Here is a 56252-nt window from a genome sequence, read left to right as displayed (position 1 = left end):
GTGCGAGATGTCAACGTCCATGTGACAACGGTGTTCTCAGGGTCGGCGGCACTGGTCATCGATGATGTGGCGGACGACGGCGAGGTGATCCGTTGGCCCTCAAGAATGATCAAAGGCCGGTTCCGGATTGCTCCGAAATCGGCCTTTGACCTGCGACTCTCACGAGTCGGGACGACAGGATTTGAACCTGCGACCCCTTGACCCCCAGTCAAGTGCGCTACCAAGCTGCGCCACGTCCCGCTACGGTTCTTCCCGGTGTTCCGGACGACCGCGCAGGACAAACATTACCTCACTCCGAGGACCGGATCGACGCACGTGCCTGGTGAGCGCGGTCGGCGAGCACCTCCGCGCCGCACGCGGTGGCCAGTTTGTGAGCCCTGGCGAGTTCGCGCGGGGAGCGGATCGCGATGCCGTAGTCGACGAGCGCCAGGGCGTGTTCGTACGCGGCCGGGGACGCCTCCAGGTGACGGACCGCCTCGGCCAGCAGATGGACCGCGTCCTCGGGACGGGCGAAGAGGGCGACGCAGCGCAGGGCCTCGCCGATCGCGGTGTCCGTGCCGAACCGTTCGGCGTGCACGCGGGCGGCGGTGGCGAGTTGGGCGGCGCGCTGCGGGTCATCCTCCGCCAGGGCACGGGCCAGGTCACCGGCCCAGGGTGCCCACACGCCGTTGAACCTGCCCCGTGCCTCGAGTGCCTGACCGGCCGCTTCGAGTTCGGTGACGGCCTCCTTGGTACGGCCTTCCGCCAGCAGCAGCCTGCCGCGCAGGCAGGGTGCGTCGGGCAGCACCATCGCGCTGGGGTAGGGCGGACCGAAGTCGTAGCGGTCCGCGATCTGCCGGGCCTCGGCGACGCGGCCCCGGGCGATCAGGGTGTCGATGAGCAGGCAGGCCGCGTCCCAGTGGACCGGAAGTCCGCTGCCGACGCGGTCGGCGAGGCGCAGTCCCTCGCGGAGGAAGCCCTCGGCCTCGGCGAGTCGGCCACGACGGCGGTGGACCAGGCCCAGCAGCGTATGCGCGAACGCGAGGTGCGCACCGCTCCACCCGGAGATCTCGAAGGCGCGGACGGCCTCGCCGAACAGTGCCTCGGCCCGGTCGACCTGGTCGGTGAAGGCGTACGTGATGCCGACGAGCGTGGGCAGCTCGAAGCCCCATTCGGTGTCGGTCCAGCCGAGACCCCGGGCGGGGTGGCCGTCGACCAGGGCGCGTTCGCAGAGGTCGACGATCAGCTGGGCGTTCTCGCCGCGCATCATGGCGTCGAAGGCCCGCAGCGTCAGCAGGGCCCGTTCGGCGTTGTCCCGGCCGGTGAGATGGTCGGCGTTCCGGGCGAGCCGTTCGGATCTGGCGGGCCCGTCGTCCTCCGTGGCCTGCATGCCCTCCCAGAGGAAGTGGGCGGCCTGCAGTCGCATCAGGCCGGGACCCGGCGCAGTGCGCGCGGCCTCGGCCGCGAGCGCACTCGCCGCCTCCTTGAGCTGGTTGTTGTGGGAATGCGCGGCCGCCAGCCGGTAGGTGGCGTCGATCCGCTGCGTCTCGTCCAGACCCGGCATGTCGAGAGCGGCCCGCAGGTGCTGGACCGTGGTGGCCGGGGATGTGAGCAGGGTGGCGCAGCCCAGCTCGTACAGCAGGGTCGCCTTGATGTCCGGATGCGGGGGCTCCTCCAGGGCACGCTCCAGACAGCGGCGGGCGGCTTCCGGGGCGCCGACGGCGAGGTGCTGCCGGGACGCCTCGCGGAGCTGCTCGACGAGTTCCGGATCGTCGTCCGGGTGCACTTCGAGGAGGTGCCGGGAGGCCGCGGCGGCGCCGAGCCCCGCACGGGTGATGGCCCACGCGGCCCGCCCGTGGAAGGCGGTACGGGTGGCCGGCGGGATGGAGCGGTAGATGGCGGAGGCGATCAGCGGATGGACGAACTCCAGCGGATCGAACCCGGTGACGATACGGGCCTCGCGCAGCAGCGCCGTGCAGTCGGCCGCCTCGGCCTGGCTCATCCCGGCCAGCGTGGCGGCGAGGTCCTGCGAGATGTCCGTGCCGAGGACGGCCACGGCCCAGGCGAAGCGGGTGGCGTTGGTGCCGAGCCGTTCGAGCCGGGCGACGAGACCGCTGCCCCGGGCGGAGGCGCCGAGTTCGCGCAGCAGACCGGCCGACTCCTCCAGCGGTGCCAGTCCACGGTCCTGGACCTTGGCGACGAGTTCGACCGCCTCGTAGGGATTGCCTCCGGTGACGGCCCACACCTCGCGGCAGAACGGGTCGTCGGCGTGCTCGCCGAGGGCGGCGCGGGCCAGTTCGGCGGTGGCATCCGGGGTGAGGGCGCGCAGGGCCACCCGGGTCTGGCGCGGGCGGGCGCCGCCCGTTCCGGCGTCCTGGTGCCGCGCCGCCATCTCCTCCGGCCGGTGGGCACGGACGACGAGGACCGGCAGTTCGGCGAGGCGCGCGGTGAAGGAGTCGAGCCAGGCGAGGGTTTCGCCGTCGGCCCAGTGGGCGTCGTCGATCATGAGCAGCAGCGGGCGATGGCTCAGCCGGGCGGCGAGCCGGGCCACGACGAAGTCGAGGCCGTCCCGGACACCCTGCGGGTCGGCCTGCGGTCCGCTCGGTTCGGCGAGCCCGAGGGCAGGCGCGGCGATCTCGTACCAGGGACCGAACAGGTCCCGCACCTCGGCGGGCCGGAACTCGTCGAAAGCCGGTTGCAGTAACTGCCGTACGACGTGGAAGGGGACGGAGGTGACCGTTTCACCACCGCGTGCGGACCAGACCGTGCAGCGGTCGGCGGCCATCGAACGGATCTCGTCGAGCAGTGCCGTCTTCCCGATACCCGCCTCGCCGCTGAAGACCAGCAGTCCTCCGGTGGCCTGGGAGCCGCACAGGGCATCCACGGCTTGTGCGGCAGCGGCGAGTTCCGGTTCGCGCTCGTACAGTGGCCGGGACTGCTTCATCCCTACCCTCCCCAAAGTGGTGCGGACGAGTGTCGACACTAGTCGTGAACCCGGGCCCACGGACAGTGGTTCGTACACTTCATCGCAGGTGCGGGGCACAATCGAATGATGGACGCCACCAGCAGGGACCGGGACGCCGAGGGCCGGGCGCGCAACGCGCGTCCCCGTGACGGACTGGGCCGCCCCCTGCCGTACGGGGCCCCGGGAGTGGAGCGGCAGCCCGAGGGGGTGACCCGCACTCCCGAGGAGACGGTGCGGGAGGCGCAGCGGCTGCTGGACGCGGGAATGCCGTTCCACGCGCACGAGGTGTTCGAGGACGCGTGGAAGTCCGGGCCGTCCTCGGAGCGGGAACTGTGGCGCGGGCTGGCGCAGTTGGCCGTGGGGCTGACGCACGCGGCACGAGGCAACGCCACCGGCGGAGCCCGGTTGTTGCGGCGCGGAGCGGCGGCGCTCGCCGGGTTCGGGACCGCCCGGCCGCACGGGATCGCGGTCGACGCGTTGATCGGCTGGGCCGGGGACCTGGCACGCCGGGTGGAGGCCGGGGAGGGCGAACGCGTACCGGGCGGCGGGGCGCGGCCCGTCGACGCGGCCGGTGAGGCACCCCGCCTGCTCGCTGGAGGCCGCTGGGGCGTGTCTCGAAAGTAGCGTCGCCCGCCCGAAGGGCGGGGCCCGCGGCGTCCGGTGCGGTGCATCGCACGGCGGGGGGTCACCTTCGCACTGGGCGTACGTGGACGATCCGACGACGTGGCGAGGTGCCGCGCCAGGCGTCGCGGGCCGGACGGGACTCTCGAAACATGCCCTACGTACTGCGACCCGAAAGATCCACGTCCCGTGTGCACGGGGCGCGGCCCGCGCGCACGAGAGGGCGGCGGCCGGGGCTGGTGGCCCGGGCTCCCCCGGCGCCGGGGCATCGGGCAGACTCGGTGCGGTGAGAAAGATCTATGTCATCGGTATCGGCGCGGGCGACCCCGACCATCTGACCCTGCAGGCCGTCAAGGCGCTGAACAGGGCGGATGCGTTCTTCATCCTCGACAAGGGCGAGGAGAAGTCCGATCTGACCCGGTTGCGGCGGGACATCCTGGACGCGCACGCGAAGGACCGCTCGTACCGGCTCGTCGAGGCCCGGGACCCGGAGCGCGATCGCGTGACGTCGGACTACTCGCCCGCGGTGGACGACTGGCGCCGGCGTCGCGCGGATCTGTACGAGGACTTCATCGCGCGGGAGCTGGGCGAGGACGAGTGCGGGGCGTTCCTGGTGTGGGGCGATCCGGCGCTCTACGACTCCACGCTCGGCATCCTGGAGGAGATCGCCGGCCGGGGTTCCGTGGCCTTCGAGCACGAGGTGGTGCCCGGTATCAGCAGTGTGTCCGCGCTGCTGGCCAGGCACCGCACGGGGCTGAACCGGGTGGCGCGTCCGGTGCAGATCACCACCGGGCGGCGGCTGGCCGAGGGCTGGCCCGAGGGCGTCGACGACGTGGTGGTGATGCTGGACGCGCGGCAGGCGTTCACCCGCCATCTCGACCAGGACCTGTTCATCTACTGGGGGGCGTACGTGGGGACCGAGGACGAGATCCTGGTCTCCGGACGCCTCGCCGAGGTGGCGGAGCGGATCGAGGAGTTGCGGGCCGAGGCGCGTGCCCGCAAGGGCTGGATCATGGACACGTATCTCCTGCGTCGCGGCTGAACCCACCTTCCGCGTACAGGATCCGGAGCGCCGACGGCACGTCGTGGACGACGGGCACACCGTCGGGTGCCGGTGGGCGGCGGACCACGACCACGGGCAGGCCGAGGTGCCGGGCCGCGGTGAGTTTCGCGGCGGTGGCGGGGCCGCCGCTGTCCTTGGTGACGAGGACGTCGACGGCGTGCGCGCGCAACAGTTCCGTCTCGCCCTCGACCGTGTACGGGCCGCGGTCGAGGATCACCTCGGTGTGCCGGGGCAGCGGCGGGTTCGGGGGTTCGACGGACCGGACGAGGAAGTGGAGCCGGTCGGCGCCGGGAGCCGTGGCGAAGGCCGCCAGGCCCAGACGGCCGGTCGTGAGGAATATCCGTTCCCCCAGGCCGGGCAGTCGCTCGGCGGCGTGGGCGAGGTCTCGGGCCTGGTACCAGCGGTCGCCGGGGCCCGCCGTCCAGCCGGGGCGGCGCAGCGCGAACAGCGCGGTGCCGGTGGCCTGAGCCGCCCGCGCCGCGTGGGCACTGATGGTGTCCGCGAAGGGGTGGGTGGCGTCGACGACGGTGTCCACGTCATGGGTACGCAGCCAGTCGGCGAGACCGCGCGCACCGCCGAAGCCGCCGACACGCACCTCACCGGCGGGCATGCGGGGCCGGGCGACCCGTCCGGCCAGTGACGTGGTGACGCGGATCGTGGCGGGGCGGCCGGGCGCGGTCAGCTCGGCGGCGAGCTGCCGGGCCTCGGTCGTACCACCGAGGACGAGGATGTGGCCGGGCATGTGTCGAACCTACGTCACGTTCGCGTCCGTCCGCCCGAGCGGTGAACGGGGCGGGCCCACAGCCATTACGATCCGGCGTCATGAGCACTTCTGACCAGGACCAGGCCGCAGATGCCCGGATAGCCGCTCCCGGGGCGGCCTCCGACGGCGCTCCGGAGGGTGAGACGAAGCGGGTACGCCGCGCCCAGGCCGGGCCGGACGGGGAACCGGCGCGGTCGGCGGACGGGGCGCCGGCGCGGTCGGCGGACGGGGAACCGGCGCGGTCGGCGGACGGGGCGCCGGCCACGGGGGCCGACACCGAGGACGCTTCCGACACCCCCGTCGCAACCCCCGAGACGGCCGTCGCCGACGGGACCTCCGCCGAATCCGTTGCCGACGCGGCCGACACGGGCGTCGCCGGTACGCGCGGCACCGGCATCGCCGACCAGGCCCGTCCGGATCCCGTCGCACAGCTCGGAGCCGGGCCCGAGGAACGGCGGCTGACGCCACGTCAGGCGAGGCGGCTCCGTATCGCTCTGTCCTCGGTCGGCATGGCCGCGATGGCCGTCGTGCTCGCGTTGCGGATCGCCAGCAGGTCTTCCGTACTCGTGGTCGGGGTGTACGGGCTCGCGCTGATCCTGTGCGGAATCGTCATCGAGCTCAGCAGGAACGGCCGGACTCGCCTCGGCACGTGGCTGCTCGTGGTGGGGCTGGTCGCGGCGATCGGCTCGGACTGGCTGCTGATTCCCTGACGTACCGTCAGAGCCTTTGGCGGAACACGCGATCGCGGCTGACCAGTCCGGTGGCGGCCCGGGCGAGCAGGAACGCGCCGGTTCCGTAGGTGCATTGGGCGTCGCCCGGGTCCAGCGCGTTCTGGGCGACAGCGCGGCCTGCTGGTCGACGAGGAGTCCGGTCAGCGGGATCTCGGTGCCGAAGGCGCTGGTCGTGCCGACGTCCGTGTCGGAGTCGACGACGACGGGGAGGCGTTCGCCGCCGAGTCCGAAGAGGTCCAGGGCGCGCGGGGACCACTCGGCCCGTTCCAGATCGAGCAGTTGGGTGCGGCCCGCGGTTGCGGTGTCCGTGACGAAGGCACCGGCCAGCCGGTGGACGAGCCAGGAGTCGCTGGTGGTGACCACGCCCTCGCGGGTGAGTTCCCGACGGATCCAGGCCATTTTGGGGGCTGCGAAGTACGGATCGAGCGGAAGGCCGGTGAGGTGCCTCAACTCGTCGTCGTACGCTTCGAGTTCGGAGCAAATCGACGCGGAGCGGCGGTCCTGCCGGACGATGGCGTCGGTGAGGGGGCCGCCCGGTGCCCGGATCCCAGGCGAGGACTGCCTCACCCTGGTTGGCCAGGCCGACGGCCGACACTGGTTCGCCCGCCTGCGCCATCGCCCGATTCCCGGCGAGGGGGACCGATTCGAGCAGCTCCGCCGGGTCGACCTCGACGGCTCCCCCGCTGCCGTGCCGCGGCCGGACCGGAGCCGACGCGGAACCGATCACGCCGCGTTCGGGGCAGACCACGAGCGCCTTGGTGCCCGATGTGTCCTCGTCCACGGCGAGTACCGGGCCTGTCATCGACACTCCATCGGGGCAAAAGCTCTGCGGCTTGAACGGATCTGCCGCTTGAACGGAATCGTGATCATTGGTCTGCGACGCCCAGCGTGATGCAGACCACCGCCCACGTCAAGGGTCGTCCGGACAGGGGCGCGGAATCGCTGTCGGCAAATCAACCCGCGTAAGGATCAGCGGGCTTGAGTTACCGCCTCCAGGCCGTAAGATCCGCGAATCGGTCGGGAGTTCGGGGCGACTGGCCTTACACTCACCGCCGAGCAACACCCTGACACTTTAAAGCAGTTCGGTATTCAACAGCAGTACACCCCCCACGTCGCCGAGGATTCATGAGACCGAAACACCACCCTGAGCGCCGGGACCCCGCTTCCCGGGCACTCCGCCGTACCACGGGTTCCACTCCGCCACGGGGTTGTGTGACGTGCTGAGGAGACACTCCGTGCCCCGCTCTCCGTCCCGTCGCACGGGAGCAGGGAACGTCGATGGCCAACAGTGAGTTCCGGCCGGTCTATCACCCGGCCGGCCATGACAACGAATTACGGTCCGCGTTACAGGATTTGCGCACCGGACGCTGGTTGTCCATGCGGAATCTGCTGGAGAGCACTCCGGACTGGTCCTTGTGGACGCAGCGCACGCAGGTGCTGGGCGCGGTAGCCGCCGGTTCGGACGCGGTGCAGGCGTGGCTGGCCGAGGAGCCGCAGAGCGTGGCCGCCGCCGTGATGCGCGCGCGGGTCGTCGTGGAACGGGCCGTCCGCGCCCACCGCGACGGCCATCACCGGGCCCGGGAGCTGTGGCAGGAAGCGTGGGGTGCCTGCCGGACGGCCGCGCACGCCTCGCCCGCCGATCCGGTGCCGTGGGTGTGTCTGCTCGCCCTGTCCCAGCTGGACGAGCGCCAGCAGCTGGAGGAGCACCGGATGCACCCGCCGGGACCGATGCTCTTCCCCGGACCGTGGGGGCTGCTGGCGGAGGCCGACAAGCGTGACCCGTACAACCGCGAGGCGTACCACCGGATGCTCCAGTTCGTGTACGCGCGCAAGGCGGGCGGGGCGCTCTCGGAGGCGTTCAACTTCGTCCAGTGGGCGGCCTCTTCGGCCCCGGAGGGCTCCGCGCTGCATGTGCTTCCGTTGTACGTACGGGTCGAGCGGTACCGGCGGGAGCGCGGTCACGAGAAGGCCCTGGACCTGCACTGGGTCACCGAGGACGCCGAACGGGACGCGATGCGGGCCTCGCGGCTGTGGTTCCACCGCACTCTCCCGCTGTCCCATTCCCTGCCGGATCTGAACCATCTGGCCCACGCGCTGTGGGGGGCACTCAAATTCGCCGAGGCGGCGCCGGTGTTCGAGGAGCTCGGGCCGTACTTCACCTCGGTCCCCTGGATGTACCGGACGCGTGATCCCAAGGCCCCGGGGGGCGCCGAGGAGGTCTTTCTGCGCGCCCGGAGCCGCTGCCTGGCCGCGCCCCGCGAACCCGGGCACGGCCCGCCCGGCTGAGCCGGTACGCCGCGCCGTCGCACCGCACTCCCCCGTTCCGGACCGGACCTCGCGCACGCGTCCGCGGTCCGGCCGTTCCCCTGTCCGTCCGTCCCCTGTCCACCGCTCACGGAGGTCTTCCCATGTCCATATCCACCCCCACCCATTCGGGCGCGGAGGCCGCCCCACCGCACGACGAGGAGCAGCGACTGCGCGAACTCGGCTATCAGCCGGTTCTCGCCCGTCGCATGGGCGGGTTCGGCAACTTCGCCATCAGCTTCTCCGTCATCTCGATCCTGTCCGGCTGCATGACGCTGTACGGCTTCGGCATGTCGACCGGCGGTCCGGCGGTGATGCTCTGGGGCTGGGCGGGTGTGGGGCTCTTCGTGCTCTGTGTCGGCATGGCGCTCGCCGAGGTCACCAGCTCCTACCCGACGTCGGGGGCGCTCTATTACATGGCCGACCGGCTCGGCGGCCGCAAGTGGGGCTGGTACACGGGCTGGCTGAACCTGCTCGGCCTGCTCGGCGCGATCGCCGGCATCGACTACGGTGCCGCGTTGTTCACCGGCGCGTTCATGAACCTGCAGTGGGGCTTCACCCCCACCCCGGGCAAGACGATGATCATCTTTGTCTGCATCCTGCTGCTGCACGCGGTGCTGAATCTCTTCGGTGTCCGTCTCGTCAGCGTGCTCAACTCCATCAGTGTGTGGTGGCATCTCGCCGGTGTCGCGGTGATCGTGGTCGTGCTGGCGGTCGTCCCCTCGCACCACCAGTCCCCGTCGTTCGTCTTCACCGAGTTCGTCAACGACACCGGGTGGGACAACCCGTTGTACGTGGCGGCGATCGGTCTGCTCCTCGCCCAATACACCTTCTGCGGCTACGACGCCTCCGCGCATCTGTCGGAGGAGACGTCGAACGCCTCGGTGACGGCCGCCAAGGGCATCGTTCGCGCCATCTGGGCGTCGTGGATCGCCGGGTTCGTCCTGCTGGCCGGGCTGACCTTCGCCATCCAGGACTACAAGGGCACCCAGGAGACCGCGACCAATGTGCCGCCGGCCCAGATCATGATCGACGCGCTGGGCACCTCCGGGGCCACGGCCCTGCTGCTCATCGTGATCGCGGCGCAGCTGTTCTGCGGCAACGCCGAGGTCGCCGCCGCCAGCCGGATGGTGTTCGCGTTCAGCCGTGACAACGCCCTGCCGGGCTCGGCCCTGTGGCGCAAGGTGAGTTCGCGCACCCAGACGCCGGTCAACGCGGTGTGGCTGTCGGTGGCCGTCGCCGCGGTGCTGGCCCTGCCGTCGCTGTACTCGGCCACCGCCTACGGAGCGGTGACCGCGATCAACGTCATCGGCATCACCCCCGCCTACGCCATCCCGATCTTCCTGAAGCTGCGCTCGGGCGACCGCTTCGAGCGCGGTCCGTGGCACCTGGGCCGCTGGAGCAAGCCCATCGGCTGGATCGCCGTGGTGTGGGTGGCCTTCGTCACCGTGCTGTTCCTGCTCCCGCAGTCGTCGCCGGTGACGATCGACTCGATGAACTACGCGTCGATCGCGCTGATCGCGGTGCTGGTCCTGGCCACCGTGTGGTGGTTCGTCGCACGCCGCTCGTACGGCACGCCCTCGGCGTACGGGACCGCGCGCGAGCAGGCGCAGATCGAGGAGGACGTCATCTGACCGGGCTCGCCCGCGCGTCGGCCCGAAACGCCCCGGCCCTCCCCCGCCGCCACGAGCGGTGATCGGGAGGGCCGGGGCGTTGCGCGCGGACGGCCACCGCACCGCCCGCGCGCCCGTGGTCGTGCACCGCCGCCACACGGTGACGCCCGCCATGAACAGCAGGATCGCGCCGATCGACACACGGATCGCCGCGTCGTCGGCCCAGATCAGGAACGCGCATCCCGCCACCACGCCGACCGCGACGGCGGGGAAGAGCCGCAGCAGAGTGGGCCAGTGGGCGTGTCGCCGGTAGAGGAGCACGGCGAGCACGTCGCCCACGACGGGGATCGGGAGCAGCACCCCGGTGGACTCGCGCGCCGGGAGTACGGCCGCGAAGACGGCGAGACTGATCGTGTTGGCGCCGCTGACGGCCGACTTGGAGAAGCCGACGAGAGCGGATGCCGCGGCGAGCGCCGCCCATTGCCAGAGCGCGAGGGTGTCCATGTCAAACGACGATCATAGATGCAACCCTGGCACCTCGAACGCGTCCTCGACGCCTTGGGCCCACCCTCGACACCTCACGAAATGATCGTTCGATCACTTTCGCTCCCCTCCGATCGATCTCTTGACCCAATAACGATCAATCGATCAGAATTCCCCCGTGACCCGAAACAGGAGCCGCGTCGGCGGCGCGGACGTCCGGCCCGGGAGACGAGCCGCAGGCGACGGATTCGCCCACCGCGTACGACGTGAAAGGCCGGCTTTCCTCGCATGACCGCACCCCACCCGCGCCCTCCCTTCGAACTCCCCTCCGACGACCCGGTGCTGAGCCCGCGCACCGGCTACACCCGAGCGCACTGGGAGGCCGTGGCCGACGGGCTGCTGGCGGCCGCCTGGAAGTGGGCCACTCCCGGCGGCGCCCGGCTGGACCTGCCCGGCAGGCCCTCCGTGTCCGGGGTGCGCTCCGACGGTCTGGAGGGATACGCGCGCACCTTCCTGGCCGCCGCCTTCCGGGTGGCGGGCGCGGGCGGCGAGGACCCCCGCGGCTGGCTCGGCCGCTACGCCGACGGGCTCGCGGCCGGCACGCTCACCCCGGGCCGGGACGACGCCGAATCATGGCCGCTGATCCGCGACCACCCGGCCCTCGGCCAGCCCATGGTGGAGTCCGCCTCCGTCGCCATCGGACTGCGGCTCACCCGTCCGTGGCTCTGGGACCGGCTGGAGCCCGCGGTGCGGGACCGGACCGAGACGTGGCTGCGCGATGCCCTGCGACACCGCCCCGCGCCCAACAACTGGTACCTGTTTCCCTACGCGGTGGCCGGTTTCCTGGAGTCCGTGGGCCGCGGCGACGCGGAGACGGCCCGCGCGAAGGAGCGCGCCCACGACCTGCTGGAGGGCTGGTACCGCGGCGACGGCTGGTACTCGGACGGCGACGGACGCGCCTTCGACCACTACAACGGCTGGGCGCTGCACCTCTACCCCGTGCTCGACGCCCATCTGTCGGGCGACGCCGGGCTGTCCGCGCACTACGGCGCGCGGCTGAGCGAACATCTGGAGGGTTTCTCGCTGCTGTTCGGCGGCGACGGCGCGCCGATCCACTTCGGCCGGTCACTGACCTACCGTTTCGCCGCCGCCTCGTCGGTCGCGCTCGGTGCCGTCACCGGGCACACCCCGCTCGCGCCCGGCGTCTCCCGACGGGTGATCGACGGTGCGCTGCGCTACTTCCTGGACCGCGGCGCGGTAGGCGCGGACGGGCTGCTGAACCTGGGCTGGCACGGCCCGCACCCGGCCGGTCTGCAGAACTACTCGGCCCCCGCGTCGCCGTACTGGGCGTCCAAGGCGTTCGTGTCGCTGCTGGCCCCGGAGGATCATCCGCTGTGGACGGCGACCGAGGAGCCCGCGCCGAGCGAGGGACCCGACCGGGTGCTCGCGCTGCCCGCTCCGGGGCTGCTCGTGCAGTCCACGGGTGCGGACGGGATCGTACGGCTGCACAACCACGGCAGCGACCACGTGCTGCCGCACGAGGGCGAGGCCGGTGCCCCGGCCGATCCGCTGTACAGCCGTCAGTCGTACTCCACGGTGACCGGTCCCACCTCGGGCGGGAACGTGGCGGACAACCATCTGGCGGTGGTCGTCGCCGGGGCGCGCAGCGGCCGCCGCGCCATCCGTCCGCTGGGTGCGGGCGACGGGGACGGCTGGGGGTGGGCCGCCTCCTGGCACCGCCCCGTGTTCGCCTCCGGGCAGCCGATGGCGCCGGGGATGCGGGTGGAGAGTGTCACGGTGGTGCGCGGCCGGTACGAGTTGCGGGTGCACCGGGTGCTCGGCGCGCCGGACGGGGCCCGGGTGGAGCAGACGGGATGGGCGACCGGCCGTGACGACACGGTGGTGTCGGCGCTGCACGGTCTGCACGGCTGGGAGAGGCGGGACGTGGTGCGGGCCCCGGAGGGCACCGCGTACACGCCGTGGGCGCAGGTGCCCCGGCTGTCCGGTCCGGCGCAGGGAACGGTGCTGCTGGTGGCACTCGCCTCGCTGACCGCGGATCCGGGTGCGGCGCCGCTCGACGCCGTGGTGAGCGATGTCGACGTGGACGGGGACACGGTGGCGGTGTCCTGGGCGGACGACGCGACGACCACCCGTGTCCGCTTCGAGCCGCTCACCGTCACACACGGCTGAGCACCGGCGGGCCACGGCCCGGGGATCGGGGTGCGCGGCCGGGAGGGCCACGCACCCCGCGCTGCCCCGCCCACGGGTCCCGCGGGCTGGGCAGCGTGTCCGGGGCCCTGCCCGCCCTACGCGTCGGTGCGGATCATCACCACCAGGGTGCGCGGTCCGTGGACCCCCTCCACGCGTTCCAGTTCGATGTCCGACGTGGCGGACGGCCCGCTGATCAGCGTCGTCGGCCGGTCGGGCACCAGCCGGGCCACCGCCTCGGGCACACCGACCTCGACCGCCGACAGGTCGACGACGCACACATGCAGATCGGGCACGAGGGAGAGCGCCCGCCTGCCCTGGTCCGGCGATCCGTCCAGGAAGATCGTGCCCGTCTCGGCGCAGCCGGCGGCCGAGGCGGTGACGACGCCGTCCAGCGCGTCGAGACGCGGTGCCGGAAGGTCGGCCGAGTCCACCCGGACCTCGCCGTCGTACGTGCCGAGCCACGACGGATCGAGTCCGGCCGGTACCCCGATCCGCCGTGCGTCGTGTTCCCCCAGCACCTCGGCGACGGTCGCGGCGGTACGGTCGGCGGTGCAGGTGCGCACCTCGGCCTTGTAGTCGACGAGGCGGTCGGTGAAGAGGGCCAGGCGTTCGTCGTCGGGAAGGGTGCGTCCGGTGCGGTAGGCGCGGTCCACGGGGGTGCCCTGGACCGGGGCGAGGGTCAGGGCGTCCCTGATCCGGCCCAGCACGGTCTCGCGTGCGCTCGTCACTTCTCCTCCTCCTTCCGCGGGTCGTCCGTGTGCTCGGCCGCGGCCGCGCGCATCGTCGCGGCTCCCTCGGCCGATGCCAGCCAGGCGCGGAAGGTCTGCTTCGGCGGCGCGGCGGTGTCGCGTCCGGCGCTCCAGTGGTCGAACGGCGGCGGCAGATGTCTGATCTTGCCGTCCCGACCGGCGAGGACGCGGCCGAGGGCGGCGCCCTTCTGCGCGGTCGTGTACAGCCCGGGCCGTCGCATCACCGTGGCGGCGGCCTTCATGGCCAGCTTCTCCGCCGTCGTCCCGGTGTGCTCGGTGTGCTGATGGCGCAGTTCGACCAGCAGCGACGGAATGTCGATCTTCACCGGGCAGGCGTCGAAGCAGGCACCGCAGAGGCTGGAGGCGTACGGCAGCGAGCCGTTGGGGTCGCCCTTGGCCGCGTCCATCCCGGCGAGCTGCGGGGTGAGGACCGCGCCGATCGGTCCGGGGTACGTCGAGCCGTACGCGTGGCCGCCGGCCCGCTCGTACACCGGACAGACGTTGAGACAGGCCGAGCAGCGGATGCAGTTGAGGGCCTCGCGACCGATCCGGTCGGCGAGCGCCGCAGTGCGGCCGTTGTCGAGCAGGACCAGGTGGAACTCCTGCGGCCCGTCGCCCGGTGTCACCCCGGTCCACATCGAGGTGTAGGGGTTCATCCGCTCCCCGGTGGAGGAGCGCGGCAGCAGTTGCAGGAACACCTCCAGGTCCTGGTAGCGCGGCAGCACCTTCTCGATGCCCATGACGGTGATGAGGGTGTCGGGCAGGGTCAGGCACATGCGGCCGTTCCCCTCCGACTCCACGACGCAGAGCGTTCCGGTCTCCGCGATGCCGAAGTTGGCGCCGGAGACCGCCACCTTGGTCGTCATGAACTTCTCGCGCAGATAGGCGCGGGCGGCGGCGGCGAGATGCGCGGGCACGCTGTCGAGACGCGGGTCGACACCGGGGATCTCCTTGAGGAAGATCTGCCGGATCTCGTCGCGGTTGCGGTGGATCGCGGGGACCAGGATGTGCGACGGCTTGTCGTGGGCGAGTTGGACGATCAGTTCGGCGAGGTCCGTCTCGTAGGCGGTGATGCCGGCGGATTCGAGGTGCTCGTTGAGGCCGATCTCCTGGGTGGCCATCGACTTGACCTTGATGACGTCGGTGCTGCCGGTCGCCTTGACGAGCCGGGTGACGATCTCGTTGGCCTCGACGCCGTCGCGCGCCCAGTGGACCGTGCCGCCGCGCTCGGTGACCTTGCGCTCCAGTTCCTCCAGGAGTTCGGGGAGCCGGTTCATGGTGTCGGTCTTGATGGCCGATCCGGCGTCGCGCAGCGCCTCCCAGTCGGGCAGTTCACCGGTGACGTCGAGGCGTTTGGCGCGGATGGTGCGGGTGGCCCTGCCGAGATTGCGGCGCAGTTGCTCGTCGCGCAGTTCGTCGTGGGCCGCCTTCGGGAACGTCCGGTCGCCGCGCAGATTGCCCGTTCCGTACGGGGAGCGGGGCGGGGTCGCGGGCATGCCGAGGAAGGTGCTGCTCATCGGAGGGCCTCCGTCGGGGCATACGGCGCGGTGCGGGTGGCGGCGAGGATCTGCGCGAGGTGCAGGGTGCGGGTGCCCGATCCGATGCGGGAGAGACCGCCGCCGATGTGCATCAGGCAGGACGAGTCACCGGCGGTGCAGACGTCGGCGCCGGTGGTGGCGATGTTGCGCATCTTGTCCTGGAGCATCGCCGTCGACGTGTCGGCGTTCTTGAGGGCGAACGTGCCCCCGAACCCGCAGCACGCGTCCGCTTCGGGGAGTTCGACGAGGTCGATGGAGTCGACGGCGCGGAGCAGCTTCAGCGGCTTCTCGCCGACCCGGAGCATGCGCAGGGAGTGACAGGTGGGGTGGTAGGTCACGCGGTGCGGGAAGTAGGCCCCGACATCGGTGACGCCCAGGACGTCGACGAGGAGTTCGGACAGCTCGTACGTCTTGTCCTTGACGGTGGCGACCCCGGAGCGCAGCGCCGCGTCGCCGTACCGCCGGGCGACCAGGTCGTGCTGGTGGCGGACCGTCCCGACGCACGAACCGGACGGCATGACGACGGCGTCGATCGACGCGTCGCCGAACTGCTCGGCGAAGTTCCGCACCAGCGGCACGGGTTCGCGCTGGTAGCCAGTGTTGACGTGCATCTGTCCGCAGCAGGTCTGCCCCGGAGGGAACACCACGTCATGGCCGAGACGGGCGAGCAGGACCGCGGTCGATTTCACCGCCTCCGGGAAGAGCGTGTCTCCCAGACAGGTGGCGAAGAGTCCGATGCGCATGGGCCTCTCCGATCGTTTCTCCGATTCTTTTATGGTCTGACCATACTAGCCTCCGTCCAGAACGCGAAGGGTGAGACACCTATTCAGGGGGCGGGCCATATCAGAAAGTCATGCACCTGACAAACACGTCGACCGGCCCGGAACAGATCGGCCGCACGGCCTCACACCTGTCCGGCACCCTCGTCGACCAGCGTGCCGTGGAGGTTGCGGATATGCCGTTCGACCAGATCGGCCGCGTCCGCGCCCCGCCCGGCCCGGAGCAGCCCCAGCAGTTCGGCGTGCTCCGCGTCGAGCGCGGCGGCCGTGGCGGGCCAGTCCTCGGTCCGCTCCAGCGCCCGCAGGATCAGCGGGCGCACGGACTCGCGCACGGCGGAGGTGAGCGTGGAGGTCAGCTCGTTGCCCGAACTGCGGGCGATGTGGACGTGGAACCGGGTGTCCAGGTCGTTGAACTCGGCGACCTCGATTCCGGGCTCCCTCATCCGCTCGACCAGGCCCTCCGCCTCGTCGAGGTCCTCCTTCGTGGCATGCCGCGCGGCCGCCTCGAAACTGGACCGCTCCAGCGCGACGCGCGCCTCCAGGACGTCATGGAGCCCGTAGCTGCCGAGGGCGAAGTGCAGACGCAGCAGCCGCCCGAGGGCGTCGTCCGGATTGCGCACGATCCGCGCCCCCGCGTCCGGCCCCCGGCCCGGCTGGGCGACCAGCACCCCGATGGTCTCCAGCACCCGCAGCGCCTCGCGCAACGCGGACCGGCTGACCCCGAGCACCGGCGCCAGCTCCCGCTCGGGGGGCAAGCGGTCACCGGCCTTGAGCTCACCGGCGAACACCCGCTGTTCGATGCTCTGAAGCACGAGTTCATGCGTGCGCGACTGCCGTACGGGCTGCCACTCGACCGGCATCCGCCACCCCCTGCCCCGGCCGGTGTCGTCCGGCCGCCGTCGCGTCCTCTGCTCTCCCCACTATGTCACATATAACGTATGGTCGGACCAAAGAGCGGAGTCAGTCACCGAAGACTCCGTGCCGCCCCGCACCGCCGCCGAACCGGGCGGCCCCGGCCCGCGTCTCCCCCGCGGCGAGCGGCACCAGGCCGTGCCGGTGCTCGGCGGCCAGGGCGTCCCGCTCGTCCAGACCGTGCTGCTCCCGCACCGAGAGCCGGTCGTGGCGCAGGCACAGCTGCGGGAACGCGGCGATCTCCCGGGCCAGCCGCTCCGCCGCGCGACGGGCCTCACCGGGCGGGACGATCCGGTTGGCGAGCCCGATGGCGTACGCCTCGGACGCCGTTACGGGGCGCCCCGTGAGGATCATGTCCATGGCCCGGCTCTCGCCGATCAGCCGGGGCAGCCGCACGGTTCCGCCGTCCACCAGCGGCACTCCCCAACGGCGGCAGAACACCCCGAACACGGCGTCGTCCTCGACGATCCGCAGATCGCACCAGACGGCCAGCTCCAGCCCTCCGGCGACCGCGTGCCCCGCCACCGCCGCGATGACCGGCTTGCCCAGGGTCATCCGGGTCGGGCCCATCGGCCCGTCGCCCTCCGCCCGCACCCGGTTGCCCCGTTCGGTGCCGATCGCCTTCAGGTCGGCACCGGCGCAGAACGTACCGCCCTCGCCCCAGAGCACGGCGACGGACGCGTCCGGGTCCCCGTCGAACTCTCTGAAGGCGTCGGCCAGTTGCCCGGCGGTCGGGCCGTCCACCGCGTTGCGCGCCTCGGGCCGGCTCAGGACCACGGTGAACACGGGCCCGTCGCGCTCGATCCGTACCGCGGGCCGCTCTTCCATGGTTCGTCCTCCCGCGACGGATCGCCGTTGCCCGGCGGGGGATTCCGCCGCCGGGGAGTACCCCGATGGTGCCCGTCGCACACACCTCCCGCCAACGGATTCATCTGATTCTCAGGCAATCGCTCTACGGTGGGCCGTGTGACCCAGACGAGCCCGCCCGGCTGGCATCCCGACCCCGGGCATACAGGAATCGGCCCCCTTCACGAACGCTGGTGGGACGGCACGCGATGGACCGACCATCTGCGCGTGCCGCCCGCCACCATCCGGCGGCGCCGGAGGCGTATCGGCATCGGCGTCGCCGCCGGTGCGGTGGTGCTCGCCACCGTCGCGGGTGGCCTCTTCCTCCTGAACGACACCGACGACGCGCCCGCGGGGCGGGACGCGGCCAGGGCACCGTCCTCCGGGCCCGACGGCGCTCCCGGAGGGCGCGGCGGGGAGAACCGGGGCGGCGAGGACCGTATGCCGGGGCAGGAACGGCCCCGGGTGGAGGACGGGTACGCCACGGACCTGCTCAGCGGCATCAGTCTTCCGGTGCCGAAGGGCTGGACGGGCCGGTCGGGAGTGTCGGGCGCCGGCGTGACCACGGGCGAGTACCCCTGCCCGGGAGACGCGTCCGAGCAGTGCGTGCGCGGAGGGGTGTTCTCCGCGCCGGCGAAGGCCCTGAAGCTCGACGCGGGGACGGCGAAGGCCACGGCGACGCGGGACATATCCGCCAACGCCACGGAGTCCTACGGCGAGAAGATCTACGGCGGCATCACCTCGCACGAGGAACTGAAGTCCGGGGCGGTCACGGTGGCGGGCCGTCAGGGCTACCTGGTGCGCTGGAAGGTGGTGACGAAGAACGGCGACGACGGGTACGTGCAGTCGCTGGCCTTCCCGTCCCCCCGCGACGAGGAAACGATGGTCGTCGTCCGTTCGGGGTTCGACATCGGTCCGCAGGCGCCCGCGCTCTCCGTCATGGACGACATCACCAAGGGCATCAAGGCGGCCACCACGACGGGCTCCGGCCCGGGCACCACCGCGTAGCCTCCCGGCCGTGTCCTCGAACCGCCACCCGTCGTCCGGCCGGACGACGGCAGTCCGGGGACACGGCCCAGGCGCGTGCGGCTCTGAGTACGAGAGGCGGTCGGGCTGAGTACGCGGACCGGTCCCCCGTCCGCGCGCGGCTGGTCGAATGACCGTCATGGTTCCCGACGCACCGCACCGCCCCCGCCTCCAGCACGTGACCACGGCCGGTACGGCCCTCGCCGTGACCCTGGCCCCGCTGGTCATCGGCGTGCTCCTCGCGAAGGCCATGGCCGCGGACCCGATGACCCCGGTCAACGCGCTGGTCACCAGGGGCGGGCAGCCCGTTCCCCTCTCGCCCGCGCAGTGGCGCGGGTGCGGTGCCCGGGCGCTGCGCGGGTGGCGGGGTCCGCTCGGCGGTCGCGGACGGGCGGCGCGCGCACGGCTGCGCGCGAGCACGCGGATCACGCGCGAGCGCTGAGGGAGCACCGCCCCCGGTCAGGCAGTCCCCGGTGGGCTGTCCCCGTGGGGCGGCCCGGTCAGCCTCGACGGCAGAGCAGGAACAGTTCCGGCTCCGGCACGGCCGCCCCGTGCGCCGGGGTGAACAGATCGCTGCGCTCCCACAGGACCGAGAACCCGGCGGCCGTGACCGTCTCGGTGAACGACGCGGCGTCGAAACTGGACACCCGCATCTCCTGACCCATGAAGACCACGGAGGCGTCCTCGACGTCCAGTGGCACCGTCGCGACGGCGAGCACGCCCCCCGGTGCCAGAAGCCGCCCGAGCTTCCGCAGCACCTTCGACTGGTCGTCCCGGGGCATCTGCAGCAACGAGAAATAGGCACACACGGCGTCGAACCTTCCCTCTTCCAGGTCGAGTTCGCGAATGTCGGCGCAGATGAACGAGGCACTCGGGACCTGACGGGACGCCAGTTCCACCATCACGGGGGAGACATCGACGCCCAGGACGGCGTGCCCGGCTTCGGCGAGGGCCGAGGCCGTCGGCCGCCCCGTGCCGCTTCCGACGTCGAGGACCCTTCCGTGCGGCGGGAGTTCCTCCAGCAGGCGCTGGAGCGAGGCATGGCGGGCGGGCGAGTCGGCGAACGCCCGCTCGTACTCCTCCCCCAGCGCGTCGAACACTGCGGCGGCCGACCGGCCGTGGTCGTCGTCCATCGTTGCGGTCCTTCCGTTGCTCCGGCACCTCTTCGTGATCGCCATCATTCCTGATGTCCAACGCGTCCTGTCACACCTGCTCATGACGTCGCGTCAGCACGTGTCGCGTCGTGCACCGCTCCGTCCCCGGGCCGACGGACCGGTTCCGGAACCATGAACCGATTCGTGCCGACGAGCGGCGTCACTACACCCGCCACGGGGGTGCCGGTCGGTTCGCCCATGTGGTCCTCGACACCGGATCGCTGGAGGCGACCGGTGAGCACGGCGGCGCAGGAGCGGCGGTCTTCGAGTTCCGGTCGCCGTCGTCGGCGGCCGGGTGCCGCGGGAGTACGTGCGGGCGGTGGAGGCGGGCTGCCGTGACGCCCTGGCCGAGGGGCCACTGGGAGGCCACCCGGTGACCGGTGTGCGGGTCACGCTGACGGACGGGGCCACGCACTCCAAGGACTCCTCGGAGACGGCGTTCCGGACGGCCGGCCGACTCGCACTGCGTGAGGCGCTGCGCAACGGCGTCATGGCGCTGCTGGAGCCGGTCGCGGAGGTCACGGTCACCGTTCCCGACGACGCCGTGGGCGGGGTGCTCGGCGACCTGGCGGCCCGGCGCGGCCGGGTGTCGGGCCGGGCAGCCCGGTCCGGCGCATCGCTGATCACCGCGACCGTACCGCTGGCGGAGCTGTTCGGCTACGCCACCCGGCTGCGCGGCCGGACCCGGGGCCGGGGAACCTTCACCGCCCGGCCCGCCGGGTACGCCCCGGCGCCGGCCACGGCGGCCGGATAGCGGGCCGGGTGCGATACCGCCCGTTCCGTACGCGGGCGGGACCGCACCCCGTACGGTCGGGGAACCGTGGCCCGGTTCCCCGACCATGCCGGTCCGGTGGGGGCCGGCGTCGGCCCGCGCTCACACCGTGCGCAGGGCCGCGGCCTCCGCACGGGCCCGCAGTGCGGCTTCCCGCTCGCCTGCCAGGCCGTGCGCCTGGGCCAGTGTGTCGAGGCCGACGGCCAGCCAGGTGCTGGAGCCGATGTGCCGCCAGATCCTGACGGCGGCCTCGGCGCGTCTGCGGGCGGGCGCCGCGCGGCCGGCCGCGAGTTGTGCCTCCGCGAGCGCGTACAGGGTCGCCGCCTCACCCCAGAGGTTGCCGAACTCCCGGTAGGTCCACAGGCTCTTCGCCAACAGGCGGCGCCCCTCGTGGTGCTCGCCCAGGCGGACCAGGACATCGCCGAGCCAGCAGGTGGCATGGGTGGCGGTGAGCCGGTCGCCGAGGTTCTCGCTGATCACCGCCGCCTGCCGGTAGGCGTCGGCGGCGTCCCGGTAGGCCCCGCGAGCCCGGTGGCTCTGGCCCAGGCAGCGCAGGGCCTGTGCCTCCCCGGGCAGGTAGCCCGCCAGCCGACTGGCCCGCAGGCACTCGGTGAACCGCGCCACCGCGGCCTCGACGTGCCCCCGCTCCAGGTCGATCACGCCGAGCCCGTTGGTCGCGTACACGAGACAGTTGACGTTCCCCGCCGAGCCGGCCAGTTCGACGGCCGCCTCGAAGTGGAGGACGGCGGAGTCGTACTCTCCGAGCAGTCGGTACACGTACGCCAGCCCGGCCGTCGCACTGGCCCGGTACGTCGGCTCCTGCCCCTCGGCGAGCAGGAGGGCCTGCTCGAAGTGGTGCAGTGCTTCCGGGTACCGGTCGAGGATGGTGGTGAGCTCTCCGAGGCACCGGTGGAGTTTCGAGGCGCTGTGCTCGTCGCCGCTGCTCAGCGTCGCCTTGAGCGCCCGGCTCTGGAGCCGTTCCCAGTCGTCGAAGTGGCTGCCGACCTGGAAGAAGGCCGTGAGCGCGGTGGCGAGCCCGGCGGCGGGCGCGGTCTCCCCCCGGTCCAGGGCCTGTTCGGTGACGCCCACGAGGAACTGGCGTTCGTCGTCGAACCACGCCAGCGGGTCGGCGAGCAGGGCGCCGGTGTCGGCCTCGGGGAGCCGCCACGTGGCCAGGTCCTTCTGCGGGATGCCCTGGAAGTCGACGCTGAGGGTGCCGGCCGCGAAGTCGGTGAGATGCAGACTCGCCCCGAGCAACCGGTCCAGCGCGCCCGCACGGTCACGGTACGAGAGGCTCCGTTCGGCGTGCTCCCGGGCGAACAGCCGAACCAGATCGTGCAGTTGGTAGCGGATTCCGGTGGCACCGACCGCTCCTGTCTGCACCAGGTGCACCTCGACCAGATCGTCGAGAACGGCCTCCGCCTCGGACAGATCCACGTCGAGGAGCGCGGCCGGCGCCCAGGGGGCGAAGTCCGGTCCCGGCAGCAGGGCCAGCATCCCCAGCGCACGTTGTGTCGCCTCGGCCATCCCCCGGTACGTCAGTCCGAGGCTCGCCCGTACGGCGATGTGGCCGACGGCCAGCTCGTCGAGCTTGCGCTGCTCGTCGGCGAGGGCGCGGGCCACCTTGTTCAGGGGCCAGTGCGGTCGCGCGGCCAGGCGCGCCCCGGCCACCCACACTGCCAGGGGCAGACCTCCGCAGGTCTCCACGATGGAGCGGGCCGCTTCGGGCTCCGCCTTGGTCCGCTCCGGTCCCAGCATCTCGCGCAGCAGAGCGAGCCCCGTCACGGAGCCGAGCACGCCGAGCGCGATGCGACGGCCGCTCATCTCCGCCAGGGTCGTCCGGCTGGTGACGAGGGTGGCGCAGTGCCCGCCGCTCGGCATAAGGTCCCGTACCTGCTCCGCGTCGGCCGCGTTGTCCAGGACGACGAGCACCCTGCGCCGGGCCAGCAGGGTCCGGTAGAGGTGGACGCGGTCGGCCAGTTCGCCGGGCACGCTCCCGCCGCTCGTGCCGAGGGCGCGGAGGAAGGTACCGAGGACCGCGAACGGCTCGGCCGGCTCGTCGCCGAAGCCTCGCAGGTCGGCGTGGAGCTGCCCGTCGGGAAAGCGGGCGGCGAGCCCGTGCGCCGCGCGCACGGCGAAGGCCGTCTTGCCCACCCCGGCGGGTCCCGTGACGAGCAGCGTCACCGGACCGGAAGTGTCCCCGTCGAACAGCCGGTGCGCCTCGTTCAGCTCGGCTTCCCTGCCGACGAACAGCGACAGGTCCGGGGGCAGGAGACGCGGGACGAGCTGCCGTCCCGCGGCGTTGGCCGGGGGGACCGCCGCACCGGACTCGTGGGCCTGCTTCGCCGCGTCGGCCCGCACGACGGGGCGGACCACGGCCAGTTCGGGGTCCGCCGCGAGGATCCGCCCGTGCAGCCGCCGCAGTTCCGCACCCGGGTCGACCCCGAGCTCGTCGGCGAGCAGCCGCCGGGCGCGCTCGTACCCGTCCAGCGCCTCCGCCTGCCGCCCGCATCGGTACAGGGCCAGCATCAGCTGCCCGACCACTCGTTCGTCGAGTGGCCGCTCGGCCGCCCGGGCGAGCAGCTCGGTCACCAGCCGGCCGTGCTGCGCCAGGCGCAACCGGACGTCCACCAGCTCCAGTTGCGCGGCCAGCCGCTCGCCGTCGAGGAGATCGCGCTGCGCGTTGAACCAGGGGGTGTCCGCACCGTCGAACGCGCTGCCCCTCCACAGGTCGAGGGCCTCTCGCCAGAGCGCCTCGGCCCGTTCGTCGGTGCCCGCCTTCCGGGCCAGGCCCGACAGCTCCCGGAAGCGGTGGACGTCCACCGACGCGGGCTCGACGGCCAGCCGGTAGCCGCCGCCCCGCTCCCGGGTGAGGGCCGCGGCCTCGCCCGCCAGCACCTGCCTCAGCCGGGAGACGTATCCATAGAGTTTCGTGCGGCCGTTCGTCGCCCCGGCGTCGCCCCAGACCCGGTCCACCAGCGTGTCGGCCGACACCACCCGCTCCGCGTCGACGAGGAGCGCCGCGAGCACCCGCCGTTGCACCGCGTGCCCCGCGTCGACGGGGACACCGTCCCGCCGCACCTCGATGGTCCCGAGGATCCCGAAGAGCGTGGCCACCGACACCCCCCTTGAGCCGACCGACAACCCCCACGGCCACTCTGGGTGCCGCCGGTCGGCCGGGCCAAGGCTGATTCAAGCTTTTCCGAAGGTTCACCGACGGCCACCCCCTCACCATGACCGTACGGGCCGCCCCCGCATCGGACGGCGACGCTCCCGACGGACAGCACTACTACGACAGTTGATGATTCGATGCGTAACGCTTCCAGGTTCGCCGTGGCCGCGATCGGCGCCGCCGCGACCGTCCTCTGGCTCTCGACCTCGGCGCACGCCGATGCCGTCGTGAGCAACGGGTACGCCGAGGGCGGATTCATCGGCTACGGCGACAAGATCTGGGTCGAGCACTACGAGGGCCGTACCAGTTCGGTCGAGTGGTACACGGACTACGGCCGGTCGGGCTCCTGCAGCGTGCCCCTCCCCCAGGTGAGCAGGACCTGCAACTACGACATGCGCGAGGACGGAACGATCACCCTCTGGGTCTGCACGACGGGGCCCGGCATCGGCTCCGACGAGTGCAGTGCCGCGGTGGCCGACCGCATCAACAGCTGAGCCGCCCCGGCGCGGCGGCCGAGGGTGCCGGCGGCCTCTCCCGGTCCCGGCATCGCCGACGTCGATCACATCGTCCGGCGGCGAGTGCGCCGACCCGATGCGCGCTTCGAGCCGCCGGGTGGTCGACGCGACGCGCGGCGGCTCCTTCCGGGCTCACAACGGTCCGCCCACCATCCGTGTACGGACCGTCGCGATGCGTCGCCGCCGACCAACCTCCGGTCGGCCGGTCCGTCCGCGTTCCAGGCGTGCGACCACACTGGGGCCCTCGCGCCCCGAACGCACGAAAGGCCGTCCTCTCGTCATGAGAGAACGGCCTCCGACCTGCGTCTCCGCGTGGTCGGGACGACAGGATTTGAACCTGCGACCCCTTGACCCCCAGTCAAGTGCGCTACCAAGCTGCGCCACGTCCCGCTACCCGTCTGACCTGGGTTTTCCCCTGGCCGAACGCGCATGAGAACAATACCGCACTCAGGGGGTGGTCACGAACACCTTTCCCGCCTTGACCTCAACCAGGCTTGATGTTCAAGGCTGGATGCATGACGAGGACCACAGTCACGACGACCGGCCACTACGGCGACATGAACCGGCTGATGAGCCTGATGACGGGGGACGAGAAGCACGGCCCCGCCGCGACCTCCACCCTGGACGTGCTCTGGGTGCTCTACGACAGGGTGCTGCGGGTGACGCCCGGCACCGTCGAGGCTCCCGACCGTGACCGGTTCCTGTTGTCCAAGGGGCACGGGCCGATGGCGTACTACGCGGTGCTGGCCGCGCACGGCTTCTTCGGCGAGGAACTGCTGCCCGGGTTCGGCACGTACGACTCGCCGCTCGGGCACCATCCGGACGGGACGCTCGTACCGGGGGTGGAGATCGGCAGCGGGTCGCTGGGGCACGGGCTGCCGCTCGGCGTGGGGAGCGTGCTGGGTCTGCGGGCGCAGGGTCTGGCCGACCCCCGGGTATGGGTGCTGGTCGGGGACGCCGAGCTGGACGAGGGCAGCAATCACGAGGCGATCGCGTACGCGGGCCCGGCCGGGCTCGAGCAGTTGCACACCGTGGTGGTCGACAACGCGTCGGCCTCGCACGCGCGGCCCGGCGGGATCGCCGCCCGGTTCGAGGCCGCCGGCTGGTCGGTCGCGTCCGTCGACGGACGCGACCACGAGGCGTTGTTCGCGGCGTTCACCGCGCCGCACCCCGGACGGCCGCACGCGGTGGTCGCTCACGTCGCCCCCAAGAGCTGACCGGACGCGCGGAACCGGCGAGGACGCCACGAAACGGAAGAAGGACATTTCACATGGACACGATGCGTGACCGGTTCATCTCGACCGTCTCGCAGATGCTGGACGAGGACCCCCGTCTCGCGCTCGTACTGGCGGAGATCAGCCGGGACGGGTTCGGACGGGCCGAGCGGGCCCATCCGGACCGGGTCGTCAATGTCGGGATCAGGGAGCAGCTGCTGGTCGGTGCCGGGGCCGGGATGGCGCTCACCGGCCTGCGGCCGATCGTGCACACCTTCGCCAGCTTTCTGGTGGAGCGCCCGTTCGAGCAGGTCAAACTGGACTTCGGCCATCAGGGGGTGGGAGGAGTGCTGGTGAGTGCCGGGGCCTCGTACGACTGGCCGGCCGGTGGCTTCACCCATATGGCGCCGGGCGATGTCGCCCTCATGGACACCCTGGACGGCTGGACGGTCCATGTCCCGGGCCACCCGGACGAGGCGGAGGCGCTGCTGCGGCAGGCGGCGGCCGGGGACGACCGGGTGTACGTGCGGCTGTCGCTCCAGTCGAACGACCGCGCGCGGCCGGTCGGCGCGGGCACCGGCTTCACCCCGGTGCGGGAGGGCACGGGCGGGGTCGTGGTGGCGGTCGGGCCGATGCTCGACAACGTGCTCGCGGCGACCGAGGGGCTCGACGTGACCGTGCTGTACGCGACGACGGTGCGCCCGTTCGACGGGGCCGGGCTGAGGCGGGCGGTCGGCGCCGGCCGCGCCGCCGACGTGGTGGTCGTCGAACCGTATCTGGCGGGGACGTCCACGGCCGCCGCCAACGACGCGCTCGCCGACGTGCCGCATCGGGTGCTGGGGCTCGGGGTGGGGCGGGCCGAGCTGCGCAAGTACGGGGAGATGGACGAGCACCTGGCCGCGCACGGTCTCGACGCGCGGGGGCTGCGGGAGCGGATCGGCGCCTTCCTGGGCCGGTGAAGGGGCCGGGGCGGACGGGATGAGCGGAGGCCGGTGCGGTGGCCGGAAGGCGGTGAGGTGACCGGAGCGGTTGCCTGCGGGACCCGGAGGCAACCGCTCCGCCGACGGCCGGGGCCGGATGCGCGTCGCCGTCCACGAACCGGGCGCGGAAGCGGGTGCCCGCGCACGGTCGTGATCAGGGCGACGTGCCCCTGTCGGCGGTGTACGGCCACGGCACCGCCGGGACGGGAACGGGGCGGCCTCGACCGAAGTACGCCGAGTGCGCGTACTCACCAGCGACCTGCTCCCCATGGAGCGCGTTGCACTCCCCCGTCACGGACCGTTCGGCGCCGCTGCACCACATGAGCGAGTGGTCCAAGGCGAGGGTCAGCCGCCCGGTGTGCACACAGCCGTACGCGTCGGTGCGCAGCCCCAGGACGTAGGACGACCTGGCCGGCGCGCCGGTCCGGGCACCGGCCAGCGCCAGGGCCTCGATCAGGCGGGCTTCCGGCCTCGGGTCTCGGTGGCTGCTGCCCAGCTCCCAGTCCGTGTCGAGCTCGTCGCACGGGACTGCCTCGGCCAGGCAGAGCACGGGGCGGTGTCCGTCGTCGGCCACGGTGCCCCGGTCGGGGCCGAGGTCGGTCCCGTTGCCCCGGGCGGTGTTGTGGATGCCGTAGTCGGCCCAGTTGGAGACCCACTTGTACCCGACGCGGGTGATGATGTTGCGTTCGACGAGGATGTGCGAGGACTGTTCGTCGAGGTAGACACCGTGCCGTCGCGCTCGGTGTTGCCGAATGCGGAACGGTTGATGCAGTTGCCGGAGACGACCGTGCCCGGTTGGGCACCCTGGGTGTAGATCGCTCCGCCGTCGTGCTGGGCCTTGTCGACCTCCATGACGTCGGTGATGCGGTTGTTCGTCACCTTGTTGTCGCGCAGGACCGACTTCTGCGCCTCGGGCTGGTTCCAGCCCCAGCCGACGGAGATCCCTGAGTACGGGAGGTGCTCCAGTGTGTTGTGGTCGACGGTCAGCCCGGCCTCGTAGCCGGCCCAGACGCCCACGGAGTCGGTGTACTCGACGCCGGTGCGGGTGATGGTGTTGCGCGCGACCGTGTTGCGCTCCCCCGCGAGTGCCGCGCCGGGCAGGGGTTCGGTGTCGCCCACGTACACCGCGCCCAGGAAAGGTCGCTGAAGGAGGAGCGGGTCAGGGAACTGTCCTTGGTGCCCGCCTCCCGGATCACGCCCGCCCCGCCGAGCCGGGCGAACCGCGTGTCGTCGAGGCGGATGTGCCGGCCGCCGCGGACGGTGACGGCTGCGGCCGGCTTGGTGTAGAAGCGGCCCGCGTGGTCGACGGGCCCGTGGCGCCGGTCAGGGTGAGGCCGGCCCGTGTGCCCGCGTACCCCTCGTCGGTGCCGGGCTGGTGGTACGCGGCGTACGCGAAGCCGATTCCGCTGACGGTGATGTCGTGGGCATCCTCGATCAGGAGAAGCCGCTCGGTGTGCGGGGTGACGGTCCGGGCGCGGCGCATGTCCTCGCCCGCGCGCGGCAGGTACGTGACCGTGCGGGCCCGCGAGTCCCATACGAACTCGCCGGGATCGTCAAGGAGTTCGGGAGCGTTCTCGAAGAACGCGACACTGCTGTAGCGGGCGGGGTCGACCGTGGTGGTGTCCCAGGAGGGGCCGGTGCGGTCGGTGCCGCTGGACGCGTTGGTCCAGCAGGGCCGGGCGAAGGACAGGATGTCGCCGTCGACCCCGGTGATCCGGCAGTGGTAGTCGCGCCAGCGGATCCGGACGACGGCCTCGGCGTCGGTGGGGCGCCGCCAGCGGTCGATGCCGGTGGCGGTGGCACCGGTCATGCCGTCGGCGGTGGCGTCGCAGACGCTCGCCGGGCATGCCTCGCCACGTGCCCGGACGGCGCGCTCGCCGTCGACGAAGAGCTGCCGGGGTGACCCCGGCCGGGACGTCGGCGGTCCAGGTGCCGTCGGCGCCGGGCCGCCAGCCGGTGATCTCCCGGCCGCCGGAGAGGACGGGGCGGGCGCCGGGCGCCGCGGTCCAGGTGACTGTGTGGCCGTTCTTCCCGGAGTCGGCGGCACCGAGCCGGAGGGGTTCGGTGAGGCGGTACGTCCCGTCCTCCAGCAGGACGCGGACGTCGCGCCCGGTCTCGGTGCGGGCCCGGTCGCGGGCGCCCTCGGGGGTGCAGGGGCGGGCGGCCGTGCAGGCGGTGCCGTGTCCGTCGGGGGCCGTACAGGGTGCGTGCGCCCGGTCCGGCCAGGGCCGTCGGGGCGGCGAGGAGGGCGGTCAGAAGGGCGGCGGCGGTTCCTCGGACAACGTGCGGGGGACGGCGTTTCACGCGGATGCCTTCCAGTCGGGCCGGCCGGGCATGGGCGGGTTCACGGCCCCGAAGAGCCAGTCGCGCAGGAACGGGTCGAGGGACCGGTCGCCGGTGACGTCGACGGTGTGCCGTATGAAGGCCTCGCTGGTGTACGTGGAGTCCTTGAAGCGTCGCACCCATTCGCGCATGACACGGTCGAACCTCTGCTGCCCGGTGCGGAGCCGGAGGGCGTACAGGACCAGTGCGCCGCCGTCGTAGATGTTCATGCCGCCGAGCGCCTTGGGGAGACCGGGCGGGCCGTCGGTGGCGCGGGCGGCGTCGAGCTTGGCGTACGTGGCACGCATCTTGTCGTCCAGGACCGACCAGCCTCGCTCCTCGCCGTACAGGCCCGCGTAGTACACGGCGGGTCCCTCGTTGAGCCACGCCTGCTGCCAGTCGTTCGGGGTGACGGAGTCGCCGAACCACTGGTGGACGAGCTCGTGGACCATGGTGGTCTCGTAGCCCGGCTGTCCCTGGGCGTTGAGCTTGAACCAGTTGGTGGAGAACAGGGAGAGGGTCTGGTTCTCCAGGGCGTCGGTGTAGCCGTCGTAGATGTGGACGCCGTAGACGGAGAAGGGGTAGTGGCCGAACTTCTTCTCCAGCCAGGCGAGATGGTCGGCGGTGCGGGCCACGATGGGCGCGTACTTGTCCTCCTGGCCCTGCGGGACGATGTGGCGCAGCGGCAGCCCGCGGTGGCTGGTGCCGTACAGGTAGGTTCCCTTGACGACGGCGATACCGATGAGTTCGGTCGCCATCCGCTCGCGCAGGGCGAAGTGCCAGACGCTGGAGCCGTCGGCGCGCGGCGTCCTGTGGAGGAGTTCGCCGTTGGCGGCGGCCACGTAGCCCGGCGGGGCGCTGATGTGGAAGGTCCAGGTGGCCTTGTCGGACGGGGTGTCGTTGCAGGGCAGGAAGGTGTCGGCGCGGGAGGACTGGGCGGCGGAGGCGAAACCGCCGTCGCTGCCGAACTTCCAGCCGGTCAGGCCGAGTCGGCGGTCCTTTCCGTTGCCCCGGTAGCGGATCTCGGCGGTGAACGCCTGTCCTCGGTGGAGGGGACGGGCGGGGGTGACGGTGAGTTCCTGGCCGCTCTGTCCGGGCGACAGTTCCCATCGGGCGGTGCGGCCGGCGACGGTGACGGCGTCGATGGTGTGGCCGTCGGTGTCCAGATTGAACGCGGAGAGGTCCTGGGTGGCCTTGGCATGGATCTTCACCACCGCGGTGAAGTCGTAGGTCACCGGGGTGAAGTCGAAGGTGAGGTCGTAGTGGACGACCTGGTAGCCACCATTGCCGAGGGTCGGGAAGAGCGGGTCGCCGACACCGTCGGAGCCGGGCTTCGGGTCGAAGCCGCGCGACCGCGCGGCGGCGGGCGAGCCGAGGGCGGGTACGGCGGCCGCCGCCGCGACCGCCGCGCCGCCGAACCGGAGAACCGCGCGTCGTGTCGTCACTTCTTCCCCTTCTGGACGGCTTCCTCGAACTCGCCGCGGGCCTTCTCGCCGCCCTTGGCCAGGTAGTCCTTGATGAGCTCGTCGTAGGCGGACATGGGCTTGCGCCCGGCGATGATGTCCTTGAGCGCGTCCTGCTTGAGCGTGTAGAGGCTGCCGGTGCCCTTCGAGTCCCAGGTGGGTGACGAGTACTGGAGCACCGGGTCGGTCACCATCATCGGGATCATCTTCGTGAACGTGTCGTGGACGTGCCGGACGCCCTGCTCCGAGTCGGCGCTGAAGATCGCGGGGACTGCGGAGGCCATGAACTTCCACGGCACGGTGACGTCCTGGGTGCCCTGCTTGGTGAGTGCCGGGTTGCCCTTGGCGTCACGGGTGAAGTCGGTGCCCTCCACGCCGTAGTTGATGAGCGTGTACTCCTGGCTGCCGAACGGGGAGGCAGCGAAGTCGGCCAGGGCGAGGATCTGCTTGACGCGTTCCTCGGACGCCTTCTTGACGTGGGTGTTCTCCAGCTTGACGTTGTCCATCCAGGCGACCGCGTCCTTGCCGACCGGGACGAACGGGCGCGGGTCGTACGTCTTGTCGATCGCCTTCATGGCGGCGACGTAGCCGACGCCGGGCGCCAGGTAGGTGGGCATGCCGTCGTAGACGTAGGCACCCTTGCCGTTCTTGAACATGTCCGTGTACTGGGCCTTCTGCGCCCCGGACATCTGCAGGGTGCCCGGGTAGTAGCAGCCCGCCTTGTACAGCAGCCGGGCGGTCTCCACGGCCTTGCGGTACTCCGGCGTCTCCAGGTCGAGGGTGAACTTCCCGGACTTCTCGTCCAGCCGCCAGGACGAGGGCGCGCCCGCGGACATGGCGAGCATGGTGGTGGCGCCCGCGATGATGGCGTACTGGTCCTTCTTCGGCCGGGTGAGTTCCTTGCAGAGTTCGACGAACCGGTCGAGGTCGGTGATCTGGTCGAGGTTGGTGACACCCGCCTCCGCGAACAGGTCGTGGCGGTAGAAGCCGGCGCCGCCGGTGCCGGTGCGGGCGATCGGGATGCCGTACAGCTTCCCGCCGAAGATCGCGGACTGCCAGGCGGCCTTCGGGATCGCGGCGAGGTTCGGGTAGTCCTTGACCTTGTCCCCGGCGAGGTACGGGGTCAGGTCGGCGCAGGTGGCCCGGAGGAAGGCTGCCTTGTTGTCGACGCCGCCGCTCTCCGGGTACATGAAGAGGTCGGGCAGGCTGTCGCTGGCGACCATGGTGGAGAACTTGGTGCTGTAGTCGTCGGCGGGGACGGCGGTGATGTCCACCCGGCCGCCGAGCAGCTTCTCGATCGCCTGCCAGGCGGCGTTCTCGCCCCGTGCGGGCGGCGGCGGGGAGAAGGTCTCCATGGTCGCGCTGATCGGCTGCGCGCCCTTGAGCGGGGCGCCCTTCGTGGCGCGCAGCGGCTTGGCCGGGTAGCGGAAGAAGCCCTGCGGGACCCCGGCGGCGGTGCCCTGGAGGTCGGGCGCGAGGCCGATGTTGCGCACGGCGGTGTTGGGGAGCAGCGAGGCGCTCTTGGCCTCGGCCTTGGCGGTCGTGCCGCCGTCGCCGCAGGCGCTGAGCAGCGGGGCGGCGGCCAGTCCCAGCCCGATACCGGCGCCCATGCGGAACAGTGCTCTGCGGTTGATGGGGGTGGAGCTCGACACCTGGATCTCCTTGGGAGAGGGGAAGGAAGGAGTGGGGGGAGGTGGCTGCGCTCAGCCCTTGACGGCGCCGGTGAGGACGCCCTTGGTGAAGTAGCGCTGGAGGAACGGGTAGACGCAGAGGATCGGTACGACGGCGATCACCAGGACCGCCATCTGGACGGCCTGCTGCGGGGCGAGGACCTCGCCGGCCGAGGCCGCGTTCAGGCTCTGGCCCTGCAGGACGTAGGTGCGCAGCACCATCGGCAGCGGCCACTTGTCGGAGTCGTTGAGGTACAGGAGCGCGTTGAAGAAGGCGTTCCAGTACGTCACCGCGTAGAAGAGACTGATCACGGCGAGGACGGCCTTGGACAGCGGAAGGACGATCCGCACCAGGATGCGGAAGTCCCCCGCACCGTCGACCTTGGCGGCGTCGTACAGCTCCTCCGGCAGGTTCATGAAGAAGGACCGCAGGACCACCAGGTTGAAGGCGCTGACCAGGGTGGGCATGACGAGCGCCGCGTAGGTGTCGTACAGGCCGAGGCCCTTGACCAGCAGGAAGTTCGGGATGATGCCCGCGTTGAAGAGCATCGTGAACAGGGCCGTCATCAGGATGAAGCGGGAGCCGGTGACGTCGCGCCGGGAGAGTCCGTACGCCATGCCGATGGTGACCAGCAGGCTGGCGAGGGTGCCGAGGACGGTGATGCCGACGGAGACGATCAGGGCCCGGGTGACGACTCCGCCGGTGAAGATGGTGCGGTAGGCGTCCAGGGTCGGGTGGTCGGGCCACAGGACGAGGCCGGAGCTCTTGATGATGTCGGTCTGCGAGGCGAAGCTCGTGCCGATGACGCCGACCAGCGGGTAGGCGACGGCGAGGACGACCACGACGACGGCGACGGCCTTGGCGGCCTGTCCGAGGCGGGTCGGGCGTTCCATCCACGGGGGCCGGCCCTCGGACGAGCGGGCGGGGGCGGCCGGAGGCCGCGGTGTGGTGGTGGGGCGCGTCGTGGCGCGCGTCTTCTCAGCGGTCAGCACCGCGGTACACCCCTTCGTGGCCGAGGCGGTGGGCGAACTTGTTGGCGCCCAGGACGAGTGCGGTCCCGATGACCGCCTTGACGAGACCGACGGCGGCGGCGACGCCCCAGTCGTTGTCCTTGATGCCGTGGTAGTAGACGTAGGTGTCGAGCACCTCTCCGGCGTCCGGGCCGACGGCGTCGCGCTGGAGCAGGATCTGCTCGAAGCCCACGGAGAGGATCTGCCCGAGGTTGAGGATCAGCAGCAGGATGAGCACCGGGGCGATGCCGGGCAGCGTCACGTGCCACAGGCGGCGGGCCCGGCCCGCGCCGTCGATCGCTGCGGCCTCGTACTGTTGTCTGTCGATGTTCAGCAGCGCGGCGAGGATGATGATCGTGCCCCAGCCGGCGTCCTTCCAGGCCACCTGGAGGGTCAGCAGCCAGGGGAAGGCGTCGGGGTCGCTCATCATGTCGTAGCGCGGCAGTCCCAGTCCGTCGAGCACGTCGGGCAGGAGCCCGGCGCCGCCCAGGATCTGCTGGAAGATCGAGACGATGATGACCCAGCCGATGAAGTGCGGCAGATAGACGACGCTCTGCACGAAGCGCCGGACGCGGTCGCTGGTGATGCTGTTGAGCAGCAGGGCCAGGGCGACCGGGATCGGGAAGAAGAAGACCAGCTGGACGAGGGCGATCTCCAGTGTGTTGAACGTGGCGGTCCAGAAGGCCGGTTCGCTGAACGCCGCGGTGAAGTTGGCGAAGCCCACCCAGGCGCTGTGCATGTAGCCGAGGTACGGCTGGTAGTCCTGGAAGGCCACCACGTACCCGAGCAGCGGCACGTAGTGGAAGACGACGAAGTACAGCAGGCCGGGCAGGGTGAGCAGGAGCATCACCCGGTCCCGCTCAAGCCGTTGTCGGAGCGTCAGCCGGTGCTGCGTGACGACGGCCCGTTCGGCGGGCGGCGGGGGTGTTCCGGCCTCGGGCCGCTTCTCCCGCGGCAAAGAGGGTGCTGATTCAGCCATGGGGGCGTCCTGTTCGGCTGGGTGGCGCATGGTGGGCCTTCTGGGGCGGCAAGTTAGTAAGCGGTTAACCCAAGCGTCAAGAGACCGGCTGAAAGTCGCCTGGGTCGCATTCACCCATGTCGACGCGATCTCGGGTGATGAATCCCCAGAATTCGGCGATAGTCGGGCACTTACTCCCGGGAGAGCGCTTGACGGTCGGCCACCACACTCCTAGCGTTCCAGTCACCCCATAGAACACGATTACTATCCGGAGGCAGGGTGCGAACCACCGAAGAGGCACCGGCTCATTCCGGTGGCGAAGCCGCGGCACCACCCCCGCGGCGTCCCCGCACCGTCCTGGTCATGAGCCCGGGACTCCTCGACGACGTCTTCCCGCCGTCGGTACGGGCCCGGCTGGAGGCGACGGCCGACCTCCTTCGGCCGTCCCCGGTCGGCGAGTTCGACTCGCCGGAGGCCGCCGCGGCACTGGCCGGGGCCGAGGTCCTGCTCACCGGCTGGGGCTGCCCGCCCGTCGACGCCGCCCTGCTGGACCGGGCACCGTCGCTGCGTGCCGTGATCCACGCGGCCGGCACGGTGAAGACGTTCCTGTCCCCGGCCGCGTTCGACCGCGGGATCGTCGTCTCGTCGGCGGCCGCCGCCAACGCCCTGCCGGTCGCCGAGTTCACCCTGGCGGCGATCATCATGGGCGCCAAGCGCGTCTTCCCGCTGGCCGGACTCTTCCGGACCCGGCGCACCCACCGCACCGGCGCCGACCTCGACCGCCAGCGCTGGCTCGGCACGCACGGTCTGACCATCGGGGTCGTCGGCGCCTCCCGGATCGGCCGACGGGTCATCGACCTGCTGCGGGTCCTCGACGTCGAGGTCCTGCTGTACGACCCCTACGTCGACGCGGCCGAGGCGGCGGCTCTCGGCGTCACCCCGACCGACCTGGACACCCTGGTGGCGACCAGTGACGTGGTGACACTCCACGCCCCGGACACGGCCGAGACCCGGGGGATCATCGATGCCCGGCGCCTCGGCCTGATGCGTCCTGGCACCCTGCTCGTCAACACCGCCCGCGGTCCGCTGGTGGACACCGAGGCACTGACCGGCCACCTGGTCGGCGGGCGACTGGACGCCGTGCTGGACGTGACCTCGCCGGAGCCGCTGCCGGCCGACCACCCCCTGTGGGACCTGCCGAACGTGTTCCTCACCCCGCACCTGGCGGGCGCGCAGGGCAACGAGGTGGGGCGGCTCGGGGCGCTCGCCGTCGACGAACTGGCCCGGTACGCGCAGGGCGCGCCGTTCGAGCACCCGGTGCAGCGGGGCGATCTCGGGAGGATCGCGTGAGTCCATGTCCCCCGCAGGCTCTAGGCTCGGCGTCACACCACAACGACCAGGGGGTGAGCCGGATGCGCCGGCAGGGTTCGGCCGCGGACGGGCAACGCCGCGCGACGGTCACCGACGTCGCCCGGCGCGCGGGCGTCTCGACGGCCACGGTCTCCCGCGTGCTCAACCGCAACTACCCGGTCGCCGAGGCGACCCGGGAGCGGGTCGAGAGCGCGATGCGCGAACTCGGCTACGTGGTCAACGCCCACGCCCGCGCGCTGGCCGGGGTCTCCAACCGCACCGTGGGCATCATCGTCAACGAGCTCGTCGACCCGTTCTACGCGTACATCTCGCGCGGCGTGGAACGGGAGGCGGCCCTCGGCGGGCGGCTCTGCCTGGTCTGCTGCACCCAGGGCGACCCGCAGCGCGAACTGGCCTTCATCGACCTGATGCACGAACGCAGGGCCGACGCCGTGGTCGTGGTCGGCGGCTCCATCGCGGACCGCGGCTACACCACCGAACTGGCCCGCAGGGCGCGCGACCTGGACGCGGGCGGTTCGAAGCTCGTGCTGTGCGGCCGGCCGCCGCTGGGCGACCGGGTCCCCACCGCCTCGGTCGAGTACGACAACGAGGGCGGCGCGTTCGCCATCACCGACCATCTGCTGATGCAGGGGCACGAGCGGATCGTCTACCTGGGCGGCCCGCCCAGGCTCTCCACCACCCGCGACCGACTGGCCGGCCACCGCCGCGCCCTGGAACTGCGCGGCGTGGCCCCGGACCCGGGACTGGTCCACCCCGGCGCCTTCAGCCGGGGCTTCGGACACCGGCGGATGGCCGAACTCCTGCGGGAGGGACTGGACTTCACAGCGGTGTTCGCCGCGAACGACATGGTCGCGGCGGGCGCGGCGCAGGCCCTGGAGGAGGCGGGAGTGCGAGTGCCGGACGACGTGTCGCTGGTGGGGTACGACGACATCCCCGTCGCCCAGGAACTGCGGCCCCGGCTCACCACCGTCCACGTCCCGCTGGAGGAGATGGGACGGCAGGCGGTGCGGCTGGCCGTCGGCGGCGAGGACGAGGACGACTGGCGCGAGCCGACCACGGGAGCGCTGCGGCTCGGCACGCACATCGTGGTACGCGATTCCGTCGCACCGCGGCCCGGACGAGCCGCCCGCAGGTGACCGATTACTCCATCCGGACCACCTCCGATCATAGAAAAACACAGTAACGACCTCGTCCACGATTGGCAGTGGAGGAAGGAGCGGCGTCTGGGGCCTTCGATCCAAGGCGGAGGAGGGAGTCGGATGGGGTCTCCCCTGCTCGAACGCAGCTGAGAGCTTGGGGAAGGAGCGTCGGCGACTGACGACAACGCCGGAGGCGGAGGTCCCAGACACCGCGACGCCGCTGACAATCGTGGACGAGGTCGTAACTCCCCACCCCCTCTTGCCACTGTGTAGCAACCGCTTACATGCTGACGCCGAGCAGGATCGTTCCGCGCGCCTTCGCCCCTCACTCGTTTCGCAGGGAGAGTTCCGCATGCGTATGCCCACAGACCCCGCCGGCTCCGCCACCGCCTCCGTCGCCGCTTCGGCCACCGGTCCCGCGGCTCCCGCCCCTTCGGCCACCGGTTCGCCCCTCGGGCGGCGTTCCGTGCTCGCCGCCGCGGCCGGGGCGGGTGCGGCGCCGAACCTGCCGGAGCCGCCCGTCGACCCGTCGACGCTGACCGGCTGACGCCAACCGACCGGAAGCCATCATGGAACTCAGCAGAAGAAATTTCATCGCGGCGGACGGCGCCACGGCCGTCACCACGCTCATGGCATCGGCCGGGACCGCGGGGGCGCACCCCGTCACGGCCCCCGCCCCCGCCGGGGCGGACGCGGACCTCGGCTTCGACGCCCTCCTCCAGCGGGCCGGGACCCTGCTCACCGGGCACGGATTCGACCCGGACGACCCCGGCTTCCCGGCCGCGGCCGGGATCAGCGCCTCGGGTCCGGCCTCGGTGCTGGCGCGACGCCGGGGATCGCACATCGGCGTCGCGGTCGCCGACCCGGGCCGCACGCTCACCACCGTCTCGGGCGAACTCCCCTTCCGTACGAAATCGGTGGCGCAGAAGCACGACACGGTGGACGTCCTCCCCGGCCGCAGGACCGTGCTCACCCTCGCCGTCGGCGGATCGCGCGGCCACACCCACCGGGCCGAACCCGTCAGGTAGCCGCCCGATCCCGCTACCGCCCGATCCCGCCACCGTCCGTCCCCACCACCGCACAGCGACACCTTCGAGGAGCAGCACCACCATGTCCGTCCCCCCGTATCTGCGACTCCCCGCGCCCGACAGGCTGTTGTCGTCACGCACCGGCTGGACCCGGGACCACTGGGAGGCGGTGGCCGACCGGATGCTGGACGCGCTGGTGCCCTACGCGACACCCGGCTTCGCCCAGTACCGGCTGCCCGGCCGCACCAGCTGGTCGGGAATCGTCTCGGACGGCCTCGAAGGGTTCGCCCGGTCGTTCCTGCTCGCCGCCTGCCGCATCGCGGGCGCGGGCGGGGCGGTCGACCCCACGCTCGTCGAGCGGTACGCGGCGGGGCTCGCGGCCGGCACGGACCCGGGAAGCGGCGAGGCGTGGCCGGGGCTGACCGACTGTTCGCAGCAGATGGTGGAGGCGGCCTCGGTCGCGGTGGCACTGCACGAGACCCGGCCGTGGATCTGGGACCGGCTCGACGCACGGGTGCAGGAACGGGTCGTCGACTGGTTCTCCGGGTTCGTCGGCGGCCGCACCTGGGACAACAACTGGCGCCTCTTCCAGGTGGTGTCCGAGCAGTTCCTCGCCTCGGTCGGCGCCCCGTACAGCCACTCCGACATCGAGAACGGTCTGGACCGGATCGAGGACTGGTACGTCGGCGACGGCTGGTACACCGACGGGGACGGTCGCAACTTCGACTACTACATCGGCTGGGCCATGCATCTGTACCCGCTGTTGTGGTCGCGTATGGCGGGCGCCGACGACGGGGGCCGGACCGACGTCTACCGGCAGCGGCTGCGCAGGTTCCTGGAGGACTACCCGCACTTCTTCGGTGCCGACGGGGCGCCGGTCCACCAGGGGCGTTCGCTGACGTACCGGTTCGCCGCGCTGGCTCCGGTGTGGATGGGGGCGCTGGCCGACTGCACCCCGCTCGCGCCGGGGCTCACCCGGCGCCTCGCCTCGGGCACCATGCGGCACTTCGCCGAGCGCGGCGTGCCGGACGAGCGGGGGCTGCTGACGCTCGGCTGGTACGACACGTTCCTGCCCAGCACGCAGCCGTACTCCGGCCCCGCGTCGCCGTACTGGGCCAGCAAGGGCTTCCTCGGGCTGCTGCTCCCGGCGGACCATCCGGTGTGGACGGCACGCGAACTCCCGCTGCCCGTCGAGGAGTCGGACCAGTACACGGCTCTGCCCGCCCCCGGCTGGCTGCTGCACGGCACCCGTGACGACGGCATCGTGCGGCTGGTCAACCACGGCAGCGACCACAATCCGCCGTACGACGAAACCGCCGACCCCTCCGAGGGCACGCACGACCCGCACTACGCGAAGCTCGGCTACTCGACGGCCACCGCGCCCGAAGCCGCCCCGCACGCGCTGGCCCGCTCCGTCGACGGACATCTGGCGCTCGTGGCCCCGGACGGCACCCCGTCGCCGCGTCGCCGGATCCATCCGCTGCGCTGCGAGGGCCGGGTGGCCTCGTCCTGGTACGCGGCGAGGCTCCCCGGTGACGACCGGACGTACCGGATCGAGACGACGAGCGTGCTGCACGGCCCCTGGGAGGTCCGGGTGCACCGGGTCGAGGCGCCCGAGGGAGCGGTGGTGCGCGAGGGCGGACACGCGGTCGCCCACGCGGAGAGCCCCCTCGCCCAGGCGGGCCCCGACTGGGCACTCGCCCGTACACCGGACGGCCTGAGCAGCGCCCTGGTCGCGCTGTACGGCTGGGACGGCGGCGTCGAGGGGGCCGCCGTGGCGCGTGACGTCCAGTCCAACGCCCACGGTCCGCGTTCCGCGATCCCGTACCTGCGCAGCCGGCCGCACCCGGGAGGGCGGAGCATCCATGTCTCGCTGGTCGTCCTCTCCCGGGACGCCGTGCATCCGGAGGCGCTGCGCGACTCGGTGCGGGTGCACACGGGGGCGGACTCGGTGGTGCTGACGTTCCTGGACGGCACGACGGTCGAGGTCTGAACCTCCGAGCGGTCAGATTCCGGTGCTGATGCCCTCCCGCTGATCGATGTGGCCGACGAGTTCCCGGGCCAGCGACTTGATCGTGTCGAGCCCCGCCCTGCCCCAGGAGCGGGGCACCGTGTCGACCGCGCAGACGGCGCCCAGGGCGATGCCCGTGCGGTCGATCAGCGGGGCGCCGAGGTAGGAGCGGATGCCTATGTCGTCGACGACCGGGTTTCCGGCGAAACGCGGATAGTCGCAGACGTCCTCCAGCACGAGCGCCTTGCGCCGCACGACGACGTGCGGGCAGTAGCCGCGGTCCAGGGCCACGTACCGGCCGGCCCGGCTGCTGCCTGCGGTGGCGGCACCCAGGTCGGATCCCTTGTACGTGCCGCTCGGCGTGTGCAGCCCGGCGAAGAACTGCTGGTTGCCGTCGATGAAGTTGACCATCGAATAGGGGACGTCGGTGACCTCGGCCACCCGGTCGGCGAAGGCGTCGAAGTTGTCGAACGATGCGTCGGCTCGTTCCCCGAGCCCCAGGGTCCGCAGTCGATGGGTACGCACGACGGAGTCGCGGTCCACGGGCGTGAGCAGCGGCCGGTCGGAGGCGGGCCGCGTCACGCGCGGGCTCCGAAGGCGGTCCGCGGGGCCGGGGCGGAGGTGGCGTTGATGAGGTGCTGGACCAGCGTGACCAGGGTCCCCGTGCCCGAGCTGGCGATGCGGGCGTCGCACAGCACGACCGGTACGTCGGGGCCCAGGTCGAGCGCGGCCCGTACCTCCTCGGGCGCGTAGCGGTGGGCCCCGTCGAACTCGTTCACCGCGATGACGAAGCCGATGCCGCGGCGTTCGAAGAAGTCGACGGCGGCGAAGCACTCGGCGAGCCGTCGCGTGTCCGCGAGCACCACCGCCCCCAGCGCGCCCTGGGAGAGTTCGTCCCACATGAACCAGAAGCGCTCCTGCCCGGGGGTGCCGAACAGGTAGAGCACATGCCGCTCGTCGAGTGTGATGCGGCCGAAGTCCATGGCCACGGTGGTGGACGTTTTGGACTCGATGCCGTCGAGGTTGTCCGTCGTGGCACCCGCCTGGGTCAGCAGTTCCTCCGTGCTCAACGGCGCGATCTCGCTGACCGCGCCGACGAACGTGGTCTTGCCCACGCCGAACCCGCCGGCCACCAGCACCTTCAGCGCGACGGGAAACCCCTCGGCGGCGGGCCCTCCGGCGTCGAGGGGATCGACGGAAGCGGCGGAACCGACGGAACCGGCAGGACCCGCTGACGCGTCGGTGTCCCCGCCCCGGTCATGGGTGCCCCCCGGGACGTGGCCGCCGCTCGCTCCGTGGGATCCCCCGTATGCGTGCGGCACGCCGGGGTCGTGGCCCCCGCCGGGACCGGGACCGCCCTCGAAGCCGGGAGTGCCGTCGAAGCCGGGCCCTGCGCCGGAACCGTGCCCCGGGCCGGGGCCCGGGTGCCCCTCCGGACGGCCGCCGTCCCCCGCACTTGCGGGACGTACGTGGAGTCCCTGGGCGCTCTCATGGCCTGCGAGGTTCTCGTAGGTCTCCGGACGTTCGTACGCTCCGAACCCTTCGGGGCGCCCGCGCCCTCCGTACCCCTCGGGGAGCCCGTAGCCCTCGGGGCCTTCGCTGTTCCCGTACCCGGCGGAGCTGCCGAAGCCGTCAGAGCTGTCGTCGTAAGCCATCGAGCACTGCCTCCAGCAGGGATCGGTCGGTGGGCGTGTCATGGAAGGCGGGCGGATGCGCGGTGACTGCCCCGCAGTCCACCAGGTCGGAGACGAGCACTTTGGTGACGACCGCGGGCAGCCGCAGATGGGCGGCGATCTCGGCCACCGACGTGGGGCCGCCGCACAGCCCCAGCGCGACGGAGTGCTCGGGACCGAGCGGGGCCTGTGGTTCGGCACCCGTGGCCCTCACCAGGGAGAGCAGGTCGAGCACGGTGCTCGGACGGGTCCTGCCGTTGCTCACGGTGTACGGGCGGATGAGCCGCCCGGCGGCGTCGTCGAGCAACGGCCCGTCCTGCGGAACCGACACGCTCACAGCCTCGGGGCACCCGGTACCGCGACTGCCTGTCGGGTCGGGGTCATCAGATACGGCCGGACGCTCTTGACCAGCATGGTCATCTCGTAGCCCAGCACCGCGGCGTCCGCCTCGCGTCCGGCGAGAACGGCGAGGCAGGTACCCGATCCGGCGGTGGAGACGAACAGCAGGGTCGAGTCCAGCTCGACCACCACCTGACGTACGTCCCCGTTGTCGCCGAAGCGCGCGCCGGCGCTGCGGCCGAGCGAGTACAGCCCCGCGGCCAGCGCGGCCATGTGGTCGGCGCTGTCGGCATCCATGCCGTGGAGGGACTTCACCAGTCCGTCGGCGGACAGGAGGACCGCGCTGCGTGTGTACGGCACACGCTGCACCAGTCCGCTCAGCAACCAGTCGAGGTCCGAGACCTGACCGGACGGCATATCGGTCGCCATGGCGCATCTACTCCTTGGAGGGTTTTGCTTCGAGGGGGTCGTCTACGGGCGCGGGGACCGGTGCCGGGCCCGCGTCCTGGCCCGGGAGGCGCCGGTGCGGGGCGAAGGGCGCCGTCCGCCCCCGGACCGGCAGGGGCTGCGGCGGGGTCCGGGGCCGGTCCACCGGTTCGGGGGCCGGGTCCGTGCCCGTGCCCCGGCCGTCGATGTCGGCCTCGGACTCGCTGCGGGCCTCGGCCAGGTCGATGCCGCGCCGGAAGGCCGCCATGAGACCCGGGTCGTGCAGAGCGTGTTCGTCCTCGGTGCGCGGGGCCGGGGGCTGCCTGAGCTGAGGAGCCAGGTGCTCCTGGGTGCTGCGCCTGGGAAGCCGGGGCCGGACCGCGGCGCCGCACGCGGCCCCGGACCCGTCGTGCTCTCCGTCGCGCGCCGGTGGTCCTTCACCCGTGGGCCGGGCTCCGGGAGGGGGCCCGGCCGGGGCGGGGCCACCGGGGCGACCGCCGCGCTCGGACGGGCCCAGCGGTTGGCCGGGGACGTACGGCTGCGGCCGGGCGCCCGGTCGTGGGTCCGCGGCGGGTCCGACGACCGGGTCGCGCGGCGGGGAGGCGTCCAGACCGGGGACCGGGGCCGCGCCGCTGTACGGGAGCGGGGCCGGAGGCGCGATGGCATGCGGATTCGGCCCGGGGTTCGGGCCGGAATCCGGGTTCGAGCGAGGGTTCGGGGCCGGATGGGGGTTCGGCCGATGGTGAACATTCGTGCCCTGCTGGGCCGTTGGACGATGCACGGGTCCGGAGGGCGACGCCGGTACCGCGTCCCGCCCGGCCGGGGCGTCCTCGTCCACGCCCAACAGGGTCCGGGGCAGGACGAGTACGGCCTGTGTGCCCCCGTAGATGTTGCTCTGGAGCCGTACCGCGATGCCGTGCCGACGGGCGAGGGACGCGACGACGAACAGGCCGATCCGGCCGTCCTGCAGGAGGCGGGCCACACTGACCTGATCGGGGTCGGCGAGCAGGGCGTTCATCCGCCTCTGCTCCTCGACCGGCATGCCCAGGCCCCGGTCCTCGACCTCCAGCGCCAGCCCGGCCGTCACCTGCTGGGCGCGCAGCAGCACTTGGGTGTGCGGGGCGGAGAAGACCGTGGCATTCTCGACCAGTTCGGCCAGCAGGTGGATCACATCGGCCACGGCGTGCCCGCGCAGGGTGCCGGCGATCGGCGGTACCAGCTTGACCCTCGGGTACTGCTCGACCTCGGCGATCGCCGAGCGCAGCACCTCGGTCATGGTGACCGGGCTGCTCCACTGCCGCCGCGAGACCGCGCCGCCCAGAACCGCGAGGTTCTCCGCGTGTCTGCGCATGCGTGTGGCGAGGTGGTCGACGTGGAAGAGGCCCTTGAGCAGATCGGGGTCCTCGACCTCGTGCTCCAGCTCGTCGAGCAACTGGATCTCGCGGTGCACGAGCGACTGGAGCCTGCGGGCGAGGTTCACGAACACCTCGACCTTCTGCTCCTCGCCCGTGTGGTCCGTGAGCCGGGACACCTCCACGACGGCGGCGACGGCGGCCTCCTGCTGACGGCCGATCTCCTGCGCGAGAAGCTCGAAGGCGTCGCTGCCGGGGCCGGCGGACCGCGCGGGCCTCCGTGCGGGCAGGGGCTCGCCGTTGCGCAGGAGTTCCACCATCCGTTGCAGTTCGGCCTGGCCCTGCGCACTGGCGCGGCGGAGCGCGAGACAGCGTCCGAAGACGGTGGTGACGACCCGGTTGGCGGCGATGAAGGCGGCCAGCACGGCGGCGAGGGCCATCGCGCCGGCCCCGCCCAGCGCGATCCACAGCGAGGCGGACGGCCGGACGCCGGACGAGCGGATGGCGCAGATGACCGCCGCGGCCCCGCTCAGCACCGCGACGACGGTCGGCAGCACCGCGGTACGCAGCATCTGGGGCCGTATGCGCGCCTCGTGGGACGGATGGGGGGTGCGTGCCCTCGTGGAGGCCGCGTGGGAGCGGCTACCCGGTCGGCCGTGCCGTCCGCCCTCGCGGCGTTCCGGTCGCGCCTCGGGTGCGCGAAGTTGAGACATCAGTGTCCTCGGTACGTGGGGCACCAGGAATCGGCGTCCATGCGTGGCCCCCTACGGTGCTCGGTCGGGCTCGGTCCGGCGGTCGGGCGGGCTCACCAATGGAAGCCCACCGTTGCTCACCGGACACACACCGTAGTTGTCCCTCGCGTATGCGCGACGGGCAGTTGTCGAACTTGCCCGCCATCCGTCCCGCTCTGGTATGGCATCTCGCACGCAAGACCGAATTATCCGTGGGGAACCTCCGGTCGGCGGACACTCGAACGGCCTAATGGGCCGCAGTGCCGCACGCACCGCCCGGCGCATGGAACGGCTCGGCCCGCCCGGTCGTACCGGACGGGCCGTCTGCCGTCGTGCCACCGCCCTCCGGGCCGCCCTCGCGCTCGACGCGAGCGGGCGCCCCGGGTTCCGTCACGGTGTCGGGGCCACCTCGGAGTGGCCGCTCCCATCCTCCGTTCCCGCGTCCACCGTTCCCGGGCCTGTCGTTCCCGCTCCCGCCGTTCCCGCGCCCGCCGGGGACATGACTCCCGTCGGGGCCTCCGCGAGATCCGTGATCCGCGCGGCGTCGGCGGGCCGGTGCTCCACCGGCTGCGGGGCCACCGGACGCCACCACGGCTCGGTGGGGAGGCTCCGCGACGTGGGCTCGAACGGTTCGCCCGGCCGTGGCAGGGCGATCGCGGCGCCCGCGTCCTCCGCGGCGGCGAGGGACCCCTCCCCCGGCTCGGCCCACGGGTGCGGGGCCAGATTGAAGGTGGCCCAGTGGATCGGGAGCATCGTGCCGAGCGGCTCGCCCCCCTGGAGATCCAGATGCGCCCGCAGCCCCTCGGCCGGGGTCATGTGTATGTCGGCCCAGTACTCGGAATAGGCACCGATCTGGATCATCGTCGCGTCGAACGGGCCGTGTTCGGCGCCGATGTCCTTGAAGCCGGGGAAATACCCGGTGTCGCCGCTGTGGTAGATCCGGTGCTCGGGCCCGGCGACGGACCAGGACGCCCACAGCGTGTGCTGCTGGTTGCGCAGGCCGCGTCCGCAGAAGTGGCGGGCCGGAGTGGCGGTGAGGGCGACTCCGGCGACGCTCGTGGTCTCGTTCCAGTCGAGCTCGCGCATCCGGTCGTCGGGCACGCCCCACCGCTCCAGATGGGCGCCGACTCCGAGCGGGACCACGAACACCGTGCCCGTGCCCGCGAGGGCCCGGATCGTCGGGAGGTCGAGGTGGTCGTAGTGGTCGTGCGAGATCACCACCGCGTCCACCGGGCCGAGAGCGGCGAGCGGAAGCGGCACCGGGTGCAGCCGCCTCGGGCCGACGAAGGCGAAGGGCGAGCAGCGCTCACCCCACACCGGGTCGAACAGCACGCGTCTGCCGTCGATCTCCGCGAGCACGCTGGAATGGCCCATCCAGGTGAGCCGCAGTCCGGTGGCGGGCGGCTCGGCCAGGTCCGCGTAGGTCGTGGCGTGGACGGGGACGGTGCCGGCCGGGGCCCTGCGTATCCGTCCCTCCTTGCGGAAGTAGACCTTCGCGAATTCCAGCGCGGATCCGGACGGTCCGGTCCGTGCGCCCACGGGGTTGCGGAAGGAGCCGTCGACGAAGTGGGGCGAGCGGCGGATCCGCTCCATGCGTGCGCCCTCCGGCTCGGCGCCGAATGCGGCGGGACGCAGCGAGCGCATCCGGGCACGGAGCAGAGGCAAGGGGTCGGCGCCGGTCACATCATCTCCTGGGGGAGTCGGTGTCGTCTCAATTATGGGCGGGGCGCACGCCCGCGCGAGCGCGGAGCATTCCGGCGGACCGCGCGAGAGCGAGTCGCCCGAAGGACTGACCGACGGCCCCTGAGCCGTCACCCACGCGGCTGCCCGTAGGCGTGCTCGACGCGCAGCCGCAGCACGAGGCGCCGGTCCCGGACCATCGCGTCGCGGAACTCGTCCCAGTCGGGGTGCTCACCGCGGACGTCGCGGTAGAGGGCGATCAGTTCCTCCACCGTCGCGTCGTGCGGGTCGGTCGCCGACGGGGTCAGCTCGGCCGTGCCGTCCACGACCGTCCAGGCCCAGCGGTCCGCGCTGGTGACGTGGTAGCTCGCCCGGGGGTCACGGCGGAGGTTCCTCGTCTTCACCCGGTCCTCGGTGATCGAGACACGGACGATGCCCTCCCCGGCGTAGTAATGGTGGTTGACGTTGGAGAGCTGCGGTCTGCCGTCCCGCCCCAGCGTCACGAGCACCCCGCCGTCCACCTCGCCGAGCAGACCGAGCAGTGCTTCCTGTGGCGTGTTTCCTGCGTCGATTCGCGTCATGCAGGATCCAACGACCGTCGCCACCACAGGATTCCGCGCCGTCGCACACACGTATGACAACCGGGCGACCGTGCCCCCGGTCCGACCGGGACCCGTGCATTCGTTAGGGTGACGCCGTGGCAAGAGTGCGACTGGGCGTGGCGGAACGACGCGAGGAACTCCTGCGCGCCACCGTCGAGCAGATCGAGGTAAGAGGTGTCGCGGCGGTCCGGATCGCCGATGTGGCCTCCGTGCTCGGAGTGAGCAACGCGCTCGTGCTCTACCACTTCTCGACCAAGGAGAAGCTCGTCGCGGCCGCCTTCGCCCATGCCGCGGAAGCCGATCTCGCCCATCTGCGCAAGCTGCTGAGCCGCCGCACCAGTGCGGTACGGCGGCTGCGCGCGGCCGTGCGCTGGTACGCGCCGACGGGCCGCGCCAAGGTGTGGCGGCTGTGGATCGAGGCGTGGGCCGCCTCCCTGCGCGACCCGGCCCTGCGCAACGTGGCCGGTGACCTCGACCAGCAGTGGAAGGCGGAACTGGCCGAGGTCATCGAGGAGGGCGCCGCCGCCGGTGAGTTCCACTGCGACGACCCGATGTCCGTGGCGTGGCGGCTCACCGCGCTGCTGGACGGCCTGACGGTGCAGATGACGTCGTATGCGGCACCGCTCTCCCAGGCCACGATGATGGCCTGGACCGACGAGGCCCTCGCCCGCGAACTCGGCATCGACCACGCGGCGCTGACGGCCTGACCGCGCACCGGATCACGACCGGTCCGCCGTCGCCCGTCGCCGCCCGCCGATGTCCGCTCCACCGTCCGGCGGGACCCCGCGACCGCTTGCCAGAGGAATCCCCGACACCGTCCGCCGACCGGGAAATCCGGCGCATGGGTGCTCCGGCCGTCCCGGGGGGACGGCACCGAACGGTTCGGCGCCGTCGGCCCTGCCACGGGGATCAGGTCTGGCGCACGGGCGCGTACACGTCCGCAGAGAGCCCGAAGGTCCAGGCCACCCCGTCCTTCGCGGTCCGCGTGCCGGGCGGCACCCGGAGCCAGTACGTGCGGTGCGTACCGTCCGGCTCCGGCGTGGAGTTGACCACCTCGACCATCACCACGTCCTCGTCGCCGTCCAGTGCGATCCGCCAGAGCACCCCCGTCTCGTCGCGGTGGACGGGCTCGGCGCCCGACTCGGTGAGATAACGGTCGTAGCCGTAGAACTCCAGCATCACACGGCGCAGTTCCGCGTTCTCCTCCTCGCGTATCCGCCGGGGCGTCAGGGTGTTCAGCTCCGCGAGGAACTCGGCCGGGACGGGCATGCCCCGCCAGGCGTGGAGCGCGAAGCCGTCCCGGTAGGCGAGCGCCGGGCCGTCCCCGCGGTCGAGGCGGCCGGCCTCGTCCCGGTGAAGCGCCTCCGGGCGCTCGCTGATCACCACCACGCGCTCGTACGGCCACCACCAGCCCGCGTTCCTGGCCACCTCGGCCAGGCCGTCCAGCCGGTCGCCCCGGCCGTCGAACGCGGCGAGCCAGGCCGCGTCGTGCTGGCCCAGGACCGCGTCGAGAAGCACCAGTCGGACAGCGGCGCCCTCCTCGGCGGTCCGGGCGAGGTCCGCGACGATGCCGCCCCTGATCCGCTCGGCGAGCGCCGCCGTCGTCTCCCAGAGCTGCGCCCCCGTGGCCGACCACAGGGCGGACCAGCCCGCCGGGCCGAGTTCGTCGTACATCCGGCGCCGTTCCTGGGCCCAGGGCCGGGTCCGTACCTCGTCGCGCACCGAGCGCCCGGTGTCGACGATTTTCTCGACCGCCTCCACGGCGGCTCTGGGCGAGTCGACCCAGACGATCCGCTCCGGCTCCGCGAGCCCCGCGCGGCGGTAGGCGAGCCGCACCCCGTCCTCGGCCGCGGCCCGGTCCGCCGCGCCCGTCGCCGCCGCCACGGCCCGCCAGGAGTCCACGTACTGCATCCGTCTTCCTCGTCCCCTGAATATGCGTTCGATGTCAGGTGTTCGATGTTCGGTATTGATTGTTCGGTGCAGGGTGTTTCCGCACGCCATGTCGTGCGCGTCGCGTCCCCTGCCCGGCGTGCCCCGCATGCCTCGGTGATCCGGCGCCGGATCGGACCACCGCCCACCGGTGTCTCTTCCGGCCGCCGGCCGCCCGGCCGGGTCAGTCCGCGACGATGCGGACCGCGCCCGGCGCGTACTCCCGCTGACGCACCACGCGGTACCAGCCCTTGGGCAGCGGTATCGCCGCGTGTTCCTCGTGCACCACCCGGCCGCCCTCCGGAAGGTGCAGCAGCATCGGCCCGAACGCTCCGGCCTCGCGCATCAGCCGGCCCGGCCCCTGGACCGCGTGGGCGTGTCCGGTCACCTCGCCCAGCGCGAGGACCATCCGGCCCCGGCCGTCCCTCGGCTCGCCCGGAGCATCCACGAGATGCGCGGGCACCGCCGACTCCGCCAACGACATGATCAGTACATCACCCTGTCGGTACACAGACCTCTCCCCTCGACGGCCGCACCCGCTGTGCCGGCCACGAGGAAGAAGCTAAGGGCAGGGTCTGACAACGCGTCCTCGGGCGGCCTGCCGGGCATCACCGGACACGTGCCGGACGGTCCCCGGTCACGGCGTTGTCAGTGGGGCTTGATAAACCTTGCGGACATCAGCCGTTCCCCAGTACCAGGAGCTCAGGGCCATGTCCGGTGTGGACCACCTGCACGAGTTGCTCGGCCTGCCCGCCGTCGACTTCCAGCACGCGACGGGCGAAGCACCCGCCCAGGCAGCCGACACGGCGGCCTGGCGCATCTCGGTCGACCCCTACGACGACGAGTGCGAGAAGACCTGGGAGGAGGCGTTCCGGACGTTTCTCGACACCGTCGACCCGGCGGGGGTCCGCGCACTGATCATCGGTCAGTGGGGCGAGTCCTACGAGGAGCCCTCCTCGTACCCGATCGGTCTGGTGATCGCCGCGGCCGACCGGCTGACCTCGCTCCAGGCCATCTTCGTGGGCGACATGACCATGGAGGAGAACGAGATCTCCTGGATCGAGCAGTCCGACGTCACGGCGCTGCTCGACGCCTTCCCCGATCTGCTGGAGCTCGGGGTGCGCGGCGGCACGGACCTGGAGTTCTCCCCCTGCAAGCACGAGCGGCTGCGCGCGTTGACCATCGAGACCGGAGGCCTGCCGGTCGGTGCGCTCCGAGGCGTCCTGGACAGCGAACTGCCCGCGCTGGAGCGGCTCGACCTCTGGCTCGGCGTCTCCGCGTACGGGGGCGACGCCGACGTGGCGGACCTCGCCCCGCTGCTCTCCGGTTCCCGCTTCCCGAGGCTCACGCACCTCGGTCTGCGCAACAGCGAGGTGCAGAACGAGATCGCGACCGCCGTCGCGGCCGCCCCGGTCGTCGCCCAGCTCCGGGTCCTCGACCTGTCGAACGGCACGCTGGGCGATGAAGGCGCGGCTGCGCTGCTGGACGGCCAGCCGCTCACCCATCTCGAATGCCTCGATCTGCACCACCACTTCATGACCGAGCCGATGGAGCGCCGGGTCGTCCAGGCGCTGAAGCCCCACGGCGTACGGGTCGACGTGTCGGAGCGCGAGAAGCCGTGGGGCGACCGCGGGGTCGAGGGCCGGTACACCGCGGTGTCGGAGTGACGTGCGATGACGGACATCGAACACCCCGAGACGTTCCACGGCCTTCCGGTTCTCACCCTGCCCGGGCCCGGCACGCAGAGCGCCGATCCCCTTCCCGCGGCCGACTCCGTCGCATGGCGGCTGGAGAGCGCCTGGCAGGGCGATCTGACGTTCGCCGGGCTGTGGCGGCACTTCGTCGACACGGTCGACACGACGAAGGTCCGGGCCCTCCTGATCGGTCCGTGGTGGCAGGAGGACTACGTGTCCTTCACTCCCGTCGTCGAGCTGCTGGCCGGGGACGCGGACCGCTTCCCGGCCCTGAAGGCGCTCTTCCTCGCCGACGTCGTCGGTGAGGAGTGCGAGCTGTCCTGGCTGGAGATGGCCGACATCACCCCGGTCGTCGAGGCGTTCGGCGCGCTGGAGGAGCTGACGGTCCGCGGGTGCGGCAGCACCTTCGGCGACGGGTCGACGCTCGCGCTGCGCCCGGTGCGGCACACCTCGCTCAGGAAGCTGCGGTTCGAGTCGGGCGGACTGCCGGCCGAGGTCGTGCGCGCGGTCGGCGCGTCCGAGCTGCCCGCGCTGGAGCATCTGGAACTCTGGCTCGGCGTGTCCGAGTACGGCGGGGACGCGGGCGTCGAGGACCTGGCGCCCCTGCTGTCCGGGGCGTCGATCCCGGCCCTGCGCCATCTCGGACTGCAGAACAGCGAGATCCAGGACGAGATCGCGGCCGCGGTGGCCTCCGCCCCGGTCGTCGCGCAGCTGGAATCGCTGTCCCTCGCGATGGGGACCCTGGGCGACGAGGGTGTCGAGGCGCTGCTCTCGGGCCAGCCGCTCACCCATCTGACCTCGCTGGACCTGCACCACCACTACGCCGGCGCGGCGCTGATGGACCGTCTCGGGGAGCTACTCGGTCCCGACCGGGTGATCCGCGACGTGGACGAGGTCGCGTACTGGGATCCGGACGAGGACGAGTTCCGCTATGTCGCCGTCAGCGAATAGTCCGGGGCCGGCGGGTCCGGCGCCGCGTCTCGCCGTCGTGGGGGTGCCCGGCAACCGCCGGGTCACGCTCTTCCAGGACGCCGTGCGCGCGGCCGGGCTGCCGCCCGCGCGGGTCGTCCCCTGGCCGGACGTGCTGCGCGGCGAGGCCGTATTCCGTCCGGGCGAGACCGTGCGCATGGACTCGCCCGGGGAGGACGCCGAGGTGGAGCGGCTGCTCCGGGCGGTCGACGATCCGACCAGGGTCGAGGGCTCCGCCCTGTGGTACGCCCGGTTCACCGCCGCCCTGCGATCGGTGGCGCGGGACGCCGCCGAATCCGGTGCCGTGCTGCTCGACGCCCCCGGCGACATCGCGGTGCTGTTCGACAAGCGGCTGTGCCACGCCGTGCTGGACGGCGCCGGGATCCCGGTGCCCGCCTCGCCGACGTCGGGGGTCGCGGCCCCCGCGGTGCGCGACTGGGCGGACGTGCGCGAGCGGATGGCGGTCCACGGGATGCCCAGGGCCTTCGTGAAGCTCGCGCACGGTTCGTCCGCCTCGGGGGTCCTGGCTGTGGAGACGGCCGGACCCGGCCGGGTGCGGGCCACCACATCGGTGGAGCGCGACGCGGCCGGCCGGCTCTTCAATTCGCTGCGGGTGCGCCGTTGCACGACGGAGCGGGAGGTCGGGGCGATCGTCGACGCGCTCGCTCCGGACGGGCTGCACGTGGAACGCTGGCTGCCCAAGGCGACCCGGCGCGGCAGGGCGGCGGACCTGCGGGTCGTGGTGGTGGCGGGCCGCGCCACCCACGCCGTCGTGCGTACCAGCCGCTCCCCCATGACCAATCTCCACCTCGGCGGCGCGCGGGGGGATCTCGACGAGTTCCGCGCGGCCGTCACGGCCGCGGGCGGCGACTGGGCCGAGGCCCTGGCCGTGTGCGAACGGGCCGCCGCGTGCTTCCCGGACACACTGTCTGTCGGCGTCGATCTGCTGCCCTCGTCCGACCTGCGGCGCTTCGCGGTCTGCGAGGTCAACGCCTTCGGTGACCTGCTGCCGCGGCTGACCGGGCTCCCCGGCAGCGGTGCCGAGGGCCTGGACACCTACGCGGCGCAGGTCGCCGCCGTACTGAACCGAGCAAGGAACCACCGTGCAACCCCCACTCACTGACACCGCGGCCGCCGCCTCGGCCTGCGAGAACCCGGACATGAGCGGAGTCGTGGGAAGCCACGACCTGCTGTTCGTCACCCTCGACACGCTGCGCCACGACGTGGCGCAGGAGCTCGCCGCCGCGGGACGCATCCCCCATCTGGCGCGCCATCTGCCCGGCGGCGCGTGGGAGACGCGCCACGCTCCCGGCAGCTTCACCTACGCCTCGCACCAGGCGATGTTCGCGGGCTTCCTGCCTACCCCGGTCGGCCCGGGGCCCCATCCCCGGCTGTTCGCGGCCCGGTTCGCGGGCAGCGAGTCCACGGCGTCGGGCACCTTCGTCTTCGACACGCCGGACCTGCCGTCCGGCCTCGCCTCGGTGGGGTACCGCACGGTGTGCATCGGCGGTGTCGGGTTCTTCAACAAGCAGGGGGCACTGGGCTCCGTGCTGCCCGGCCTGTTCCAGGAGAGCCACTGGGAACCGGAGTTCGGTGTCGCGTCGCCCACGTCCTTCGAGGCACAGGTGGCCCGGGCGGAGCGGGTGGTCTCCTCCCTCGCCCCGGAGCAGCGGCTGTTCCTCTTCGTCAACGTGTCCGCGCTGCACCAGCCCAACTGGTTCCACACGCCGGGGGCCACCCCCGAGGCGGGCGACTCCCGAGCCACCCACGCCGCCGCGCTCGAATACGTCGACGCCCACATCGGGCGTCTCTTCGCCGCCGCGAGCAGCCGTCGCCGCTGCTTCGCCATCGTCTGCTCCGACCACGGCACGGCGTACGGGGACGACGGCTACACCGGTCACCGGATCGGCCACGAGTCCGTGTGGACGGTCCCGTACGCGCACTTCTTCCTGGAACCGGGGGCCACCGCGTCATGAGCCGCACCACCACCGCCGCACCGGCCGTCCGTCCCTACCGGAGCTACGTCTACGCCTATCCGCACAAGACGGCCTACCGCCCGCTGCCGGACCGGCCGGCGTTGCGGGAGCTGTGGGCGTCGGAGCGCAAGGACACGCTCTCGCTCTACCTGCACATACCCTTCTGCGAGGTCCGCTGCGGCTTCTGCAACCTGTTCACGCGGATCGGCGCTCCCGACGAGCTGACGACCCGGTACCTCGACGCGCTGGACCGGCAGGCCATCGCCGTCCGGGACGCACTGGGCGACGCGGAACCGGTACGGTTCGCCGCCGCGGCGTTCGGCGGGGGCACGCCCACGTTCCTGACGGCGGCGGAGCTGGAACGGCTGTGCGACATCGCGGAGAAGCGGATGGGCGCCGATCTGCGGGCCGTCCCGCTGTCCGTCGAGACGTCGCCGTCCACCGCGACCGCCGACCGGCTGGCCGTCCTCGCGGGCCGGGGCACGACGAGGATCAGCATCGGGGTGCAGAGCTTCGTCGAGGCCGAGGCCCGCGCCGCCGTCCGGCCGCAGCGCCGCGTCGATGTGGAGAACGCCCTGGACCGGATACGCGACGCCGGTGTCCCGGTCCTCAACATCGACCTGATCTACGGCATCGACGGGCAGACCGAGGACAGTTGGCACACCTCGCTGGACGCGGCGCTGCGGTGGCGGCCGGAGGAGCTGTACCTGTACCCGCTGTACGTCCGCCCGCTGACCGGTCTCGGCCGGCTGGGCGCGGAGGCGCGCGCGGACGAGGAGGAAGCGGCGGACGCCGCCTGGGACCGGCAGCGGCTGCGGCTGTACCGCGCGGGCCGGGACCATCTCCTCGCCCGTGGCTACGAGCAGGTGTCGATGCGGATGTTCCGCCGCGCCGACGCCCCGCGCACGGACGGACCCGACGACCACGCCTGCCAGACGGACGGCATGATCGGTCTGGGGTGCGGGGCCCGTTCGTACACCTCACGGCTGCACTACTCCTTCGACTACGCGGTGGAGATGCGCGAGGTGCGGGCGATCATCGACGGCTACGCCGCCACCGAGGACTTCTCGCGCGCCGAGGTGGGGCGGTACGTCGACGGCGACGAGGCGCGCCGACGCCACCTCCTGCAGTCGGTCCTCCAGGCCGAGGGCATGGCGCTGGCCGACTACCGCGAAAGGTTCGGCAGCCTCCCCGCCGACGACTTCCCCGCCGAGCTGGCCCGGTTCGAGGAACGTGGCTGGCTCGACACGGGGGCCGGGGCGTCCGGTCTGCTGAGGCTCTCCCCCGAGGGCCTGGCCCATTCCGACGCGCTGGGCCCCGAGCTGTTCTCCCCCGGCGTACGGGCCGCGATGGCCGCGTACGAGCTGAAGTGAGCGCGCCCATGGACCTGACCATCCTCTATCGCGGTCCGCTCGCGTCCTGCGACTACGACTGCCCGTACTGCCCGTTCGCCAAGCGGCGGGACAGCCCGGACCAGCTGCGCGCCGACCGCGCGGCGCTGGAGCGGTTCACGGCGTGGGCGGCGGAGCGGACCGGCGACCGGCTCTCGGTCCTGTTCACGCCGTGGGGCGAGGGCCTGGTCCGGTCCTGGTACCGGCGAGCGCTGGTCGATCTCGCCCGGCTGCCGCACATCGGCCGGGTCGCGATCCAGACCAATCTCAGCGGCCGGACGGCCTGGCTGGCCGAGGCGGGGGAGGCCGGCCGCAAGAAGATCGCGCTCTGGTGCACGTACCACCCGGGGCAGACGCCCTACGAGCGGTTCCTGGGCAAGTGCCGGGAGCTGTCCGCGCTCGGCATCCGCCACAGCGTCGGCGTGGTCGGGCTCGACGAGCACCTCGACGAGGCCCGTCGGCTGCGTGCCGCGCTGCCGGACGAGGTGTACCTGTGGGTGAACGCGGCGGAGGGGCACACCTACACGGACGAGGAGGCGGACCGCTGGACGGCGATCGACCCGCTCTTCCCGTACAGCAGGCATCCGCACCGGTCGGCCGGACTGCCGTGCCGGACGGGCGAGTCGGTGATCTCCGTGGACGGCGACGGCACGGTGCGGCGCTGTCATTTCGTGCGGGCGGAGCTGGGCAACCTCTACGACGGGAGCTACCTGGAGGCGCTCCGTCCGCGCGCCTGCCCGCTGGCCGTGTGCGACTGCCACATCGGCTATGTGCACCTGGAAACACTGCCGCTCTACGACGTGTTCGCGGGCGGGGTGCTGGAACGGATACCGGCGGCCCCGCCGTCGTCGCTCGCCGGGCGTCCGTGAAGGCGGGCCGGCCCGGATCCGCGCGACCTCCGACAGGTGTGCCCCTCTCGTCGGCCCCGGGCGGGGGCCGGCGGCGAGGTGGGAGGGCGCGCGGGGCGGGGGGCGCCGGCCGGATCCCGTCGGCGAGGTCCGGGCCGTCCTCCCGGCGGGCGACGCCGCCGCGCGACGTTCCTCAGAGCGGCAGGAGGTCCGGCCGCTTGGCCTCGACGTGGTCGCCCGAGGACTCGCCGCGCAGCCGTCGGCCGATCCACGGCACCAGGTGCTCGCGCGCCCAGTGGATGTCGTCGCGGCGGACTTCCAGCGTGCCGCGCTGGGCCTGCGGTGGCCACGGCTGGTCGGGGTCGGCGGGCACCTCGATCCCGAGGACCTGGGCGGCGCGCAGCGCGACCCTGGTGTGCCCCTCGGGTGACAGGTGGAGCCGGTCGTCGTCCCAGGCCCGCCGGTCCTGGACGGAGCGCAGCGACCACAGGTCGAGGACGGGGCAGCCGTAGCGGTCGGCGATGGCCCGTACGTGGGCGGTGTACGTGGCGACCTTGCCGCGCAGATGGCGCAGCACGGGAACGCCCCGGGTGTCGAAACCGGTGGTGACCATGACGGTGCCGACCGAGTCGGTGAGTTCGGCGACCGCGCGCTCGAAGCGTTCGGCCACGTCGTCGGGGTCGGTGCCGGGCCTGATGATGTCATTGCCGCCCGCGCAGAAGCTCACCAGGTCGGGTGCCAGCTCCTTGGCGCGCGGCACCTGTTCCTCGACGATCTGGTCGAGGAGGCGTCCGCGTACGGCGAGATTGGCGTACCGGAAGCCCGGGTGCGTGGGGCCTTCGGCGCTCGTGCCCCCGGCGGATTCCGGAAGCTGGTCCGCGAGAAGCACGGCGAACCGGTCCGCCCAGCCGATGTAGGTCCCGTCCGGGCCGGGGTCGCCGACCCCTTCCGTGAAACTGTCGCCGATCGCCGCGTACGACCCGATGACGCCCTGTCGGTCGATGACGCCACGCTGATTGTTTCTCGAATCGTCTGCCACGAACGCTTATCCTGCACCGACGAATGTGACCTACGCGACCGTAATAAGGGGTTGACGGGTGGTGAGATAGACCACCCGGTCAGATCCGCCGTCGGGGAATACACGGCACGGAGGGGCGGGGGGGCGGGGGGGGGCCCCCCCCCCCCCGGGGGGGGGGGGGCCCCCCCCCCCCCGGGGGGGGGGGCGGGGGGGCCGGGGGGGGGGGGGGGGTGGCGGGGGGGGGGGCGGGCGGCGCCCGCG

The 56252-nt window shown here is 72.2% G+C and carries 48 protein-coding genes, 2 tRNA genes and 3 pseudogenes; 24 read left to right on the top strand and 29 right to left on the bottom strand.

Features of this window, described 5'->3' with window-relative positions; genetic code table 11:
- Window positions 1–166: 166 nt before the first annotated feature.
- Window positions 167–240 (bottom strand) — tRNA-Pro (locus tag ACFYY6_RS15280).
- Between the two features lie 49 nt (window positions 241–289).
- A complete protein-coding gene (locus ACFYY6_RS15275; RefSeq protein ID WP_351519812.1) occupies window positions 290–2923 on the bottom strand; it encodes an AAA family ATPase in 2634 nt (877 codons plus the stop codon).
- Window positions 2924–3031: 108 nt separating this feature from the next.
- Here ACFYY6_RS15275 and ACFYY6_RS15270 point away from each other — a divergent pair, with 108 nt between their 5' ends.
- Window positions 3032–3568: a DUF309 domain-containing protein gene (locus ACFYY6_RS15270; protein WP_351519810.1), complete on the top strand. Its 537-nt coding sequence runs from the start codon at window positions 3032–3034 to the stop codon at window positions 3566–3568.
- Between the two features lie 283 nt (window positions 3569–3851).
- Window positions 3852–4607: a precorrin-6A synthase (deacetylating) gene (gene cobF, locus ACFYY6_RS15265; protein ID WP_351519809.1), complete on the top strand. Its 756-nt coding sequence runs from the start codon at window positions 3852–3854 to the stop codon at window positions 4605–4607.
- On the opposite strand, the gene ACFYY6_RS15260 is transcribed toward cobF, so the two are convergent.
- Window positions 4576–5370: a cobalt-precorrin-6A reductase gene (locus ACFYY6_RS15260; protein ID WP_351519808.1), complete on the bottom strand. Its 795-nt coding sequence runs from the start codon at window positions 5368–5370 to the stop codon at window positions 4576–4578. The genes cobF and ACFYY6_RS15260 overlap by 32 nt on opposite strands.
- Window positions 5371–5450: 80 nt before the next feature.
- Between ACFYY6_RS15260 and ACFYY6_RS15255 the strand changes: the two genes are divergently transcribed.
- On the top strand, window positions 5451–6101 hold the full coding sequence (locus ACFYY6_RS15255; RefSeq protein WP_351632684.1) for a hypothetical protein: 651 nt from the start codon (window positions 5451–5453) through the stop codon (window positions 6099–6101).
- A 37-nt stretch (window positions 6102–6138) separates the two neighbouring features.
- On the opposite strand, the pseudogene ACFYY6_RS15250 reads toward ACFYY6_RS15255, so the two are convergent.
- Window positions 6139–6924: pseudogene (locus ACFYY6_RS15250) on the bottom strand (FGGY family carbohydrate kinase); the annotation flags it as partial.
- Between the two features lie 476 nt (window positions 6925–7400).
- Between ACFYY6_RS15250 and ACFYY6_RS15245 the strand changes: the two are divergent.
- Complete coding sequence (locus tag ACFYY6_RS15245) at window positions 7401–8408, top strand: hypothetical protein (RefSeq protein ID WP_351519804.1); 1008 nt, start codon at window positions 7401–7403, stop codon at window positions 8406–8408.
- Between the two features lie 122 nt (window positions 8409–8530).
- Window positions 8531–10060: an amino acid permease gene (locus ACFYY6_RS15240; protein WP_351519803.1), complete on the top strand. Its 1530-nt coding sequence runs from the start codon at window positions 8531–8533 to the stop codon at window positions 10058–10060.
- Window positions 10061–10186: 126 nt separating this feature from the next.
- Here ACFYY6_RS15240 and ACFYY6_RS15235 read toward each other — a convergent pair.
- Window positions 10187–10543: pseudogene (locus tag ACFYY6_RS15235) on the bottom strand (sulfite exporter TauE/SafE family protein); the annotation flags it as partial.
- A gap of 267 nt (window positions 10544–10810) precedes the next feature.
- On the opposite strand from ACFYY6_RS15235, the gene ACFYY6_RS15230 reads away from it, so the two are divergent.
- The gene (locus ACFYY6_RS15230; RefSeq protein WP_351519801.1) at window positions 10811–12712 is read left to right on the top strand and encodes a DUF2264 domain-containing protein; all 1902 of its coding nucleotides are present in this window, start codon (window positions 10811–10813) and stop codon (window positions 12710–12712) included.
- A 116-nt stretch (window positions 12713–12828) separates the two neighbouring features.
- Here the strand turns inward: ACFYY6_RS15230 and ACFYY6_RS15225 are convergent, their stop codons facing one another.
- The 5 genes from ACFYY6_RS15225 to ACFYY6_RS15205 all read right to left on the bottom strand — a co-directional run bounded on the left by ACFYY6_RS15225 (window position 12829) and on the right by ACFYY6_RS15205 (window position 17539).
- Complete coding sequence (locus ACFYY6_RS15225; RefSeq protein ID WP_351519799.1) at window positions 12829–13461, bottom strand: LUD domain-containing protein; 633 nt, start codon at window positions 13459–13461, stop codon at window positions 12829–12831.
- Window positions 13458–14999, bottom strand: coding sequence for a LutB/LldF family L-lactate oxidation iron-sulfur protein (locus tag ACFYY6_RS15220; RefSeq protein WP_389193436.1), 1542 nt, complete (start codon window positions 14997–14999; stop codon window positions 13458–13460). The genes ACFYY6_RS15225 and ACFYY6_RS15220 overlap by 4 nt, the downstream gene beginning before the upstream one ends.
- Window positions 14996–15763, bottom strand: a complete 768-nt coding sequence (locus ACFYY6_RS15215; RefSeq protein WP_351519797.1) for a (Fe-S)-binding protein — start codon at window positions 15761–15763, stop codon at window positions 14996–14998. Before ACFYY6_RS15215 ends, ACFYY6_RS15220 begins: the two co-directional genes overlap by 4 nt.
- Before the next feature lie 161 nt (window positions 15764–15924).
- On the bottom strand, window positions 15925–16659 hold the full coding sequence (locus ACFYY6_RS15210) for a FadR/GntR family transcriptional regulator (protein WP_351519796.1): 735 nt from the start codon (window positions 16657–16659) through the stop codon (window positions 15925–15927).
- A 100-nt stretch (window positions 16660–16759) separates the two neighbouring features.
- Entirely contained in the window at window positions 16760–17539 is a 780-nt protein-coding gene (locus ACFYY6_RS15205; RefSeq protein WP_351519794.1) for a crotonase/enoyl-CoA hydratase family protein, read from the bottom strand.
- Between the two features lie 138 nt (window positions 17540–17677).
- On the opposite strand from ACFYY6_RS15205, the gene ACFYY6_RS15200 reads away from it, so the two are divergent.
- Both ACFYY6_RS15200 and ACFYY6_RS15195 read left to right on the top strand, forming a co-directional pair.
- The gene (locus ACFYY6_RS15200; RefSeq protein ID WP_351519793.1) at window positions 17678–18565 is read left to right on the top strand and encodes a DUF2510 domain-containing protein; all 888 of its coding nucleotides are present in this window, start codon (window positions 17678–17680) and stop codon (window positions 18563–18565) included.
- 157 nt (window positions 18566–18722) lie between these two features.
- The gene (locus ACFYY6_RS15195; RefSeq protein WP_351519791.1) at window positions 18723–19025 is read left to right on the top strand and encodes a hypothetical protein; all 303 of its coding nucleotides are present in this window, start codon (window positions 18723–18725) and stop codon (window positions 19023–19025) included.
- A 58-nt stretch (window positions 19026–19083) separates the two neighbouring features.
- Here ACFYY6_RS15195 and ACFYY6_RS15190 read toward each other — a convergent pair whose 3' ends face one another.
- A complete protein-coding gene (locus ACFYY6_RS15190) occupies window positions 19084–19716 on the bottom strand; it encodes a class I SAM-dependent methyltransferase (protein WP_351632666.1) in 633 nt (210 codons plus the stop codon).
- Between the two features lie 179 nt (window positions 19717–19895).
- On the opposite strand from ACFYY6_RS15190, the pseudogene fusA reads away from it, so the two are divergent.
- Window positions 19896–20491: pseudogene (gene fusA, locus ACFYY6_RS15185) on the top strand (elongation factor G); the annotation flags it as partial.
- A gap of 120 nt (window positions 20492–20611) precedes the next feature.
- Here fusA and ACFYY6_RS15180 read toward each other — a convergent pair.
- Complete coding sequence (locus ACFYY6_RS15180) at window positions 20612–23626, bottom strand: BTAD domain-containing putative transcriptional regulator (RefSeq protein ID WP_389193431.1); 3015 nt, start codon at window positions 23624–23626, stop codon at window positions 20612–20614.
- Between the two features lie 192 nt (window positions 23627–23818).
- On the opposite strand from ACFYY6_RS15180, the gene ACFYY6_RS15175 reads away from it, so the two are divergent.
- A complete protein-coding gene (locus ACFYY6_RS15175) occupies window positions 23819–24175 on the top strand; it encodes a hypothetical protein (RefSeq protein WP_351519787.1) in 357 nt (118 codons plus the stop codon).
- Window positions 24176–24509: 334 nt separating this feature from the next.
- Here ACFYY6_RS15175 and ACFYY6_RS15170 read toward each other — a convergent pair.
- Window positions 24510–24586 (bottom strand) — tRNA-Pro (locus ACFYY6_RS15170).
- 125 nt (window positions 24587–24711) lie between these two features.
- Between ACFYY6_RS15170 and ACFYY6_RS15165 the strand changes: the two genes are divergently transcribed.
- Together ACFYY6_RS15165 and ACFYY6_RS15160 are read left to right on the top strand one after the other, a co-directional pair.
- Window positions 24712–25413: a transketolase gene (locus ACFYY6_RS15165; RefSeq protein ID WP_389193428.1), complete on the top strand. Its 702-nt coding sequence runs from the start codon at window positions 24712–24714 to the stop codon at window positions 25411–25413.
- Between the two features lie 53 nt (window positions 25414–25466).
- On the top strand, window positions 25467–26369 hold the full coding sequence (locus tag ACFYY6_RS15160) for a transketolase family protein (RefSeq protein WP_389193425.1): 903 nt from the start codon (window positions 25467–25469) through the stop codon (window positions 26367–26369).
- Window positions 26370–26544: 175 nt separating this feature from the next.
- On the opposite strand, the gene ACFYY6_RS15155 is transcribed toward ACFYY6_RS15160, so the two are convergent.
- The 6 genes from ACFYY6_RS15155 to ACFYY6_RS15130 all read right to left on the bottom strand — a co-directional run bounded on the left by ACFYY6_RS15155 (window position 26545) and on the right by ACFYY6_RS15130 (window position 33835).
- Window positions 26545–26964 (bottom strand): hypothetical protein, encoded by a 420-nt coding sequence (locus ACFYY6_RS15155; protein ID WP_351519782.1) that lies wholly within the window; start codon window positions 26962–26964, stop codon window positions 26545–26547.
- Between the two features lie 618 nt (window positions 26965–27582).
- Window positions 27583–28200, bottom strand: coding sequence for a hypothetical protein (locus tag ACFYY6_RS15150; protein WP_351632652.1), 618 nt, complete (start codon window positions 28198–28200; stop codon window positions 27583–27585).
- A gap of 490 nt (window positions 28201–28690) precedes the next feature.
- Window positions 28691–30157, bottom strand: coding sequence for a M1 family metallopeptidase (locus tag ACFYY6_RS15145; RefSeq protein WP_351632649.1), 1467 nt, complete (start codon window positions 30155–30157; stop codon window positions 28691–28693).
- Window positions 30154–31827 (bottom strand): extracellular solute-binding protein, encoded by a 1674-nt coding sequence (locus tag ACFYY6_RS15140; RefSeq protein WP_351632646.1) that lies wholly within the window; start codon window positions 31825–31827, stop codon window positions 30154–30156. The genes ACFYY6_RS15145 and ACFYY6_RS15140 overlap by 4 nt, the downstream gene beginning before the upstream one ends.
- A gap of 51 nt (window positions 31828–31878) precedes the next feature.
- Window positions 31879–32739 carry a carbohydrate ABC transporter permease gene (locus tag ACFYY6_RS15135; RefSeq protein WP_073781541.1) on the bottom strand — a complete coding sequence of 287 codons (861 nt, stop codon included), beginning with the start codon at window positions 32737–32739 and terminating at the stop codon, window positions 31879–31881.
- An 85-nt stretch (window positions 32740–32824) separates the two neighbouring features.
- Entirely contained in the window at window positions 32825–33835 is a 1011-nt protein-coding gene (locus ACFYY6_RS15130; protein WP_351519777.1) for an ABC transporter permease subunit, read from the bottom strand.
- Window positions 33836–34177: 342 nt separating this feature from the next.
- On the opposite strand from ACFYY6_RS15130, the gene ACFYY6_RS15125 reads away from it, so the two are divergent.
- The 5 genes from ACFYY6_RS15125 (at window position 34178) to ACFYY6_RS15105 (ending at window position 39345) form a co-directional block, all read left to right on the top strand.
- A complete protein-coding gene (locus ACFYY6_RS15125; RefSeq protein ID WP_351632642.1) occupies window positions 34178–35164 on the top strand; it encodes a hydroxyacid dehydrogenase in 987 nt (328 codons plus the stop codon).
- Between the two features lie 62 nt (window positions 35165–35226).
- On the top strand, window positions 35227–36321 hold the full coding sequence (locus tag ACFYY6_RS15120; protein ID WP_351519773.1) for a LacI family DNA-binding transcriptional regulator: 1095 nt from the start codon (window positions 35227–35229) through the stop codon (window positions 36319–36321).
- A 355-nt stretch (window positions 36322–36676) separates the two neighbouring features.
- Window positions 36677–36871 carry a hypothetical protein gene (locus ACFYY6_RS15115; protein WP_351519772.1) on the top strand — a complete coding sequence of 65 codons (195 nt, stop codon included), beginning with the start codon at window positions 36677–36679 and terminating at the stop codon, window positions 36869–36871.
- Window positions 36872–36893: 22 nt separating this feature from the next.
- Window positions 36894–37352 carry a polysaccharide lyase beta-sandwich domain-containing protein gene (locus tag ACFYY6_RS15110; protein WP_351632635.1) on the top strand — a complete coding sequence of 153 codons (459 nt, stop codon included), beginning with the start codon at window positions 36894–36896 and terminating at the stop codon, window positions 37350–37352.
- An 82-nt stretch (window positions 37353–37434) separates the two neighbouring features.
- Window positions 37435–39345 carry a DUF2264 domain-containing protein gene (locus ACFYY6_RS15105; protein ID WP_389193417.1) on the top strand — a complete coding sequence of 637 codons (1911 nt, stop codon included), beginning with the start codon at window positions 37435–37437 and terminating at the stop codon, window positions 39343–39345.
- Window positions 39346–39357: 12 nt separating this feature from the next.
- Here ACFYY6_RS15105 and ACFYY6_RS15100 read toward each other — a convergent pair whose 3' ends face one another.
- The 7 genes from ACFYY6_RS15100 to ACFYY6_RS15070 all read right to left on the bottom strand — a co-directional run bounded on the left by ACFYY6_RS15100 (window position 39358) and on the right by ACFYY6_RS15070 (window position 46145).
- Complete coding sequence (locus ACFYY6_RS15100) at window positions 39358–39945, bottom strand: GAF domain-containing protein (RefSeq protein ID WP_351519771.1); 588 nt, start codon at window positions 39943–39945, stop codon at window positions 39358–39360.
- Complete coding sequence (locus ACFYY6_RS15095) at window positions 39942–40508, bottom strand: ATP/GTP-binding protein (protein WP_351519815.1); 567 nt, start codon at window positions 40506–40508, stop codon at window positions 39942–39944. The genes ACFYY6_RS15100 and ACFYY6_RS15095 overlap by 4 nt, the downstream gene beginning before the upstream one ends.
- Before the next feature lie 487 nt (window positions 40509–40995).
- On the bottom strand, window positions 40996–41367 hold the full coding sequence (locus ACFYY6_RS15090; protein ID WP_107430453.1) for a DUF742 domain-containing protein: 372 nt from the start codon (window positions 41365–41367) through the stop codon (window positions 40996–40998).
- Between the two features lie 2 nt (window positions 41368–41369).
- The gene (locus ACFYY6_RS15085; protein ID WP_351519770.1) at window positions 41370–41804 is read right to left on the bottom strand and encodes a roadblock/LC7 domain-containing protein; all 435 of its coding nucleotides are present in this window, start codon (window positions 41802–41804) and stop codon (window positions 41370–41372) included.
- Between the two features lie 7 nt (window positions 41805–41811).
- Complete coding sequence (locus tag ACFYY6_RS15080) at window positions 41812–43866, bottom strand: ATP-binding protein (protein ID WP_389193414.1); 2055 nt, start codon at window positions 43864–43866, stop codon at window positions 41812–41814.
- A gap of 408 nt (window positions 43867–44274) precedes the next feature.
- Entirely contained in the window at window positions 44275–45567 is a 1293-nt protein-coding gene (locus tag ACFYY6_RS15075) for an MBL fold metallo-hydrolase (RefSeq protein ID WP_351519768.1), read from the bottom strand.
- A gap of 128 nt (window positions 45568–45695) precedes the next feature.
- Window positions 45696–46145, bottom strand: coding sequence for a TIGR03618 family F420-dependent PPOX class oxidoreductase (locus ACFYY6_RS15070; protein WP_389193410.1), 450 nt, complete (start codon window positions 46143–46145; stop codon window positions 45696–45698).
- A gap of 116 nt (window positions 46146–46261) precedes the next feature.
- Between ACFYY6_RS15070 and ACFYY6_RS15065 the strand changes: the two genes are divergently transcribed.
- Window positions 46262–46873, top strand: a complete 612-nt coding sequence (locus ACFYY6_RS15065) for a TetR/AcrR family transcriptional regulator (protein WP_242433792.1) — start codon at window positions 46262–46264, stop codon at window positions 46871–46873.
- 202 nt (window positions 46874–47075) lie between these two features.
- Here the strand turns inward: ACFYY6_RS15065 and ACFYY6_RS15060 are convergent, their stop codons facing one another.
- Complete coding sequence (locus ACFYY6_RS15060; protein WP_351632619.1) at window positions 47076–48077, bottom strand: DUF6745 domain-containing protein; 1002 nt, start codon at window positions 48075–48077, stop codon at window positions 47076–47078.
- A 202-nt stretch (window positions 48078–48279) separates the two neighbouring features.
- Window positions 48280–48606, bottom strand: a complete 327-nt coding sequence (locus ACFYY6_RS15055) for a hypothetical protein (RefSeq protein ID WP_351519764.1) — start codon at window positions 48604–48606, stop codon at window positions 48280–48282.
- 199 nt (window positions 48607–48805) lie between these two features.
- On the opposite strand from ACFYY6_RS15055, the gene ACFYY6_RS15050 reads away from it, so the two are divergent.
- From ACFYY6_RS15050 to ACFYY6_RS15025, 6 genes are read left to right on the top strand one after another with little or no spacing between them, the layout of a single operon-like run.
- Entirely contained in the window at window positions 48806–49762 is a 957-nt protein-coding gene (locus tag ACFYY6_RS15050; protein WP_389193407.1) for an STM4015 family protein, read from the top strand.
- Between the two features lie 6 nt (window positions 49763–49768).
- Complete coding sequence (locus ACFYY6_RS15045; RefSeq protein WP_351519761.1) at window positions 49769–50740, top strand: STM4015 family protein; 972 nt, start codon at window positions 49769–49771, stop codon at window positions 50738–50740.
- Window positions 50721–51881, top strand: coding sequence for an STM4014 family protein (locus tag ACFYY6_RS15040; protein ID WP_351519759.1), 1161 nt, complete (start codon window positions 50721–50723; stop codon window positions 51879–51881). The genes ACFYY6_RS15045 and ACFYY6_RS15040 overlap by 20 nt, the downstream gene beginning before the upstream one ends.
- A 37-nt stretch (window positions 51882–51918) precedes the next feature.
- Entirely contained in the window at window positions 51919–52734 is an 816-nt protein-coding gene (locus ACFYY6_RS15035; RefSeq protein WP_351519814.1) for an STM4013/SEN3800 family hydrolase, read from the top strand.
- A complete protein-coding gene (locus ACFYY6_RS15030; RefSeq protein WP_351519758.1) occupies window positions 52731–54107 on the top strand; it encodes an STM4012 family radical SAM protein in 1377 nt (458 codons plus the stop codon). Before ACFYY6_RS15035 ends, ACFYY6_RS15030 begins: the two co-directional genes overlap by 4 nt.
- 8 nt (window positions 54108–54115) lie before the next feature.
- The gene (locus ACFYY6_RS15025; protein ID WP_351632607.1) at window positions 54116–54994 is read left to right on the top strand and encodes an STM4011 family radical SAM protein; all 879 of its coding nucleotides are present in this window, start codon (window positions 54116–54118) and stop codon (window positions 54992–54994) included.
- A 172-nt stretch (window positions 54995–55166) separates the two neighbouring features.
- Here ACFYY6_RS15025 and ACFYY6_RS15020 read toward each other — a convergent pair whose 3' ends face one another.
- Window positions 55167–56012 carry an SGNH/GDSL hydrolase family protein gene (locus tag ACFYY6_RS15020; protein WP_351632605.1) on the bottom strand — a complete coding sequence of 282 codons (846 nt, stop codon included), beginning with the start codon at window positions 56010–56012 and terminating at the stop codon, window positions 55167–55169.
- Between the last annotated feature and the right edge of the window lie 240 nt (window positions 56013–56252).

Source organism: Streptomyces sp. NPDC001750, assembly GCF_042892615.1.
Lineage (GTDB): Bacteria > Actinomycetota > Actinomycetes > Streptomycetales > Streptomycetaceae > Streptomyces.
Note: the sequence above shows the minus strand (reverse complement) of the source record. Positions and strands in the feature narration are given on the sequence as shown.

What these genes read in the sequence shown, in the direction of transcription:
- ACFYY6_RS15275 (WP_351519812.1), bottom strand. Translation starts at nt 2,923, where the DNA reads ATGAAGCAGTCCCGGCCACTGTACGAGCGCGAACCGGAACTCGCCGCT.
- ACFYY6_RS15270 (WP_351519810.1), top strand. Translation starts at nt 3,032, where the DNA reads ATGGACGCCACCAGCAGGGACCGGGACGCCGAGGGCCGGGCGCGCAAC.
- ACFYY6_RS15260 (WP_351519808.1), bottom strand. Translation starts at nt 5,370, where the DNA reads ATGCCCGGCCACATCCTCGTCCTCGGTGGTACGACCGAGGCCCGGCAG.
- ACFYY6_RS15255 (WP_351632684.1), top strand. Translation starts at nt 5,451, where the DNA reads ATGAGCACTTCTGACCAGGACCAGGCCGCAGATGCCCGGATAGCCGCT.
- ACFYY6_RS15245 (WP_351519804.1), top strand. Translation starts at nt 7,401, where the DNA reads ATGGCCAACAGTGAGTTCCGGCCGGTCTATCACCCGGCCGGCCATGAC.
- ACFYY6_RS15240 (WP_351519803.1), top strand. Translation starts at nt 8,531, where the DNA reads ATGTCCATATCCACCCCCACCCATTCGGGCGCGGAGGCCGCCCCACCG.
- ACFYY6_RS15230 (WP_351519801.1), top strand. Translation starts at nt 10,811, where the DNA reads ATGACCGCACCCCACCCGCGCCCTCCCTTCGAACTCCCCTCCGACGAC.
- ACFYY6_RS15220 (WP_389193436.1), bottom strand. Translation starts at nt 14,999, where the DNA reads ATGAGCAGCACCTTCCTCGGCATGCCCGCGACCCCGCCCCGCTCCCCG.
- ACFYY6_RS15215 (WP_351519797.1), bottom strand. Translation starts at nt 15,763, where the DNA reads ATGCGCATCGGACTCTTCGCCACCTGTCTGGGAGACACGCTCTTCCCG.
- ACFYY6_RS15210 (WP_351519796.1), bottom strand. Translation starts at nt 16,659, where the DNA reads ATGCCGGTCGAGTGGCAGCCCGTACGGCAGTCGCGCACGCATGAACTC.
- ACFYY6_RS15205 (WP_351519794.1), bottom strand. Translation starts at nt 17,539, where the DNA reads ATGGAAGAGCGGCCCGCGGTACGGATCGAGCGCGACGGGCCCGTGTTC.
- ACFYY6_RS15195 (WP_351519791.1), top strand. Translation starts at nt 18,723, where the DNA reads ATGGTTCCCGACGCACCGCACCGCCCCCGCCTCCAGCACGTGACCACG.
- ACFYY6_RS15190 (WP_351632666.1), bottom strand. Translation starts at nt 19,716, where the DNA reads ATGGACGACGACCACGGCCGGTCGGCCGCCGCAGTGTTCGACGCGCTG.
- ACFYY6_RS15175 (WP_351519787.1), top strand. Translation starts at nt 23,819, where the DNA reads ATGCGTAACGCTTCCAGGTTCGCCGTGGCCGCGATCGGCGCCGCCGCG.
- ACFYY6_RS15165 (WP_389193428.1), top strand. Translation starts at nt 24,712, where the DNA reads ATGACGAGGACCACAGTCACGACGACCGGCCACTACGGCGACATGAAC.
- ACFYY6_RS15160 (WP_389193425.1), top strand. Translation starts at nt 25,467, where the DNA reads ATGGACACGATGCGTGACCGGTTCATCTCGACCGTCTCGCAGATGCTG.
- ACFYY6_RS15150 (WP_351632652.1), bottom strand. Translation starts at nt 28,200, where the DNA reads ATGACCGGTGCCACCGCCACCGGCATCGACCGCTGGCGGCGCCCCACC.
- ACFYY6_RS15135 (WP_073781541.1), bottom strand. Translation starts at nt 32,739, where the DNA reads ATGGAACGCCCGACCCGCCTCGGACAGGCCGCCAAGGCCGTCGCCGTC.
- ACFYY6_RS15130 (WP_351519777.1), bottom strand. Translation starts at nt 33,835, where the DNA reads ATGGCTGAATCAGCACCCTCTTTGCCGCGGGAGAAGCGGCCCGAGGCC.
- ACFYY6_RS15125 (WP_351632642.1), top strand. Translation starts at nt 34,178, where the DNA reads ATGAGCCCGGGACTCCTCGACGACGTCTTCCCGCCGTCGGTACGGGCC.
- ACFYY6_RS15120 (WP_351519773.1), top strand. Translation starts at nt 35,227, where the DNA reads ATGCGCCGGCAGGGTTCGGCCGCGGACGGGCAACGCCGCGCGACGGTC.
- ACFYY6_RS15115 (WP_351519772.1), top strand. Translation starts at nt 36,677, where the DNA reads ATGCGTATGCCCACAGACCCCGCCGGCTCCGCCACCGCCTCCGTCGCC.
- ACFYY6_RS15110 (WP_351632635.1), top strand. Translation starts at nt 36,894, where the DNA reads ATGGAACTCAGCAGAAGAAATTTCATCGCGGCGGACGGCGCCACGGCC.
- ACFYY6_RS15105 (WP_389193417.1), top strand. Translation starts at nt 37,435, where the DNA reads ATGTCCGTCCCCCCGTATCTGCGACTCCCCGCGCCCGACAGGCTGTTG.
- ACFYY6_RS15085 (WP_351519770.1), bottom strand. Translation starts at nt 41,804, where the DNA reads ATGGCGACCGATATGCCGTCCGGTCAGGTCTCGGACCTCGACTGGTTG.
- ACFYY6_RS15080 (WP_389193414.1), bottom strand. Translation starts at nt 43,866, where the DNA reads ATGTCTCAACTTCGCGCACCCGAGGCGCGACCGGAACGCCGCGAGGGC.
- ACFYY6_RS15070 (WP_389193410.1), bottom strand. Translation starts at nt 46,145, where the DNA reads ATGACGCGAATCGACGCAGGAAACACGCCACAGGAAGCACTGCTCGGT.
- ACFYY6_RS15060 (WP_351632619.1), bottom strand. Translation starts at nt 48,077, where the DNA reads ATGCAGTACGTGGACTCCTGGCGGGCCGTGGCGGCGGCGACGGGCGCG.
- ACFYY6_RS15050 (WP_389193407.1), top strand. Translation starts at nt 48,806, where the DNA reads ATGTCCGGTGTGGACCACCTGCACGAGTTGCTCGGCCTGCCCGCCGTC.
- ACFYY6_RS15045 (WP_351519761.1), top strand. Translation starts at nt 49,769, where the DNA reads ATGACGGACATCGAACACCCCGAGACGTTCCACGGCCTTCCGGTTCTC.
- ACFYY6_RS15040 (WP_351519759.1), top strand. Translation starts at nt 50,721, where the DNA reads ATGTCGCCGTCAGCGAATAGTCCGGGGCCGGCGGGTCCGGCGCCGCGT.
- ACFYY6_RS15035 (WP_351519814.1), top strand. Translation starts at nt 51,919, where the DNA reads ATGAGCGGAGTCGTGGGAAGCCACGACCTGCTGTTCGTCACCCTCGAC.
- ACFYY6_RS15030 (WP_351519758.1), top strand. Translation starts at nt 52,731, where the DNA reads ATGAGCCGCACCACCACCGCCGCACCGGCCGTCCGTCCCTACCGGAGC.
- ACFYY6_RS15025 (WP_351632607.1), top strand. Translation starts at nt 54,116, where the DNA reads ATGGACCTGACCATCCTCTATCGCGGTCCGCTCGCGTCCTGCGACTAC.